The organism is Limnothrix redekei LRLZ20PSL1 (assembly GCF_043235035.1).
GTDB lineage: Bacteria > Cyanobacteriota > Cyanobacteriia > CACIAM-69d > CACIAM-69d > CACIAM-69d.
This window is the reverse complement of sequence record NZ_JAZAQF010000013.1, coordinates 1-43,018: the sequence shown is the minus strand read 5'-3', so window position 1 is coordinate 43,018 and position 43,018 is coordinate 1. Positions and strand designations below refer to the sequence as shown.

Annotated in this window: 34 protein-coding genes; 15 read left to right on the top strand and 19 right to left on the bottom strand. The window is 55.3% G+C overall.

Features of this window, described 5'->3' with window-relative positions; translation table 11 throughout:
- The first annotated feature begins 239 nt into the window (after nt 1–239).
- The 3 genes from glyQ to VPK24_RS02890 all read left to right on the top strand — a co-directional run bounded on the left by glyQ (nt 240) and on the right by VPK24_RS02890 (nt 4,307).
- Nucleotides 240–1,133 carry a glycine--tRNA ligase subunit alpha gene (gene glyQ / locus VPK24_RS02900; RefSeq protein WP_190354519.1) on the top strand — a complete coding sequence of 298 codons (894 nt, stop codon included), beginning with the start codon at nt 240–242 and terminating at the stop codon, nt 1,131–1,133.
- A gap of 125 nt (nt 1,134–1,258) precedes the next feature.
- Nucleotides 1,259–1,759 carry a DUF4079 domain-containing protein gene (locus tag VPK24_RS02895; RefSeq protein WP_099531918.1) on the top strand — a complete coding sequence of 167 codons (501 nt, stop codon included), beginning with the start codon at nt 1,259–1,261 and terminating at the stop codon, nt 1,757–1,759.
- Nucleotides 1,760–1,949: 190 nt separating this feature from the next.
- Entirely contained in the window at nt 1,950–4,307 is a 2,358-nt protein-coding gene (locus VPK24_RS02890) for a ComEC/Rec2 family competence protein (protein WP_393010554.1), read from the top strand.
- Between the two features lie 54 nt (nt 4,308–4,361).
- Here the strand turns inward: VPK24_RS02890 and VPK24_RS02885 are convergent, their stop codons facing one another.
- The 10 genes from VPK24_RS02885 to hemB all read right to left on the bottom strand — a co-directional run bounded on the left by VPK24_RS02885 (nt 4,362) and on the right by hemB (nt 15,115).
- Nucleotides 4,362–5,048, bottom strand: a complete 687-nt coding sequence (locus VPK24_RS02885; protein WP_393010552.1) for a lecithin retinol acyltransferase family protein — start codon at nt 5,046–5,048, stop codon at nt 4,362–4,364.
- A 505-nt stretch (nt 5,049–5,553) separates the two neighbouring features.
- Entirely contained in the window at nt 5,554–5,751 is a 198-nt protein-coding gene (locus tag VPK24_RS02880; RefSeq protein WP_099533531.1) for an NblA/ycf18 family protein, read from the bottom strand.
- Nucleotides 5,752–6,630: 879 nt separating this feature from the next.
- Nucleotides 6,631–7,533 (bottom strand): beta-carotene hydroxylase, encoded by a 903-nt coding sequence (gene crtR / locus VPK24_RS02875; RefSeq protein WP_099533522.1) that lies wholly within the window; start codon nt 7,531–7,533, stop codon nt 6,631–6,633.
- A gap of 45 nt (nt 7,534–7,578) precedes the next feature.
- Complete coding sequence (locus VPK24_RS02870) at nt 7,579–7,734, bottom strand: hypothetical protein (RefSeq protein WP_393010550.1); 156 nt, start codon at nt 7,732–7,734, stop codon at nt 7,579–7,581.
- 222 nt (nt 7,735–7,956) lie between these two features.
- Nucleotides 7,957–8,964 carry a 2-hydroxyacid dehydrogenase gene (locus VPK24_RS02865; RefSeq protein WP_393010548.1) on the bottom strand — a complete coding sequence of 336 codons (1,008 nt, stop codon included), beginning with the start codon at nt 8,962–8,964 and terminating at the stop codon, nt 7,957–7,959.
- A gap of 150 nt (nt 8,965–9,114) precedes the next feature.
- Nucleotides 9,115–9,498 (bottom strand): RidA family protein, encoded by a 384-nt coding sequence (locus VPK24_RS02860; RefSeq protein WP_393010546.1) that lies wholly within the window; start codon nt 9,496–9,498, stop codon nt 9,115–9,117.
- A 53-nt stretch (nt 9,499–9,551) separates the two neighbouring features.
- Nucleotides 9,552–10,787, bottom strand: a complete 1,236-nt coding sequence (locus VPK24_RS02855) for a tetratricopeptide repeat protein (protein WP_393010544.1) — start codon at nt 10,785–10,787, stop codon at nt 9,552–9,554.
- 25 nt (nt 10,788–10,812) lie between these two features.
- Nucleotides 10,813–11,571: a Uma2 family endonuclease gene (locus tag VPK24_RS02850; protein ID WP_393010542.1), complete on the bottom strand. Its 759-nt coding sequence runs from the start codon at nt 11,569–11,571 to the stop codon at nt 10,813–10,815.
- 86 nt (nt 11,572–11,657) lie between these two features.
- On the bottom strand, nt 11,658–13,901 hold the full coding sequence (locus VPK24_RS02845) for a choice-of-anchor Q domain-containing protein (RefSeq protein WP_393010540.1): 2,244 nt from the start codon (nt 13,899–13,901) through the stop codon (nt 11,658–11,660).
- 230 nt (nt 13,902–14,131) lie between these two features.
- Nucleotides 14,132–15,115 (bottom strand): porphobilinogen synthase, encoded by a 984-nt coding sequence (hemB, locus tag VPK24_RS02840; RefSeq protein WP_190354512.1) that lies wholly within the window; start codon nt 15,113–15,115, stop codon nt 14,132–14,134.
- A 523-nt stretch (nt 15,116–15,638) separates the two neighbouring features.
- On the opposite strand from hemB, the gene VPK24_RS02835 reads away from it, so the two are divergent.
- From VPK24_RS02835 to lpxB, 7 genes are all read left to right on the top strand, one after another.
- Nucleotides 15,639–16,091, top strand: coding sequence for a DUF4870 domain-containing protein (locus tag VPK24_RS02835; RefSeq protein WP_393010538.1), 453 nt, complete (start codon nt 15,639–15,641; stop codon nt 16,089–16,091).
- Nucleotides 16,092–16,253: 162 nt separating this feature from the next.
- Nucleotides 16,254–16,976 (top strand): phosphoribosylaminoimidazolesuccinocarboxamide synthase, encoded by a 723-nt coding sequence (gene purC, locus VPK24_RS02830; RefSeq protein WP_393010536.1) that lies wholly within the window; start codon nt 16,254–16,256, stop codon nt 16,974–16,976.
- Between the two features lie 277 nt (nt 16,977–17,253).
- Complete coding sequence (locus tag VPK24_RS02825; RefSeq protein ID WP_393010534.1) at nt 17,254–19,479, top strand: BamA/TamA family outer membrane protein; 2,226 nt, start codon at nt 17,254–17,256, stop codon at nt 19,477–19,479.
- 95 nt (nt 19,480–19,574) lie between these two features.
- Nucleotides 19,575–20,492, top strand: coding sequence for a UDP-3-O-acyl-N-acetylglucosamine deacetylase (gene lpxC / locus VPK24_RS02820; protein ID WP_393010559.1), 918 nt, complete (start codon nt 19,575–19,577; stop codon nt 20,490–20,492).
- Between the two features lie 214 nt (nt 20,493–20,706).
- Nucleotides 20,707–21,231 (top strand): 3-hydroxyacyl-ACP dehydratase FabZ, encoded by a 525-nt coding sequence (gene fabZ, locus VPK24_RS02815; protein ID WP_393010532.1) that lies wholly within the window; start codon nt 20,707–20,709, stop codon nt 21,229–21,231.
- Between the two features lie 79 nt (nt 21,232–21,310).
- Nucleotides 21,311–22,135 carry an acyl-ACP--UDP-N-acetylglucosamine O-acyltransferase gene (gene lpxA, locus VPK24_RS02810; protein WP_393010557.1) on the top strand — a complete coding sequence of 275 codons (825 nt, stop codon included), beginning with the start codon at nt 21,311–21,313 and terminating at the stop codon, nt 22,133–22,135.
- A complete protein-coding gene (lpxB, locus tag VPK24_RS02805; RefSeq protein ID WP_393010530.1) occupies nt 22,128–23,306 on the top strand; it encodes a lipid-A-disaccharide synthase in 1,179 nt (392 codons plus the stop codon). Before lpxA ends, lpxB begins: the two co-directional genes overlap by 8 nt.
- A gap of 42 nt (nt 23,307–23,348) precedes the next feature.
- Here lpxB and VPK24_RS02800 read toward each other — a convergent pair whose 3' ends face one another.
- Nucleotides 23,349–23,975, bottom strand: a complete 627-nt coding sequence (locus VPK24_RS02800; protein ID WP_393010528.1) for a ribonuclease D — start codon at nt 23,973–23,975, stop codon at nt 23,349–23,351.
- A 711-nt stretch (nt 23,976–24,686) separates the two neighbouring features.
- Here VPK24_RS02800 and VPK24_RS02795 point away from each other — a divergent pair.
- A complete protein-coding gene (locus VPK24_RS02795; RefSeq protein WP_393010526.1) occupies nt 24,687–25,796 on the top strand; it encodes a M15 family metallopeptidase in 1,110 nt (369 codons plus the stop codon).
- A gap of 32 nt (nt 25,797–25,828) precedes the next feature.
- Here VPK24_RS02795 and VPK24_RS02790 read toward each other — a convergent pair whose 3' ends face one another.
- Nucleotides 25,829–26,983 (bottom strand): RNA-guided endonuclease InsQ/TnpB family protein, encoded by a 1,155-nt coding sequence (locus tag VPK24_RS02790; RefSeq protein ID WP_393010525.1) that lies wholly within the window; start codon nt 26,981–26,983, stop codon nt 25,829–25,831.
- A gap of 158 nt (nt 26,984–27,141) precedes the next feature.
- Nucleotides 27,142–29,124 (bottom strand): hormogonium polysaccharide biosynthesis glycosyltransferase HpsE, encoded by a 1,983-nt coding sequence (gene hpsE, locus VPK24_RS02785; RefSeq protein WP_393010523.1) that lies wholly within the window; start codon nt 29,122–29,124, stop codon nt 27,142–27,144.
- A gap of 241 nt (nt 29,125–29,365) precedes the next feature.
- Here hpsE and VPK24_RS02780 point away from each other — a divergent pair, with 241 nt between their 5' ends.
- Together VPK24_RS02780 and VPK24_RS02775 are read left to right on the top strand one after the other, a co-directional pair.
- The gene (locus tag VPK24_RS02780; RefSeq protein WP_393010521.1) at nt 29,366–31,354 is read left to right on the top strand and encodes an AMP-dependent synthetase/ligase; all 1,989 of its coding nucleotides are present in this window, start codon (nt 29,366–29,368) and stop codon (nt 31,352–31,354) included.
- Nucleotides 31,355–31,493: 139 nt separating this feature from the next.
- Nucleotides 31,494–32,102, top strand: coding sequence for a hypothetical protein (locus VPK24_RS02775; protein ID WP_393010519.1), 609 nt, complete (start codon nt 31,494–31,496; stop codon nt 32,100–32,102).
- An 11-nt stretch (nt 32,103–32,113) separates the two neighbouring features.
- Here the strand turns inward: VPK24_RS02775 and VPK24_RS02770 are convergent, their stop codons facing one another.
- Entirely contained in the window at nt 32,114–32,866 is a 753-nt protein-coding gene (locus VPK24_RS02770; RefSeq protein WP_393010517.1) for an EcsC family protein, read from the bottom strand.
- Nucleotides 32,867–33,025: 159 nt separating this feature from the next.
- Nucleotides 33,026–34,210 carry an NAD(P)H-quinone oxidoreductase subunit H gene (locus VPK24_RS02765; protein WP_099533504.1) on the bottom strand — a complete coding sequence of 395 codons (1,185 nt, stop codon included), beginning with the start codon at nt 34,208–34,210 and terminating at the stop codon, nt 33,026–33,028.
- Nucleotides 34,211–34,664: 454 nt separating this feature from the next.
- Here VPK24_RS02765 and prmA point away from each other — a divergent pair, with 454 nt between their 5' ends.
- Nucleotides 34,665–35,558 carry a 50S ribosomal protein L11 methyltransferase gene (gene prmA / locus VPK24_RS02760; RefSeq protein WP_393010514.1) on the top strand — a complete coding sequence of 298 codons (894 nt, stop codon included), beginning with the start codon at nt 34,665–34,667 and terminating at the stop codon, nt 35,556–35,558.
- Between the two features lie 175 nt (nt 35,559–35,733).
- Here the strand turns inward: prmA and VPK24_RS02755 are convergent, their stop codons facing one another.
- The 3 genes from VPK24_RS02755 to VPK24_RS02745 all read right to left on the bottom strand — a co-directional run bounded on the left by VPK24_RS02755 (nt 35,734) and on the right by VPK24_RS02745 (nt 38,359).
- Complete coding sequence (locus VPK24_RS02755) at nt 35,734–35,985, bottom strand: hypothetical protein (RefSeq protein WP_099533502.1); 252 nt, start codon at nt 35,983–35,985, stop codon at nt 35,734–35,736.
- A gap of 307 nt (nt 35,986–36,292) precedes the next feature.
- Complete coding sequence (locus VPK24_RS02750; RefSeq protein ID WP_393010512.1) at nt 36,293–37,495, bottom strand: GNAT family N-acetyltransferase; 1,203 nt, start codon at nt 37,493–37,495, stop codon at nt 36,293–36,295.
- A gap of 261 nt (nt 37,496–37,756) precedes the next feature.
- Entirely contained in the window at nt 37,757–38,359 is a 603-nt protein-coding gene (locus tag VPK24_RS02745; protein ID WP_393010510.1) for a cytochrome b, read from the bottom strand.
- A gap of 249 nt (nt 38,360–38,608) precedes the next feature.
- Here VPK24_RS02745 and VPK24_RS02740 point away from each other — a divergent pair, with 249 nt between their 5' ends.
- Nucleotides 38,609–39,208: a DUF3177 family protein gene (locus VPK24_RS02740; protein ID WP_393010508.1), complete on the top strand. Its 600-nt coding sequence runs from the start codon at nt 38,609–38,611 to the stop codon at nt 39,206–39,208.
- A gap of 265 nt (nt 39,209–39,473) precedes the next feature.
- Here VPK24_RS02740 and VPK24_RS02735 read toward each other — a convergent pair whose 3' ends face one another.
- Nucleotides 39,474–42,398, bottom strand: a complete 2,925-nt coding sequence (locus VPK24_RS02735; RefSeq protein ID WP_393010506.1) for an ATP-binding protein — start codon at nt 42,396–42,398, stop codon at nt 39,474–39,476.
- Nucleotides 42,399–43,018 lie beyond the last annotated feature (620 nt).

Genomic DNA, 43,018 nt, shown 5'->3' with positions numbered 1-43,018 from the left:
GCTTCGCTTCCCCCTCAGCGCTTTATTAAATTAACAACCTTTCTTGCCTTTGTCAACACCTTTTGAAAAAAAATTTCCTACGCCCCAACCCCAAATTCCCCCAATTTCCCTCCCAGTCAACACTTTGAGCGAATAAATTCTCTTCGATTTTTCTATTTGAATACGAGGCGCGCCCCAGAGTCGGTACGATCGGGGCGCGCTGTTTTATGGATGACTGAGTGGATAAGGAGGATTCGGCAGTGTTTTTTCAGGATGCGATCGCGACGTTGCATGGGTTCTGGGCAGGTCAGGGCTGCTTGATTGGTCAGCCCTACGATACGGAGAAGGGGGCGGGCACGAAGAATCCCCATACGTTTTTGCGGGCGCTGGGGCCGGAACCTTGGTCGGTTGCCTATGTGGAGCCTTGCCGCCGGCCGACGGATGGGCGGTATGGGGAGAATCCAAACCGCTACCAGCACTACTACCAGTACCAGGTGCTGATTAAGCCGTCGCCGGACAATATCCAAGAGATCTATCTGGATTCGCTGCGGGCGTTGGGAATTCGCCCGGAGGATCATGATGTGCGGTTTGTGGAGGATAACTGGGAGGATGCGTCGGTTGGCGCTTGGGGTGTGGGTTGGGAGGTTTGGCTGGATGGAATGGAGGTGACGCAGTTTACGTATTTCCAGCAGTGCGGTGGTTTGGATTGCGATCCGGTGTCGATCGAGATTACCTATGGCTTGGAGCGGTTGGTGATGTATCTCCAAGGGGTGAGTGCGATCGCGGATATTCGTTGGAATGACCGGCTGCTCTATGGCGATGTCCATATGCAGGGAGAAATTGAGCAGTGCCACTACAATTTCGAAGCGTCGGATCCAGAGATGCTGTTTGCGCTGTTTGGGTTGTACGAGAAGGAAGCGCTGCAACTGATTGAGCGGCGTTTAGCGATTCCGGCGTTGGATTTTGTGCTGAAGTGCTCGCACACGTTCAATATGTTGGACGCACGGGGGGTGATTGCGGTGATGGAGCGAACGCGCTATATCGGCCGCATTCGCGGGATGGCGCGGCAGGTGGCGAAGCTTTATGTGGAGCGGCGAGAGGAGATGGGGTTTCCGCTGTGCCGATCGACGGCTGGGGTGTTGACGAAGGTTTAAAGGTTTAAAGAGCAGAGAGCAAGGGCTGGGGAAAGGGGGCGATCGCGAAAGTCTTTATACTCAAAAGGACTGATGGGCCTGGCTATTAGGTCTCGATGAGCCGCTTTTGAGAGAGGACGAGGAGAATGGATTTGCTTTCGACGGTTGCAGACCGGCTGACGGAGATTCTGGAGCCGATCGCGGCTCAGTTTCGGGGAATGAATTTGCCGGAACCAGTCACCCATTGGGGCCACCCACTGATGATGGGGATTGTGATGTTTGCGATGGGAACCGCTGCGGTCGTGATGGGCTGGAAGGGCCGCCTGACAGAACCGAGTGATGCAAAGGTCACAATGCTGACGAGCCATAAGCGTTTGGCTCTTTGGATGACGACGTTTATGGCGATGGGTTACTCGGGCGGTTTGTTGTCGCTGATCATGCAACAGAAGCCGATTCTGGAAAGTCCCCACTTCTGGACGGGGACGCTGGTGCTGGGATTGTTGGGTGCTAATGGTGCAATTTCCATGTCGAAGTTTGGGGGCGGTCAACCGGCATTGCGGACGGCCCATGCTTATTTGGGGTCGTTGGCGTTTGGAGTCATGGTGCTCCATGCAATTTTCGGATTGCGGTTGGGCCTGTCGCTGTAAGCCATTGGCGATCGGGAGTGGGTTCGATGGCTAGTCTGAGCGCGATCGCAGGGTGCTGGCGCGTTACAGACTGGCACTTGGCCGAGTCATGAATTGGGGCGATCGGGTGGCAGGATGTCTACTCGATCGCCCTTTTTAATCGCTGCCTGGTTTCAGAACGAGGATTTCACAACGAGGAGCTGAAGCAACGATGACGGGACCGGCAATTTTAGGGTTGGCATTTGTGGCGGGATTGCTGGTCTGGGGACTGCCGGGTGGCGGGTTGTGGCTGCTGGGCTTGGGGCTGGTGATGGCGGGGGTGCGATCGAGTGCGATCGCCCGGCGGTTGCCCTGGCTTGACCCGAGCTTGAAGCCCTTGTTTTGGGTGGTGGCGGGTTGTGTGGGATTGATGGCCACGCTGTATTTGCAATGGCGACTGCCACAGCCGGGCACGGATGACATTAGCCGCGCGATCGCCCGTTTGGAACAGGCCGGCCAGGCGATCGAGCTGGCCACCGTTCGGGGTCAGGTGGACTCAGCCTATCAAATCACCCAGTCCGGCAAAGCCAGATTTTGGCTGCAATCCACGCAATTGCTGCAAATTCCAACGGCCACCGGCCCCACCATCAACCCACCCCCCCAAAATCTGGCCCAGAGCGTTACGGGCCGAGTCTATGCAACGGTTCCTCTGCTCCAAGCAACGGGGCTGAAACCGGGTCAGATGGTGGAAGTAACGGGACGGTTATATCGACCGCAAAGGCCCACCACCCCCGGCGGGTTTGACTTTGCTTGGTATTTGCAGCGGGAAGGTAGTTTTGCAGGGATATCTGGGCAAACAGTTCAGACCATTGATGGGGCGGTGCAACCGGATTCTTGGTGGAGCCTCAGTGCCTTCAATCCCCAGATGGTGCGCAAGCGCCTGGTGCAATCCCTGGTCAAGGTGATGGGATTTCCGGAAGGCGCGTTTCTGGGGGCCTTGATTTTGGGTCGGCTGGCCGTGGACTTGCCCGCAGATCTACAGACCACTTTTGTGCGAGCTGGCCTGTCCCATGTGTTGGCTGCATCTGGTTTTCAGATTGTGGTGATTTTGGGGGTGTTTTTAGGGTTGATTCGGGTGCGCCCCTTGCCCTTGGCGGTGGCGATCGGGGGTGGAATCTTGCTCGGGGGTTATGTTTGGCTGGCGGGGGCCAGTCCCTCCGTGCTGCGGGCAGGGTTGATGGGGGCAGCGGTTTTGTGGGGGATGGCTCAACAGCGCCAAGTGAATTCCTTAGGCGCGTTGCTGGCGGTGGTGGTGGTGATGTTGTGCTGGAACCCGCTCTGGGTTTGGGACTTGGGGTTTCAGTTTAGTGTGCTGGCCACGTTGGGTCTGGTGGTGTCGGCAACGGCGATCGCCCAGCGGTTAAGCTGGCTACCGGAGTTTGCGTCAGAACCGATCGCCTCAGCCCTGGCGGCGACAATCTGGACGATTCCAGTGCAACTGTGGGCTTTTTATCAGATTTCTGTCTATGGGCCGATCGCCTCAGCCTTGACCAGTCTTTGGGTCTCGGTGTTAACAGTAGTGGGGTTAATCGCAGCAGTGGTGATTGGCCTGTTGCCACCCTTGGGAAACTGGTTGGCCAGCGGCTTGGTTTATCCCGTACGGGGATTGTTGACCTTTGGAGAATGGATCGCCAGTTGGCCAGGCAGCGCGATCGCCGTGGGAGCGATCTCGATCGGGCAGTTGTTGGTTTTATATCTCCTGCTGGTGGCCGTTTGGCAGTTGCCCTGGTTCCAGCGGGCCAATCGTTGGAGCCTAGTGGCGATCGGGGCTTTAGTGGTGGCGATCGGGCCCGGTTGGTTGGCTCGCAGCGGGGAACTCACGGCCACCGTTCTGGATGCGGGCAGCCAACCGATGTTGGCCGTGCGGGATGGAGGGCGCTTGTTGCTGGCGGGAGCCGGAGACTTACCCGTAGCTCAGTTCACGGTGTTGCCCTTCTTGCGCCAACAGGGCATTAACCGCATTGAAGTTGGGGTGGTGATGAGCGATCGCCCCGATCGACGGCGAGGGTGGCTGCGAATTTTGGAACAACAACCGATCGCCAACCTATACGATCAACCGCTGCAAACGGCCGCTTCTAATGTCGATCGAGCCATGGTCAGTGCTGCTCGGGTTCGCAACGGTCGCTACAGCAACCTGGCAGCCGGTCAAACCTTGCGCATGGGCCGCGCCAACCTCACGGTTATTGACCCGATCGCCCCCGCCTTAGCCTTGGAATTGGGGAAAGAGCGCTGGTTTCTCCTGGGCAATTGTTCCGTCGCTCAACAAAAACTGCTCGCCCAAGCGGGACAGTTGCGATCGGTCACTGGTCTTTGGTGGCCAGGTCAAGACCTCGCCCCGGAACTGGTGGCCGCTTTGCAACCCCGCTGGGCGATCGCCTCCACCCGTGAACTTGCACCCACCGTTACCCCCCTCTTGAGATCGCAACGGGCGCAACTTTACCAAACCGGCGAAGACGGAGCCATCACCTGGACTGCCAATCAAGGTTGGCGGGCTGCCCTAGACAGCATTCCCAGCGACCAACCGCTTTAGGCTTCAGCGATCGAGGCTTCAACACTCCAGAATTTAACGGAGTCGCGCAGTAGATTATGAGATTTTTTTAGCGTTCCGCAGCAATGTTTCAGTCATCTCCGCCAACCGATCGAGATCTGTCTTGAGGGTTTGGGCCCGCTCTTTGGCCGCCAACTTCCGGGCGATCGCCCGCCGCGCCACCGGCTCCCTCCCTTGCTGCATGGCCAACAGCGCCACCTCATGCCAATCCCGCAGCTCCTCCACAGCCCGGTTGTATTGCGGTTGCAAATTATTCCAAACCGGTTTGATATCCGCCAAGGCGCGATCGAGAATGGCCTGCACCTGAGCCTGCTCATCCCCCGACTCCGTGGGCTGATGCAGCACCTGATCAACCCAATCGGGATCCGCTTTCTCCAGAAAAGGCAAAAAGTCTTGTATTTGATGGCTCACCGCCCGGCCCGTTTTGCACCAAGTGGCAAAATGCTCGCAATTATTCAGCAGCAGGCTATATTTTGTTTCTCCTAACCGACTGGCCGCGCGCTGGATCGTCGCATCGGGCAAATAGCAAGTGGCATAGCGCTTCACGGTGACCGGTTGTGTGCTGGCAAATTCCAGCAAGGATGTGCGCGTCACCTTGGGCACTTCACCGCGCTTGGAGTAATGGATCACGGTTCCATCACCACAATCAATCCCGTGATGCTCATAGGCACTTTGCAACCCGGCCAGAGATCGCATCACGTAAATTTGGTCGCCCCGCGCCATGGGTCAAAATCCTCGCACCAAACCTCAAAACCAACCAACTACGAGTTAAACGGATCGCCACCGCTACAGCGATCGAGAGTGATCACCGACAGTGGTCAACGTAGCGATGATCAACGTAGCGATCGAGAACAGTTACCGCTACCCCTTGGCCCCTTAAACCAAGAGGGGATCCGATCGAAATCGTATCCCCTCCAAGCTAGCGTTCTTTACGGACTTTCGGAACAACTTTCGGGTGCCGGGCCCGGTGTTCCTAGGAGGCAAACCATTCAACATGACATTGTGGGGTGGTGTTCGGAAGCGTTGAAACCATGGAGCTATGGGCAGGTCGATGCACAGGGTCAGCAGCCAAGCTCAACAATTCAATCACCGAAACAGGGACAACCCTTTGGCCCTGGGTGGGAGAGCGTTACCCCAACACCCCCAGTTCGGTTCACAACGAGAACAGAGCAGGAGACGGAGGCAGCTCGCACCAAGTCATCAGGCTGGCACAGGTTGAAACCGGTGATTAGGGCGCTTGAAAACGCTCGCCGAGACCCCACTCATGCTTCAGAAACTCCTTGTACATGGTTTCTTTGACGATCATTTGGCGATACAGCTCAACCAAGAATTGCTGGGCCTGTTCAAGGCTCATGTGGGCTACCTGACTTTCGAAGGAGCGGATGTTGAACTGCTGTTCGAGGCTCAATTCAAATGAATGATCCATGGTAGTCACCTCACTGGGTGTAGCGGTTGCGAAGTCCCGCGCGATCGCCGAGTTGTTGTGTCGTCGTAGGGATTCGGCTCGATCGCACCGCAGACGGTCGTTGGTTTCAGTCTTGATCCCCATGGGTGGGGCAACGTCAAGGTTGAATGACCTATCTGCCCTTTAGATTATGACATCTTGTAACGAGTGTTTGACAAAATGCATACAGTTTCATCCAGAGACTGATTGCATTGCCTCATGGTTCCCATCACGGCGGGCGGCCATCCGGATGGCTGGGCACGTTTTCCCGATCGCCCTAACGGGAAGCCAAAACCTGTGACCGCGTAATGTTGGAGCGATTGGTTCCATTTTTCCCGGTTGCAATCATCGATCGCGCAGGTCTGAAAACGGCTTCGGGAGAAGAGGGCAAGGCAGCAGGACCCTGCGCCGGCCACTCAAGGCCACAGCCCGATCACAGGGGGCGATCGGGGAGGTGCTAATGATGTAGCGAATTTTTCCGAGGCAAAATGCTTGTGGCCAACAAAGAACACAGAGCCAGCAACCGATGGGTTGAACCAACCCATCCGCCCAACAGCTCAGCCCCCGAGTCCGCCAGTGGGAGCGATCGGGCTAAAAAGCAACCCCTGCCTGGCATTGACGATCACCAGACAGGGGATTGATGCGGAACTGAGATTGAGCAATCGATCGGGAAGTCGTCAGGAATTAATCAGAAATTTATCGGGATCAAATCAGCAAATTAGTCATCAATCAGCGATGAATACCCGGGTTTCCTGACAAATCATGATGATTTGGGCCTGGCTCTTGTTTCCCGATCGCTCAATCTCGCTCAACATCGCTCAATACCGCCCGATGTTGCTCACCAACATGGCTCAACCTGACTCAGTGGCGATGGAAACGAATGCCCAAAAACACGTCATACATGAAATTCCAGAAATTTTTTTGGTCTCCCAGAATGCCCAGTGTCTGCGGCGATCCTTTCTGATCCAGCAACGGCTTCACCCGTTCATAAACCGTTTTGTAGTGATACCAAGGGATTGAGGGCCAAAGGTGGTGAATCAGGTGATAGTTTTGCCCCAAAATCAACCAATTCAGCAGAGCGCTCGGATAGACCCGTGCATTTTTCCAGCGATTGCGCTCCTCAAACGGCCGATGGGGTAAATAGTCAAAAAACAATCCCAGGGCCAACCCCACCACCAACGCGGGCGAGAACCAGAAATTCATCACATAGCCAATGAAGTCCCAATGGATGCCGGCCCACACAATGCCCACCAGCACCATCCGACTCAGAAACCATTCCAGCAACTCATACTTGCGCCAGAGCTTGCGTTGGAAGAAGAAAATTTCGTGATAGAAAAATCGGGGTGCAATTAACCACAGGGGCCCGCAGGTGGAAACAAAGTGATCGGGGTCGTTTTTGGGGTCGTTGACATTGGCGTGATGTTGCAGGTGAACCCGTGTGAACACGGGAAAGGCAAACCCCAACATCAGGGCGCTGCTGTGGCCCAGGATGGCATTGACGATCGGGTATTTGTGGGCGGCGTTGTGGGATGCGTCGTGAATGACGGTTCCCGACAGGTGCATCGCCAGCACATTGGCACAAAAACAAATCCAGTCCGGCCAGTGCCATAGCCAATAGCCACAGACGGAGAGCACCACAATTGCGGTGGCGGCCACCATCATTAGCAGCGTGGGGTTAAACAGTTCCTGGGGTGGGTCGAGATATTCTCGCGGAACGTGCTGCACTGCGGTCGTGGGCTGCTCGGGGGCCACCGCGATCGTCATGGTCGCTCCTTGGCTGAGAAACGTTATGGTTTGTTAAAAATACTTCTAAGAATGATACGGCAACAACCCGCAATCCTTTTTAACCAATTGTTGTATTTCTCTAAAGTCTTGTCTTTCAAGCCTGCAAAGTCCGGCAAGTTCTGACCAACCGGTGCAGAACAGCGCTAATTGATCTGATTGCTCACCATGGGTCAAATCCATGAGGGCGCAGAGGGCGCACAACTGCACGCCCCTGATCAATTAACACTGAAGGCAATGACTAAGAAGGGCAGGAAAGGCCCCGAGTCGTCATCGATAAGCCGTGATCATGGTTCGTTGGGGCTGGTATCCCTTGAGGCTTGCAATAACAGCTTCTCAATCACAGGAACGCAACAGCAGCAACACGACAGCAGCAACACAAAATTTTCCAGCATTCGCATTTCCCTAATCAGGAAGACGCACCTCATTGGCGATCGGTTGGTGTTGCTCGAAGGCGGTGAGGTTTTCAATGGTGGTGCGAGCAATGTCCCCCAAGGCTTCACGGGTAAAAAAGGCTTGGTGAGCGGTGATGATCACGTTCGGGAACGATTGCAGCAACTGGAAAGTATCGTCCTGGATCACGGTGTCGGACAGGTCACGGAAAAAGAGTTCGGCCTCTTGCTCATAGACATCGATGCCCAGATAGCCAATTTGACCCGATTTGATGCCTTCGATCGCGGCTTTGGTGTCCACCAATTGGCCGCGGCTGGTGTTGATTAGCATTACGCCAGGCTTCATCTGATCGATCGCCTGTTTGCTGATCAGATGGTGCGTGTCGTGGGTCAGAGGGCAATGGAGGGAAATGATGTCTGACTGGGCAAACAGTTCCGGCAAGGAGACATAGCGGGCCGTCCCGATCGCTTCAAATTGGGCGTTGGGGTAGACATCATAGCCCAGCACTTTGCAGCCAAAACCGGTCATAATTTGAGCCAAAATCAAGCCGATTTTTCCCGTTCCCACAATCCCGATCGTCCGGCCGTGAAGATCAAAGCCCAACAGGCCATTGAGGGAAAAATTATCGTCCCGCACGCGGTTATAGGCTCGGTGCAGCTTGCGGTTGAGCGCCTGGATCAAACCCACCACATGCTCGGCCACGGAGTAGGGAGAATAGACCGCTACGCGAGCAACGGTGAGGCCACAGTCTTGGGCGGCACGCAGATCAACGTTGTTGTAGCCCGTGCAGCGAAGGGTAATCAGTTTTGTGCCGTTGTCGGCCAGAAGCTTGAGGGTTTCGGGCCCTCCGTCATCGTTCACGAAAATGCAAGCGGCGGGAAATCCAGCGGCGAGGGCGGCGGTGTGGGCTTCGAGGCGAGTATCAAAGTAAACCAGTTCGTGGGGATGACCGGCGTTGGCGTTGGCGGCATCCAAAAATTGGCGATCGTAGGGTTCCGTGCTGAAAACGGCAACTTTCATAGGTTTCCCCAAACTCTAAACGTCCCAAGACCCTTGAATCGGGCCTGTGGGCATGATGCCACGGGAATTTTGGGGATGGGGCGATCGCGTCAATGGCCTGCGATCGGCCCTGGTCAACTCCAGCCCCAGCCAGCCACCGAGATCGATCGCCTAGGACTGCTTGAGGGCAGTCACTTGGATTTCAATCTTCATGGCCGGATCAGCCAACCCCGCCGAGATCATCGTGCAAGCGGGGCGCACCTCCCCGAAATACTGCTTCAGCACCGGCCAACATTGGGGAAAATCCGCCGCATCCGGCAGGATGTAGGTGACGCGCACCACATCTTTCAACGAGGATTCGGCTTGCTGGAGAGCGGCTTCGATGTTTTTGAGGCACTGCTCGGTTTGCTCGGCCACGCTGTCGGAAATCGTCATAGTGTCGTAGTTGAAGCCCGTCGTGCCCGACACGAAAACCCAGGGATCCTGGCGCACGGCGCGGCTATAGCCGATTTCTGCTTCAAAGGACGAGCCGGAGCTAATCAGTTGTCGAGCCATCTGGAAACATCCCTAGGAAATGATTTTTGAACCATGGGATAGGATAACCGACGCTAGCGGGGCCGACTGTTGACATACTCCCTTAATTTCTGGGCATCAGCAGAGTTGGGCCAACGCTGAAGAACGCTGTCTAGCTGGGCCCTGGCCTCGGCCCAACGATCCGACCAAACCAGGGCTTCGGCAATGCCCACTTCAGCCAGTTCCCGATCGGGATGGTCGGGCGGCAGTTGGGCCAGGACAGCGCGAAAGGAGTTGATCGCCCGTTGATGTTGGCCCCAAATTAGGCAGTTTTTCCCCAGCTTTAGGTAAAAACCCGGCCCCTGGGGAGCGAGGGCCAGGGCCCGTTGATAGGCGCGATCGGCCTCGGCCGAGTCTCCTCGGGATTGGTAGAAATCCCCCATCAGGTCTTCGACGATTGCCGCTTTAACCGTTTCTCCCAAGGAATCGAGACCCGTGTGGGCATCCACCACCCGCCGCAGGGCGGCCCGGGCCGCCATTGGTTGATAGCGAATGGTGAGCAACGCGCCTAGGCGGTAATGCCCCCAAACCAAGTCTGGCTCCAGTTTGAGGGCAGTTTGATAGGCTCGGATTGCGCCTTCGTAGTCCATTTGCCGCTCCAGAACCATGCCTAGCCCTAAGTGGGCCTGGGCAAAGTTGGGCCGCAGTTGCAAGGCGGTGCGATAGGCCTGAAGGGCGGCGGTTATTTGCCCAAGGCGATAGGAGTCGTAGGCCAGCTCAAACTGGGCGCTGGCGGCGATCGAGGGTTCCGATCGGGTGGGGCCGCTGTAGCCATTGCCCCGCAATCCAGAATCCGTGACCGGTTCTCCTAGGGGTGAAACCTGCCGTTCCAGGAATAAATCCAAGAAGCCATAGATCGGATCTCGCTCGATCGCTTGGTGGTAGTAATCCAAAGCGGCGGTGGGCTGTTCAGCCATCAGGTGGGCGCGGGCCAGCTTGAACAGGGCGATCGTTACGGATACCTCGGCGCTTTCTCCCAAGGCACGGTAACCCGCCAGGGCCGTTTGATACCACTCGATCGCGGTTTCAGGATGCTGGGTGCAAAGCTGCCAATCCCCCAGGTTTTCCGCGGCCTCGGGGGGAAGGGTTTTGCTGCGATCGGGAGCCGGTTGCAAGTTTTGGCAATCAATCAAAGCCGGCAAGACCGGTGGTTCGGACGTTGGCGAAGGCATGGCCCGGGCGATCGGCTGGCCAGGGGCGATTGTCCCTAGCCAAAGTCCCCATCCCACCAAGCCGATTTTGACCCGGCCGATTTTGATCGATCGCAACATCGATGCTTACTCCCTTTCCTGTGCTTTAGGGGTCGATCGTTTCGGGATCCAGCCCCAATTCTCGCAGTCGAGCTGCGAGGCGATCAGCACGCTGCTGGGCCTGTTCAGCCCGTTGGCGCTCTTCTGCCGCCTGTTGTTGGGCCTGTTCAGCTTGCTCCCGTGCTTGTGCGGCTTGCTGCTCCGCTTGTTCAGCCCGTTGGCGCTCCTCAATCAGGGTGGAAAAAGGCTGGCCGTCTGGCCGCAGGAGCGTGAGGGTCTCTTCGCCCAGTTGGAACCGAATGCCCAACCGAGGACTGACCCAATTATCCGGTTCATCCACCGGTTCCAGCGCCTCGCCTGCCCCCCGAATCAAGATGCTCAGATCGTTGCGATCGGGGTCATAGATGTAATATTCCTCCACGCCATGGCGGTGATAGAACATCTGCTTTTTCATCATTTCGGTTAGGCGATTCCCCGGCGACAAAATTTCAAACACCACCTGCGGGGCGATGTTGTTTTCGCGCCATTGCATATAAGAACCCCGATCGCCCTTGGGTGCGCCAAACACCACCATCACATCGGGCGCTTGGCGGGTTTTGTTGTCGCCTTCAACGGGATACCAAAGTAAGTCGCCCGCCACAAAGACTTGGGGATCGTTGGCAAAGAGGGCGGCGAGGTTGCTATGGATGGTTTGAATCCATTGGAATTGTTTCGTGTTGTCGGCGATCGGCTGGCCGTCGCTGTCGGGATACTCGATCGGTTTCGGTTGGATTATTCCCGGTGCGCTGGGGGTTTGGGCAATCATCGGCGGATCCTCACGATCGCAATTGCTCTCATTATGACAAGGGGCGATCGGCCAGGTCGGATTGGGCGATCGCCCCTTGGATGGTGCTAGATGGTTCCGAAGTCTGCCGGGTCAAACACCGCCGGACTCACCCCCTGCACAAAGGCCAACACCTCACTGCCAAAGCGAATTTCCGCCCCACCGCTGACCGTGGCAAAACTGAGGCCACCAAAGGCCAACGGAGCCGCCAGCAAAATTCTGTCCGTCCCGTCTTGGTAATCAGTAATCGTTTCCGTGCCCTTGCCGGAACCAATGATGAATCGATCGGCCCCTGCGCCCCCCGTGAGGAGATCGTTGCCCAAATCGCCCGAGAGCAAATCAGCCCCGTCACCGCCCACCAGGGTGTCATTGTCTTGCCCCCCAAAGAGGGAATCATCGCCCAAATCGCCCGAGAGCAAATCTGCGCCGATGTTGCCAAACAGGCTGTCGTTGTTTTGGCCGCCAAACAGGCTATCCGCATCACGACCGCCATAAAGCTCATCGTCACCGATGTTGCCGAAGATCTGGTCATTGCCTAGGTTGCCGAAGAGTCGATCGCGATCGCGCCCGCCAAACAGGAAATCCGCACCATCGCCGCCCAATAGGGTGTCATCACCCGCATTCCCAAAGAGGCTGTCATCGCCCGCATTGCCGAAAACATTGTCACTCCCGCTGAGGGCCACCACCCGATCGTTCCCGGCCAGGGCATCGGCCGAATCGGCGTTATCGGTCAAGTTCAGGTCATCATTACCGGCAGTGAACTGACCGACTGGGGGCGGAGTTGTGCCACCGCCACCCACACCAAATTCCGTGGAGCCAATGTCGATCGCCCCATCACGCGGCAAACTGCGCTGATCCGTCGTCACACCGGCCACGGCTTTTCCGGCGTTAATGGCCGGGCTGCCCGCTTGCAACAAATAGCCCAATTGTCCGCCGCCAATGTCTTGCAGGGGCCCTAGCTTTGGATCGGCCACGATCGCGCTGCCGGTAATTTGCGGATCTTTGCCCCCGGGCAACGAGGCGGGAAATTGCAGGTTATTGCCCCCATCGGTCAGGGTGCGGTTGGTTTGGAACGATTCGCTAAAGCTGTTGCCGGCCCGATTGTTCACAAACAAACTGTTCGTGACTTCCACCGAGGACGCATCATTTTTGAAAATGCCGCCGCCAAAGCCACTCGCGGTGTTGTTAGCCAAGGTGACATTAATTAGCTTGTTCGCCTGATTATTGGCAAAGAAAATGCCGCCGCCAATTCCCCGCAGCGGATCGGGATTCACCGCTTTGTTATTCCCGATCGTGGTGTTGATGATTTGCACTGAAGCATCTTCCGCAATCCAAACCCCGCCACCTTGAGTTTCAGCATTGTTATTGGCGATCGTACTGTTGCGAATGATCGCATCCCCCACGGCCAAGCGCACACCGCCCCCCAAGCCATTCCCGCCCGGATCGGCCACCACGGTGTTGTCAACAATGATTGAATTCTCAATCAACGCCTTGTCCGGTCGGTAGGGATAGAGCGAAAGCGCCCCCCCTTGAGCAGCGGCTCGGTTGGCCGAAAAGTAGCTGCTCCGAATGATCATTTGACCACCCACCCCATCGCCAAATTTGCTGGCAGCATCAGCGTAGATGGCCCCGCCTTGGCCCCAAAAGGCCACGCCGCCTTTGCTGGAATCGTTACCCAGAAAACGGCTGTTTTCCACTAGCAATTCGGTTTGGATCGTGCCGATCGCCCCGCCGTTGGTTCCTTTGTTGTTGGTGAATTCGCTGTTGCGCACCACCAGCGTCGTTTCGGCCCAACTTTGCACCGCGCCGGCCCCAAACTCCACGATCGAGCCGCTATTTTTTTGACTGGCTCGGTTGTTGTCAAAGCGGCTGTTGGTGATCGTGCCCTTCCCCTGAAACTCCAGGGACACCGCACCGCCGGAGAAGTTTTCCGCCTCGTTGTTGCGGAAGGTGACGTTATCGATCGTCAGGTTGACGCGAATGTCAGTGCCAATCCCCGCGCCGGAAGTGCTGACGTTGGTGGCTCCTCGGGTGCGCCCATCGGCCACGGTCAGGTTGCGAAACGTGGCGGAACCGCCCTGCTTGCTGACATAAAACACCCGACTGCTTTCGTTGCCGCTAATCACCAGCCCTGGCGCATTGGCTCCATCGATGATGATGTCCCGATCGACCAACAGTTGGCCACTGGTGAGGCGAATGGTTTGGTTGGCCAAGTTGGGGGCAAAGGTGATGGTGTCGCCATTGGGGGCCGCCGCCAGGGCCGCACGCAGGGAACCGGGGCCGTTATCGGCCAGGGAGGTAACGAGTGTCATAGATTTCCAGGAGAGACTTGATGAGGCCTGTTTTAGCAGACGCAGCTTCCTCAATTCGAGTGCCGCCGCCTGTGCCACTTACCTCAGGAGCACCCTGGATCTAAAAAACCAAATCCAAAAAGCCAAATCTAAGAAGCTTTATCAAAGACAAGGGGCTTAAGCCCCTTGCCCCATAGCAACTGGTGCTTGGTGAGTGCCTGAAAACCTGAAAATACGTCTCAGGAATCCGCTTAGCCCTTCAGCCAGCGAGCCACATCCTTGGCGTGGTAAGTCAGAATCAAATCTGCGCCCGATCGCTTAAAGCTGGTCATGGTTTCCATCACCACGCGTTGCTCATCAATCCAACCGTTGAGGGCCGCCGCCTTCACCATCGAATATTCACCGGAAACGTTATAGGCCGCCACAGGCAAATTGCTAGCTTCCTTCACGCGCCAAATGATGTCCATGTAGGCCAGGGCCGGCTTCACCATCAACATATCCGCCCCTTCAGCAATGTCCAGGACAATTTCCTTGATGGCTTCCCGCCCATTGGCCGGATCCATTTGATAGGTGCGGCGATCGCCAAATTGCGGGGTTGATTCAGCCGCATCCCGGAACGGCCCATAGTAAGCCGAGGCATATTTAGCAGCGTAGGAGAGGATTGGAATATCTTGGAACTTAGCCGCATCCAAGGCTTCCCGAATGGACTTCACAAACCCATCCATCATCCCCGAAGGTGCAATGATGTCGGCTCCGGCATTGGCTTGGGCAATGGCGGTTTTTTTCAGCAATTCCAAGGTGGGATCATTCAGAACTCGTCCGCTGAGATCGCCCGTTTCCAAATAGCCACAGTGCCCATGGCTGGTGTATTCGCACAGGCAAGTATCCACCGCTACCACCAAATCGGGCACGGCTTTTTTCACGGCTTCGGTTGCCTTTTGGACAATGCCGCAATCATGCCAAGCACCGGTTGCATCGGTGTCTTTTTCAGCGGGAATTCCAAACAAAATGATGGCAGGAATTCCTAGGTCATAAACCTGTTTGGCTTCTTCAACAATTTTGTCGATCGAGAGTTGATAAACACCCGGCATCGACTTTACTTCGTTCGCCACCCCTTCACCCGGTACAGCAAACAACGGGTAGATCAAATCGTTGGTGGTGACGACGGTTTCCGCAACCATGCGGCGCAGGGTTTCGCTAGTCCGCAAACGACGAGGGCGATGGGTGGGGAACATAGGGTGTTAAAGGATTGAGTCTCAAAAACAGGGAGGCTGATCGGCGTTTTTAGCGTAAAGCCTGAGGGGCCAACGAAGATGAGAGCGTAAAGATACGTAAAGTTTGATCAGGAAAAATGTGCTCAGGATTCACTGATTTGCTCGGAATTTGCTCGGAATTTGCTCGGAATTAGTTCGGAATTAGTTCGGGATTGGCTCAGGATTGGCTCAGGATTTACGCAGAATTATTTGTTCAGGATGAGTTTTGGGCAGTTTGCCCGCTGCGATCGCTCCCTGGATCAGCGAGGGAGCAAAGCGGCACGATCAGCACAAATGAGTGCAAATAAACATTACAAGCCGCCAAGTCCTCAGGATGCTGTCCCCAAAAGTCGATAGAACTAAGGTATCGATGTTTTAGTTGCCCGATCGTGTTGCTGTGGCGTAGTTGCTAACACGAGTCGGTTGACCTTGGGTTGAAACGTTGAAACTCGGTTGAGACGGCCGCCGCACATCGTCGCCCGCATTGACCGGTCAGGAGGTGTTTATGGGATGGCAACTTGGGCAATGGCAGTTCGAGCCTTGGCGCACCGATTCGCCCCAACCGGATCAGTCGGATTGGCTGGCAACGTTGGCCCACTGGTCAGTGTTCCTAGGCTGCGGTTTGGGAATGGTGACCCTGGCCCCGATCGGGGTCGATCGCGCAGTGTTATTGGAATTGGTCTGCTGCGGTTTGGCGATCGCAATTATGGTGGCGGCTCCTGACCCCCGTGCTCAGGCCAACGCCCGATCGGCTGTGAATTTTCATCTCAACGTTTTGGTAGCGGCCGCCCTTTGCAGCGCCCTGGTGGGAATTCCGTTTCTGATTGCCCTGACGATTAAGGCGCTGGTGTCGCCCCTGTTGGCGGCCGCCCGCGTGGCTGAGGAACCAGGCTATATCCATCACTACGATTTCCTGTGGCAATGGCTGAACCCCGATCGCAATCGGGTGGGGATTTAACCAGACAGGAATCTAGCCGCGCAGCAGTGCAGTAATCCAACCAGGCCGCCGGGCGGCCATCGAGCCGTCGCGATCGCTCAACGGCTGTCCATGGACGACAGGCCCTAAGCTGGATGGGTCGAAATTTATTGCGCTTCAGGAATTATTGCGCTTCAGGAATCCATGACCGCTCTACAAAAGCTTTACGAAGGCAAAGCCAAAATCTTGTACGCCACGGCGGATCCCACCATTCTGTTGGCCTGTTACAAGGATGATGCCACGGCGTTCAATGCCCAAAAACGAGGGACGATCGCGGGTAAAGGGCGCATTAACTGCACCATGTCGGAACACCTGTTTCGCAAGCTAGAAGCGGCGGGCGTGCCGACCCACTTTGTGGACTGCCCCGCTCCCAATGAAATGCATGTGCGGGCCTTAACCATCGTGCCGTTGGAAGTGATTGTGCGGAATTTTGCCGCCGGTAGTCTTTGCAAACAAACAGGCATTGCCCTGGGTACGCCGCTAGACCCCCCGTTGATTGAGTTCTGCTACAAGAACGATGAATTTGGGGATCCGTTGGTGACGGAGGGCCGAATCTACGCCATGAAGTTGGCCACGCCAGCTCAGGTACGAGAAATTACGGAGCTGACCCAACGGATTAACGAAATCCTGCGCGACTTTTTCCAGCAGTGCGACATTATCTTGGTGGACTTCAAGATCGAATTCGGCATCGACTCCGGCGGGCGGATTGTGCTGGGGGATGAGATTAGCCCGGATACCTGTCGCCTGTGGGATGCCAAGGAAACCGACCCGATCGCCCGGGTGTTGGATAAGGATCGCTTCCGCCAAGATTTAGGAAACGTGGAAGGGGCTTATCAGCGAGTCCTGGAAAAGGTTTTGGCAAATTAGAGATCCCCTGGCCACTCTCAAGCGACAAACTCCTGCGGTAGGATTGCACTGTTTTGGTTGTTGGTTGGGTTGTCGGTTAGCGAACCGAATTCAGATGGAGTGAGATGGCTCCCGGTGGCGCGTGGTCGATTGCAATCCTCGATCGATGTCCGACCCCTAAATTCGGAGCAACGGCGCAGCAGCGAGCCTCAAACCCATCTCAATGGCTAAATTGGACGCTAACCCGTTGTTTCCACCGCCACATCGAAAGTTGGCTGCGTCCTAAGGTGAGGAGTGTATGCGTGTTTTGCGTTTGATGATCCTGTGGCCAGTGCTGGCTGCAAGTGCCACGATCGTCTCGGTGACCAGTCCAGCAGTCCGTGCGACAGAACCACCCACGGCGACGGAATCGGCAGCAGCATCAACGGCGGAATCGGCAACGAAGCCACCCACGGACTCGCCATTGGCCACCCAGTCAGCGGCGGAACCAGCCATGGACTCCGCTGCCATGACTCCGAAGTTGTCGCCGGTTTCCCCAGCGGTCACGGCTAATCCTGTGCCACCCGCCCCGATCGCGGTGGCCGCCGGCCCAACAGGCCCAACAGCACTACCCCCAACGGCCAACCCGGCCAACAGCCCGATCGCCGCCGGGCCCGCACAATCCAGCCCCCAGCCCCCAACCGGGGCGATCGCCCAGGGGGAACCCGCCCCCAGCCCAGCCGCCGAAGAACCCGCCGCCCCTGAGCAAACCCCAACCGAAGCCAGAGTTCTGGTTGCGGAAGTGGTTGTGGCCGGCGCAGAAGCCACCTTGCAAGAGGAGGTTTACAAAGTCATTCGCACCCGGCCAGGTCAAACGGCCACCCGCAGCCAACTGCAAGAGGACATCAACCGCATTTTTGCCACGGGGCTATTCGCCAATGTGCGTGCCGTGCCGGACGACACCCCCTTGGGGGTACGGGTCACCTTTGAGGTCACCCCCAACCCGGTTTTACAAGCGGTGCGGATCGAAGGCTCCACGGTGCTGCCAGCCACGGAAATCGATCGCATCTTTAGCCCCCTGTATGGCTCCACCCTGAACCTGAACAAGCTGCAAGAGTCGATCAAACAGCTCACCCAGTGGTATCAGTCCAATGGCTATGTGCTGGCTCAAGTGGTGGGATCGCCGCGCGTGGGTCAAGACGGCAACGTGACCCTGGAAGTGGCGGAAGGACAAATCGAAGACATCAACATTACCTTCCTGAACGACGACGGCAAGCCCACCAACGAAGATGGCACAACCGTCACCGGCCGCACTCGTGATTTCATTGTGTTCCGTGAAATGGACACCAAACCGGGCGCAGTGTTTAACCGCGATCAAATTCAAAAGGATTTGCGGCGCGTCTTTGGGCTGGGCATTTTTGAAGATGTGCAGTTGACCCTCAATCCCGGCACGGATCCGCGCAAGGTGGATGTGTCGGTGAATCTTCAGGAGAAAAACACTGCCGTTTTGGGAACGGAAGTGGGCTTTAGCTCCACCAGCGGCATTTTTGGCTCCGTCAGCTTCCAGGAGCAAAACCTGGGGGGCAATAACCAAAAGCTGGGCGCAGAAGTGCAACTGTCGGAGCGGGGTTTGGGCTTTGACCTCAGCTTCACGGATCCTTGGATTGCAGGTGACCCCAACCGAACGTCCTACACGGTAAACCTCTATAAGCGGCGATCGATCTCGCTGATCTTTGATGGGGGTGAGCGGGAAGTGGAGTTGGACAATGGCGATTTGCCTCGGGTCGATCGCACCGGGGGGCGCGTGGTCTTTAGCCGGCCCCTGTCCAGCACCTGGAGCGGCTCCTTGGGGGCAGAGTTCCAGCATGTGCGCATTGTCGATCGCGATGGCGACCTCAGCCCCGAAGACGAAGATGGCAACCAACTGGCCTTCAACGAGGATGGCAAGGACGACATCTTCACCTTGCAACTGGCCCTGACCAACGATCGCCGGAACGATCGGGTCACCCCCACCCAAGGCTCCTTCTTGCGGGTGGGTCTGGATCAAGCCATTCCCATTACCGGTATTTTCTTCACCCGACTGCGGGCCAACTACAGCCGCTATTTCCCGGTGGAATTCACCAAGTTCACCAACGGCCCCGAAACGATCGCCGTGAACCTGCAAGCGGGCGGCGTGTTTGGAGACTTGCCTCCCTATGAAGCTTTCCCCCTAGGCGGCACCAACTCCGTGCGCGGGTTTGATGAAGGCGAGGTGGGCAGCGGTCGCTACTTCTTCCAATCTTCAGTGGAATATCGCTTCCCCCTGTTGAAGGTGACGGAACAAATTCCCGTGGGCGGCGTGCTGTTCCTGGACTTTGCCACCGACCTTGGCTCTGGGGAAGATGTGCCCGGGCAACCGGCCGTGGTGCGTGAAAAGCCCGGTTGGGGTGTGGGCTATGGGGTTGGACTGCGGGCCCGCACGCCCTTTGGCCCAATCCGGCTGGATTATGGCTGGAACAGCGAGGGCGGCAATCGACTGCACTTTGGTATCGGTGAGCGGTTCTAGGGACGATGCAAAGGGAATTACCAACGGCATTAGAACCAGAACGGCAAGCGGAACCCCAACCGGAACTCGCGATGGCCAGGCCGTCCTCGGAGGCTATGGCGATCGCACCGGAGATCCAGCACCCGATCGCCCCCCTGCGAACCCTGGGCCAGGCCTTCAGTCGATCGGGCGTGGGGCTACATTCCGGATTGCCCGTGACCCTGTGGGTGCAGCCCAGCCTGGAACCGGGCATTCGGTTTGTGCGCACGGACTTGCCCGATCGCCCGGTCATTCCCGCGCGTTGGGATTTGGTTTCTCAAACGCAACTGTCCACGGAGGTTCGATCGCCCCAAGATCCGCAAGCCACCGTCCGCACAATCGAGCACCTGATGGCCGCCTTGGTCGCCTGTGGCGTGGGGGCGGCCCAAGTGGAAATTAATGGCCCCGAAGTCCCCCTGTTAGACGGTTCCGCCATTGAATGGTGTCGGGCGATCGCCCTGGCCGGTCTGCGGGCATTGCCGAGCACCCGCACGCCAAAACCCCATCAAGAAACCATTGCCGACCCCCTTTGGATCCATGAGGGTGATGCTTTTGTGGCCGCCTTGCCCGCCACAGAACTGCGATTTAGCTATGGGATTGACTTTGCCCTACCCGCGATCGGCAACCAGTGGCACAGTTGGTCACCCGGAGAAGCCTTCTGCCCGATCGAGCCGGAACCCCAGCCCGGCTCCTTTGCCCACGACATTGCCCCCGCCCGCACCTTTGGCTTAGCCCACCAAATTGAACAATTGCGGGCCGCCAACCTGATCCGAGGTGGCAGTCTGGATAATGCTCTGGTCTGTGGCGAAGCGGGCTGGCTGAATCCGCCTTTGCGGTATGAAAATGAGCCAGCGCGTCATAAAATCTTAGACTTAGTTGGCGACTTGGCCCTGCTCGGAACCATTCCGCGCGCCCATTACTTGGCTTACAAAGCCAGCCATCGTCTTCATGGGCAACTGGTGGCCAAACTGGCGGCAGTGATCGGCAATGAGTAATCGATCGGACATCAATCAGCAATTGATTCGGAACTTGATCGGAAATGATTCATTGAAAATCAGCGCTAACCCAGGGTTCCGCCATTGCTTAGTCAACACCCATCCAATTGCCCAGCAGCGGATAGGCACGCCCATCCCTCGCAGGAGTTCGTGACCATCCGTGGTTCTGCCCGCTCGATCGCCCACTGGCCCGTTGTTTAGGTTGTAAAGTCCTATGTCCACTGTTTCTGCTCCAGAACCCGTTGTCACCGCCCAGACCCAGGACACAACCACAACGGATCAGGCCGATCACCCCGCTGGGCCCACCACCTTCACCGTTGAAGACATTCACCGGCTGCTCCCCCACCGCTACCCCTTCGCCTTGGTCGATCGAATCATCGACTATGTTCCCGGTAAGCGGGCCGTGGGGCTAAAAAATGTCACCTTCAATGAACCCCACTTCCAAGGCCACTTTCCCAATCGCCCGATCATGCCAGGGGTGCTGATTGTGGAAGCCATGGCTCAGGTGGGCGGCGTGGTGCTCACCCAAATGCAAGACAACCCCGGTCAAGGTTTGTTCATGTTTGGGGGCATTGACAAGGTGCGCTTCCGTCGGCCCGTGGTTCCCGGTGATCAACTGATCATGACCGTCGAACTGCTTTGGGTGAAGCAAAAACGCTTCGGCAAAATGCACGGCCGGGCGGAAGTGGAAGGGCAACTGGCCTGTGAAGGCGAGTTGATGTTCTCCCTGGTGGACTAGCGGACTAGTTGACGAACTAGACTTTTCAGCATTGGCTAAACGTATTAGTGTGTCAGGGCAGCGCGATCGCACCGATCCCATGAAAGCAGCGATTCATCCGACGGCGATCGTTCATCCCGACGCAGAACTCCATCCCACGGTGACAGTCGGCCCCTATGCCGTCATTGGCCCCGCCGTTTCAATCGGGGCCGAAACTCAGATTGGCCCCCATGTGATCATTGACGGTTACACCACCTTGGGGGAACGAAACCAAATTTTTGCAGGAGCCGCGATCGGCACAGAGCCTCAAGATCGCAAATATCAAGGGGCCCTCAGCCAAACCATCATCGGCAACGACAACAAAATTCGCGAATACGTCACCATCAACCGCGCCACCCACGAAGGGGAAGTGACCCAAGTGGGGGACGGGAACCTGTTGATGGCCTACAGCCACGTGGCCCACAACTGCCTCATTGAAGATGGGGTGGTGATTGCCAATGGGGTGGCCTTGGCGGGCCATGTGACGATCGAGTCGCGGGCCACCATTGGCGGCGTGTTGGGGGTTCATCAATTTGTCAAGATTGGCCGGTTGGCCATGGTCGGCGGCATGAGCCGGATCGATCGGGACGTGCCGCCGTTTATGTTGGTGGAAGGCAGTCCCGGCCGGGTGCGCACCTTGAACCGCGTGGGGCTGAAGCGGGCCGGCTATGACGAGCTAGACAACGGCCTGACCACCCAAACCCTGAACAAGGCCTTTCGGATTTTGTATCGTTCTGAGGCCACGTTGGAGCAAGCCCTTGAGGAGCTAATGCTGCTGCCCTCCTGCGAAGCGTTGCAACACTTGATTCGGTTTTTGCAGCAGTCTAAGGCGGGACGGCGGGGGCCGATGACCGGTCGCAAACCACACCGCAGCAGCCATGACTAAGTTGGGAACGCCCGATCGCCCTTTGCGGATTTTTCTGAGCACGGGGGAAGTGTCCGGGGACTTGCAGGGGGCCCTGTTGATCCAGGCCTTGCAGCGGGCGGCAGCGGCTCGGGGTCAGGTTTTGGAAATTACGGCGCTCGGAGGGCCGCGCATGGCGGCGGCGGGGGCCCGGTTGATTTTTGATACGAGTGCGATCGGTTCGATCGGCCTTTGGGAGGCTCTGCCCTTCGTCATTCCGACCCTAAAGCTTCAGTGGCAAACCAAGGCCACCCTCCGCCAGCAACCGCCTGATGTGGCCGTTTTTATTGACTACATTGGCCCCAACTTAACCATGGGCCATTTCTTTAAGCGCCAATTGCCCCAAGTACCCACCGCTTACTACATTGCACCCCAAGAGTGGGTGTGGTCCCTGGGCGATCGCAACACCACGCAGGTGGTGGGGCTGACGGATGTGATTTTGGCAATTTTTCCCCAGGAAGCCACCTACTATCAGCGCTACGGAGCCGCCGTGAAGTGGATTGGGCATCCGTTGATCGATCGCTTGGCCCAAGCGCCCGATCGGGCCGCCGCCCGCCAACATTGGGGACTGAGCGCCGATGAATTGGCGGTGGTGTTGCTGCCGGCCTCCCGTCGCCAAGAGCTAAAACTCTTGATGCCCAGCCTTTTTGCGGCCGCTCGCCAAGTGCAGGATCATAACCCCAAGGCTCGGTTTTTGATTCCGGTTTCTCTGCCCGCTTACCGACCCGCCATTGAACAGGCGATCGCTGAATTTGGTCTCCAGGCGGAAATTGTCGGTGATAGCTTGCTGGCCATGGCCGCCGCCGACTTAGCCTTGACCAAATCTGGCACGGTGAATCTGGAGTTGGCGCTGCTGAAAGTGCCGCAGGTAGTGATTTATAAAGTGAGTCCGATCACCGCTTGGATTGCCCGTCACCTGCTGAAGTTTTCAATTACATTCATGTCGCCGCCCAATTTGGTGGCTGAACAGGCGATCGTCCCGGAGTTAATGCAGGAGCAGGCCAGCCCCGATCGAATTGCCCAAGAGGCGATCGCCCTGCTGAAACCCGATCGGGCCGCCCAGCTTCAGCAGGACTACCAAGCCATGCGCGATCGGCTCGGGGGCGACGGCGCAACCGATCGGGCAGCCCAGGAAATCTTGAACTTGATTTAAGCGCTCCTAGCTTGCAGAAATAAGGGGCAACAACCGCAGCCTTTAATGCTCGAAAATATTTTCGTATTGCAGTAAGTCGAGTTGCACGATTGTTTGGAGAGCCACAAAACATTGTTGGGCCAATTCCCAACGTTCTTCACGCTGCAACATGGCCATTAATTTCTGTCGGGCACTGAGCAAATAGCGCACATCATTGGAAGCATATTCCAATTGCGCCACTGATAGATTCACCGCATTTCCCCAATCGGAACTCTGCTGGCGTTTATCCAACTCCACCCCTTCCAGTTCATTAATCAGGTCTTTGAGGCCATGTTTGGGGCTGTAGGTGCGGGCTAATTTACTAGCAATTTTGGTGCAAAAAATGGGGTTCGTTGCAATATCCAGGTGGTATTGCAACATGGCCACATCAAAGCGGGCAAAGTGGAAAACCTTCTCGATCGCCTCATTTTCCAAAAGCTGCTTCAAGTTTGGAGCGGCAGTCTGCCCTCGGGCAATTCGCACGACGGCCACTTGCCCCACCGAATTACAAATCTGCACCAAACAGAGGCGATCGCGCCAGGGTTTAAGGCCCATAGTTTCCGTATCGATCGCCAGGGCAGAGGCTTGGCGATAATCAGCCAGGGCTTCCGCTGATAAATCTTGTTCAAAAACTTGAAAATTTTCTAGCATTTTCTTCAGGAACCACGGATTGAATGAATGTTAATCGAATCAGCATTAATTGAATTGGCCCCAACCCAATCCATTGGGCATGAACCCAATTGCAGCCTTTCCCTGAAACCATGGCTACGTCTCATCACAGATGCCATGAATCAGTGATTAGGTGGGCCATGATCACCCCGTGAGGGCACTCAATTCGCACTAATCAGCTTGGTACTCGCCAACTCGAAATTCACAAAATTGGCAATCCCCAAATTAGCATTAACCCAATGGACAATTCGCAAATTAACATTATTCAGTTAGCAGGATTAACTCAATCTAAAGAAATAGCCTGTTCATCCACCCATAAGAGGATGTCTGAAAAGCCAAAATTGCTACTCTGTCCGCTCCAGTGATCGACGTACGTAGACAAGGGGCTTAAGCCCCTTGCCCTCACAACTATTAGTGTTTGACACCGGCCAAAAGATACTTTTCAAACATCCTCTAAGCGCCTCAAGCTAGCACACAGAGCAAACACCCAGAAATAGCCTGATCCGAATTCCGAAACCCTGGTGCTCGCGCTGCGATCCTGAACAATCAAGCCCTTGAGTTGCGGTTGACATCTGGCTGAGGGTTCAATAAGGGCTGATTTTTTGGTCTTGGGCCCATGGCGCGGATGAATATCCCTAGAATGGGGGCGTAGTTTTTGCTGCAATCGTCTAGCACGCGCCCCAGTGGTTCAGTATGGATGCTTCGGATAGGGCTGAGAAGGCTGAATCGAACCAAACTGCCAAGCCTTCCTCGGCGGCGGGAGTTGGCCCCCAAGTGTCAAAACGCTCGCGCCCCGATCGCGCTTCAGCTTCAGAGTTGGAAGCTGGCTTGCTGACGGTGATGGGCAGTGCCGAAGTGCCGGAAGCGGTGCGCGATGCGAATCAACAGGTGGTGAATGGGCCGGCGCAGCCCCAGGGACGGCCCTGGCTCGGTATTCTGGGGGGGCTGTTGGGTCTCGGGGCGATCGCGGCGGGCGGTTTTGCCTACCTTTGGTCAGCGCGGCAGTTGCCCAATGCCTGGCAAGCACGCTTAGACCAAGTGATCGGTAGCACCCCCAGCCCCACGGCTCCCGCCAGCCCTACACCGGATCCCAACTCTCTGTTGGGCCATTTGCCCTACGAAGAAGCGCCCCAATCGGAACTTAGCCCCATTAGCAACGATGGTCAGATGCGATTGCGACGATCGGCAGCCCGGGCCTATCGCTCCATGGCCGCTGCGGCTCGGGCAGATGGGGTGAATTTGGTGGTGCTGTCGGCGTTTCGCTCCGTGGAACAGCAACAGTCTGTGTTTTTTAACATCAAGGCTGCCCGCAACCAAGCGGCCACCAAGCGGGCTGAGGTGAGTGCGCCTCCTGGCTATAGCGAACACCACACGGGCTATGCGGTAGACATTGGGGATGCCAATGCGCCTTCAACCAATTTGAATCAGAACTTTGAACAAACGAGGGCTTTCCGCTGGCTGGCGGATCATGCGGCTCGGTTTAATTTCGAGCTGTCGTTTCCGGAGGGCAATCGTCAAGGCGTGTCCTATGAACCTTGGCATTGGCGCTTTGTGGGCGATCGCAACAGTCTGGAAACCTTCTATAAGGCTCGTCAGCAAGGGGTTGAACGATCGGGGAATGGCCCTGCTGGGACTGAAGTTCCTGAATCTACGCCGACTCCAACCGATCGCCCCGGTTCATTCTCTGAGTCCGATGAGATGGACTCCCCGATCGAGTCGCGTCCTGATGCGGTGGATCAGCAAGATCGCGAAAGCCAGGATTCTCAGGATTCTAATAACTCGCAGCCGTCACTAATTCACTAACAATTGCTGCAATTGACTAGCAAATGCAGCAATCAGGAAGCTTCCTGCTTCATCGCGGCGAAGTCGGCTTCATCCGCTCCACAGGCTGACACGACCGGACTAGCCGCCTTTTGCAGATTGATCGCGGCATTCAAATCGCGATCAATCTGCAATCCACAGTGATCACAATCAAACACCCGCTCTGACAGGGATAGGGTCTCTTTTTTCGTGCCGCAACGGGAACAAGTCTTGCTCGATGGAAACCAACGATCCACGATCACCAGTTCAGAACCATACAACTTCGTCTTGTAATCCAGTTGCCGCCGAAACTCATAGAAGCCCATATCCTGAATCGCCTTGGCTAGCTTGTGATTCGCCATCATTCCAGACACATTCAAATCCTCAATGACCACCGTGCCGTGGTTCTTGGCGAGGTAGATCGTGAGCTTGTGGAGCGTGTCTTTACGGATGTTGGCGATTCGCTGATGCAGTTGGGCGATCCTCAATTGAGCCTTTTTCCAATTGGCAGACCCGCGTTGCTTGTGGCGATTTAGCCATTGCAAATGAGAGAGCTGGGACTCCAGTTGTCTGTAGGCTTTAGCGCCTTCAAACACTTCTCCAGTGCTGAGGGTCGCTAAAGATTTGACACCCAAGTCAACACCTACAACATCAATCAATTTAGGCGTAATGACAGGTTCTATCTCGATCCGAAATGAGATAAACCAATCATTCGCTTGGCGGCTGATGGTGACTGATTTGGGCTGGACATTCTGGGGCAAGGCTTCATAGGTCTTCAGGATGCCAATCTTGGGAACCTGAATCTTATTCAAACCCTTGATATGAATAGCTCCATCCAGTTCAAAAGAATCATGACGACCCTTTTTCTTGAATTGAGGAGCGCCTGAAGTCTTTTTGAAGCACCGATCCCAAGCCACCCGTAAATGGCGTAAAGCATTCTGGGGTGAGCTTTTTGAGACTTCGTAGTACCAAGGGTGTTCAGACTTGACCAAGGCTACCAACCACTTGTGCAAATCAATTCCAGATGGAAACTTGATCTTTTCCTCGGGATGTAATTGGTTATGGTCAAGGATGTTCTTAGTCAGTCCCAAACCCCAATTCCAAGCATGACGTGCGACACCGGCATGGCGCGCTAATGCGGTGCGTTGTTGGTTGTTGAGCTTGAGTTGAGTTTTGAATCCGAGTAGCATCTGTTCATTGTATGACAGCCTTTAGGATGGACTCGCATTTTTCAGAGAATGTTAGCAAATGACAGGAAATCAATCACTGTTGATTAACCCTCTCCTCGTTCTGTGATTGATCGCTCCTAGTCGATCGCTCCTAGTCAATCGCTCCCAGTCGATCGCTCCTAGATCTTGAGCTTCCGACCCCCAGGCAATCGGAGTTGCGCCAAGGGACTGAGGGCACAACCCCAGAAAAAAGCTTGGCGCACCGTGGCAGTCAGCGCGATCGAGGGGTCGGCATTTTGGCACAAGGATCGCAACTTCAGGGCTTTGTAGCCATTGGCAATCATGATTCGCAGCGCCAACCCGGGCCAGGAGATCGGGGGGGTAATGATCCGTTTGAGGGCAAACGTAGCCAACCCACAGGCCCGGGCCAGGCGAATGAGATAGGCGCGATCGAGTCGCCAAGCGGGAATTTGGTGATGGGTTTTTAAGCGGGGTGCAAACCAAATTTCCCAGCCCGCCCGCGCCAGGTGCAACAAGGGTTCATAATCATCCCCCTGCACGAAGCGGCCGGCTAATTTCCCGCTTAATTGGGGTTTTGGGGGCACGGTCGCTAACCAAGCAGCTCGATTAACAATCAACGCCGCAGCGGGCGGGAGGCGCAACTGCTGAGCCAGGAAAGGGCCGGGGCGATCGGCAAACTCAGGATAGCTGCGAATGGCTAAATAGCCTTCTAAGTCACGCAGGGCCGGCGGCGGGTCGATCGCGTAGGCTCCCAAGACCTTGCCCCCAAAGGCCCCGACTTGAGGATGAGCCTCCGCAAAGGCGATCGCCTCCCGTAGCCAGTCCGGTTCCGGCCAGTTGTCATCATCCAAAAAGGCCACCCAAGGGGCCGCCGTCAACCGCACGGCCCGTTGTCGGGCAAAGGCGGCTCCCTGGCGTGGTTCTTGGCTGATATGTAAAGGGCAACGGTTCCAAGTTTGTTGAATTTGACGCAGTTGGGCGATCGTGCCGTCATTGCTGTTGTTGTCGATCGCCCAAATTTCCCACCGCAAACCGGGCGGAATCTCCAGAGCTTGAAGCCGATCAAACAGGGCAGGCAGTCGATCGGCTCCGTTGTAAATTGGAATCGCGATCGCAATTTGGGGAGTCAAGGGCTGCGACGAGTCGGCCGCCCGTTGGGCCGCATGGGCAATGACTTGGCGATCGCCCCGTTGCTCTCGATCACGAAACCAGCGACCCATCACCCAAGGACTGGTTAGGGTGCTGATCAGGAGCGATCGCTCGCAAACCAACACCGGATCTTGCGATCGCCAACCCCCCGGATGTTGCAGCCACCAGCTCAACAACCGACGCAAATCCGACAAACCATAGAACCACGGGATGAGGAATCGGCGCGATCGATCCACCCGCAACAGCCGCACCACATAGCGACTCAAGCCAATTCCCTGAGCAAAAGAGCGGAGATAATCGGCCGTGAAGCGAGTTGCCGGCAGCCGGTGACTGAGGCGCAAGGCGGGGCAATAGGCCACAGAGTAGCCCGCTCGTTGGAGATAGACCAGTGCTTCCAGATCTTCGGAAGTGAGCCAGGTGTTTCCCGTTCGCCCGCCCAAAATTAACCGAGGTGGCACGGCCGCCAGCCAAGCGGCCCGGCGCACCACCAACCCCGCCGAAGGCGGCAACAGGCCGCGCCCTGGGTCATACACAAATGGCCGATCGCCCCGATCGACAATGGCAAAGAGCGATCGAATCCGTGCAAATTCCACCGGCTCCGGCCCCTCCAAAACCGGCAGAATGCGCCCCCCAAAAGCCCCCACCAGGTTTCGATCAACCCAATCACTCTGGGCAAACTGCCACACCCGAGCCACCCAATCGGGATCCGGCACGGTGTCATCATCCAAAAAAGCCACCCAAGCCGCACCCGATCGCGCGATCGCCCGCTGCCGGGCAAAGGCCGCGCCCTGTTGTGGCTCTTGATCCCAATGAATTCGGGGCGATCGTGCTTGGAAGGCGGCCACCACCTCCCGGGTGCGATCGTCGCTATTGTTGTCAATCACCCAAATTTCCCAGTCGATCGCCTGGGTTTCCACCTGGGCCAACAACGCCTCCAGAACGATCGGCAGGCGATCAGCCCCGTTATAGGTCGGAATCGCAACAGTCAGCACAAATCAGCACAGAATCGAATTAGTGGCTATGGCTAGCAGTCTCCAGTATGAGTGATTCGATTGAAATTGCTCGGGTGGTATCAGGTAACGAGCTGTTAGGTAACAGATTGCGCTGGCCGCGAAAGCAATTGCATATTGCCCGTGCCATTTATCCGATCGCCTGAGGAGAGTTGCTGAAGCGGCAAATGACCCGATAGGGTTGTGTTGCTTTGTTGATCGCCTGTTTTAGCACCCCTTTGCCATGATTGCTTCTGCCTTTGCCGAATCGGAGCTATTTCCCCAGGATCGGGCCCAGATGGGCCGTGCCGTGGACTATTCGGGCGCACAAAATTTGACTCAAGTGTGGGTGCAGGCGGCCCAACGCTTTGACACGTTGCCGGCCCTGCGAGATCTCCACTTGTCGCCAGCACTGGAGCTGAATTTTGCGGAACTGCTGGAATATCTGCAAACGTTTGCGGCGGGATTGCAAACACTGCTGAGTCCTGAGGATACCAGTGCGCGGGAGGAGGCGGGATTGGTTGTGCCGCCTCGGGTTGCGCTGTTTGCAGACAATAGTGCTCGGTGGTTTGTGGCAGACCAGGGCACGATGGCGGCGGGGTTTGCCAATGCGGTGCGGAGTTCTTTGGCGGAAACGGAGGAGTTGCACTACATCCTGGCGGATAGCGGTGCGCGGCTCTTGATTGTTGAGAATCAAAAGACGCTGAATCGGTTGGCCGATCGCCTGGGAGATTTGCCTTTGGTGGCGATCGTGTTGTTGTCGGATGAGGAGCCGGTGCGATCGGGCGCGATCGGGGATGATGTGTTGCTTTGGAATTTTTTGGAGTTGCTGGAGCGGGGGCGCGATCGCCTGAAAACTCACCCCTGGCAGCCACCCAAACAGGATCCAAAAACCCTAGCCACGCTGATCTATACCTCCGGAACCACGGGGCAACCGAAAGGGGTGATGTTGTCCCATGGGAACTATCTCTATCAGCTCAGTGCATTCCGAACGGTGGTGGCTCCTCAAGCGGGCGATCGGGTGTTGACTCTGTTGCCCACTTGGCACTCCTTTGGCCGCATCGGGGACTATTACTTGCTCTGTCAAGGTTGCGTTTTGGTTTACACCAACATTCGCCAGCTCAAGGCAGATCTGAAAACCCATCGGCCCCAATACATGATGGCTGTGCCGCGTCTTTGGGAGTCAATTTATGAAGGAGTGCAAAAGCAATTCCAATCCCAACCGGCCAGTACCCAAAAAATTGCCCAAACCTTTTTGGGGTTTAGTGAGCGCTACGTGGGGGCCAAGCGCCGCTGGCAAGGGCTGGAGTTGCGATCGAAACCGGCGGCGGGTTTGGAAAAACTGCTGGCGGGGGCACGGGCGATCGCCCATTGGCCGCTGCATCGACTGGGCGATCGACTGGTGTATCGAAAAATTCGGCAGGCCACCGGGGGCGAGCTGCGATATGCCATCAGTGGCGGCGGTTCCTTGGCAACCCACCTGGAAATGTTCTTTGAAATTGTGGGGGTGAATGTGCTGGTGGGCTATGGTCTCACAGAAACATCCCCGGTGCTGACGGTGCGGCGCAACTGGCGAAATTTGCGGGGAACTTCTGGGCTGCCACTGCCGGCCACGGAGCTGCGATCGGTTGATCTTGAAACCCGCAAGCCGCTCCCGGCGGGCGAAAAGGGCCTAATTCTGGCCCGGGGCCCACAAATCATGGCGGGTTACTTTGGCAAGCCAGAGGCAACGGCGAAGGCGATCGACTCGGAAGGCTGGTTTGATACGGGAGATTTGGGTTGGCTATCGCCAATCGGGGACATCACCATCACCGGGCGGGCTAAGGACACGATCGTCCTGACCAATGGGGAAAATATTGAACCCCAGCCGATCGAGGATGCCTGTATTCGCAGTCCCTACATCAGCCAAGTTGTGTTGGTGGGTCAAGACCAAAAGACGCTCGGGGCTTTGATTGTGCCCAACCAGGAGGCGATCGCCGCTTGGGCCACAGAACAGGGGCTTGATCCGGTGGATCTCCAAAGCGATCGGGTACAGGCCTTGATTCGGGATGAGTTGGCGCGGGAAGTGAAAAATCGCCCCGGCTACAAAGCCGAGGAACGCATCGGCACCTTTCGTTTTTTGGCGGAACCCCTGTCGATCGAAAATGGTCTGTTAACCCAAACCATGAAAGTGCGGCGAAACGTGGTGTTTGAGCGGTTTGTTGACCTGATTGCCACCATGTTTGACGGCTAGCCCCCTAGGGCGATCACAGCCTCGGCCAAGGGCCGATTCCTTGGGTTGCGGTCGCCCTTGAAGCAGGATTTAGAAACCAGATTGCTTAGAAACCAGATTGCTTAGAAACCAAATTGCAATGATGTTCCAGGATCCAGCCTTGTTCAAACATTTCCTTGGGCGGGCCGCTTTGCTCTCCGTGCTGCTCTGTACCGGCGGCGCGGCTCTGGCGGGCGATCGGGCTGTGCTGCCGGATTCAACCAAACAACCGATTCAGGTCAAGGAACGGCGAGTGGAGCTTGTCCCGATCGCGGATCTGTTAGCCAATCCGCAACGGTGGGTCGATCGACTCATTGAAGTGCAGGGCCGTTTGCAACCCAGCCCGGATCCGCAAGGGGCGATCGGCTGTACCCGCATGGCCTGTCCTTTTCCCAGCAGCGCCCAGCCCGGTGACCAGCGAGATTGCAATCGCTGCCAAGGGCCCGCCGGATTGCGAGCGGGGTCTCAATGGCTAGCCCTCAGCAATTTGCGGTGTACGGGTGTTGAACAACTGACCTTGCGCCCGGGCGGTCAGGTCGATCGCACCATTCGTTGGGAAAGTGCCCGACTTGAGGATCAAACCTGGAGCCTCGATCGGTCTTACAGTGCCGTGGGGACATTGCGGCGCAGCACTGGCCCCGGAGCCGATCGCACCCAATACGAATTTGAAATTCGATCGCTCACCGCTCTGGGTCAAAGTTCTTCTGAGCCAATCCCCGGCTTGTGGTAGCACTTAGTCTCTTAGGAAATTGTAGGGAAGAACTTTTTAGCTGCTTGACCAGATGTGTTGATAAAAAAGCCATCGAAACCGGCACTCACCAGCCCGCCAGCGATCGGTACGAGCTTCATCAAGTTCACAACCCCCTTTTCTCCCGCTTTCGTGAGCAGACGAAAACCGACACGCTTATTAATCTCAATCAGAACTTTGCCAGGAACTTGGGAAATGACTTGTTGAGTCAGCTTATTCGTGACAGTTACTCCGACTGCTTTAAGAGCAGCTTCAGCTCCTTCACCAATTAGACAGAGCAAGATACTAGTCCGAACCTGGTCACAGCGCAGGTCATAACCACGCAAATGGGCTACTGCTGCAATGGTGTTGGCTGCTAAGGCATAGGATGCAGCTAAACCGGCTGGTAGCGTCACAGGCAGAGTTGCAAGACCGCCCAGGCCTGAAAGGAAGCCAGTTCCTGAGGCGTAGGCAGTGTGCCAACCAATGACTGACTCGATAGCTGCTTCTGGGTTTCCTTTGCAAGCTCTGAGGTGGTCTTCGGCAATGTACTCCGCAGAAGGTAAAAAACCAAAGCCATTGACTGTTGAGTCTAAAAGCCAAGGAACAAGCCCACCACTCTGATCATTGCGATCATCTTGATTATTTTGCTCATTGCGATCACTTTGATCATCGTGATCGTCTGGCTCATTTTGATCACTTTGGTCATTGTGATCATCCTGCTCATCATAATCGTCGAACCCGTCGGAATTGGCATTAGGAGTCATAACAACTTATGAACTGCCTGATAAAGGGCTATTTTGCTAAGTAGTTTAACTTGAATACACAAAAATGAGGGCATGTCGTTATTACATAACAAAAAGCGAGATCATCTCAAAGGACAACCTCGCTCAGAATTCAATTGGAATGCAAATTGGTTGGCAAATTTAGCGATCGACTGATCCCATAATCACGTCGATGCTGCCCAGAATCGCCATGATGTCCGCCACCTTCACGCCCTTCAGCAAGTGCGGCAGGATTTGCAAATTGGTGAAGTCCGGAGCCTTGATCTTGAAGCGCCAGGGGAACACATTGTCATCACCCACGATGAACACACCCAGTTCGCCCTTGCCGCTTTCGAGGCGCACATAATGTTCGCCCTTGGGAATCTTGAACGTGGGAGCCAGCTTCTTGCCAATGAATTGATAATCAAAGCCGTTCCATTCGGACTTTGGCCCGCCCAGCATCCGTTGGGCTTCCAGGTTTTCGTAGGGGCCGCCCGGGATCTGATCCAGCGCTTGCAAGAGCATCTTGTTCGACTCGCGCATTTCCCGCACCCGCACCAGGTAGCGAGCGAAGCAGTCGCCGCCGGTTTCCCACTGCACATCCCAATCCAGTTCGTCGTAACACTCGTAGTGGTCAACTTTCCGCAAGTCCCACTTCACGCCCGAACCGCGCAGCATGGGGCCCGAGAGACCCCAGTTGATCGCTTCTTCGCGGCTGATCGTACCAATGCCTTCCACTCGGCGGCGGAAGATCGGGTTATTGGTGATCAGTTTTTCGTATTCGTCGATTTTGGGCGCGAAGTAGTTGCAGAAGTCGCGGCACTTGTCGATCCAACCGTAGGGCAAGTCAGCGGCCACGCCGCCCATGCGGAAATAGTTGTTGTTAATCAGGCGTGCGCCCGTGGCGGCTTCCCACAGGTCATAGATCATCTCCCGTTCGCGGAAGATGTAGAAGAAGGGGGTTTGCGCACCCACATCGGCCAGGAAGGGGCCAAGCCACAGCAGGTGGTTGGCGATTCGGTTCAGCTCCAGCATGATCATGCGGATGTAGCTGGCGCGGCGGGGCACTTCAATGCCGGCGAGCTTTTCGGGAGCGTTAACCGTGATTGCTTCGTTGAACATCCCGGCGGCGTAGTCCCACCGACTGACGTAGGGCACGAACATGATGTTGGTGCGGTTTTCGGCGATTTTCTCCATGCCGCGATGGAGATAGCCAATGACGGGTTCGCAGTCGATGACGTTTTCGCCGTCGAGGGTGACGATGAGCCGCAACACGCCGTGCATGGACGGGTGATGGGGGCCCATGTTCACGACCATCGGTTCGGTTTTGGTTTCAATCCGGGTCATAGGATCGATCGGTCTCCGTTGGTGGTTGCACTGGGCATCGCGTGTGGGCGATCGCCGCGTTAAACAAGTCGGTGGCTGGGCGCACGACCGGTGGATGGCGATGGAACACCGCTTGCCATTATCAACCGAAATTGCGGCGGACTGGCGGATCAGTGGGGAGCGATCGATTGTTTTTTGTTTGATCGCCCATAATCGCGGTTGTCGGTCATGGCAATTACGATGGCAATTATGGGTGAGTTGCCCATCATCACCCCGCTGGACTCCTCTTTGGACTCATCATCAGTCATTGGTCTTAATCAATCCTGCTTAATTCTGGTTCATGCTGATTAATTCTGTTGGATCTTGATTCTGCTCAATTCTGGTTAATGTTTAATGCCTGATGCCTGAGGAATCGCAAGGGCCATGGGACAATAAAGCGACAGAAATTCAAAAGCGCCCCTTCAGGACTTGATCCATGGCTAATAGTTGGTGGGAAATCAACATTCGCTGCCACCCATTACTCGAAGATACCGTTTATTGGCGAACTCAAGATTTTGGTTGCCGAGGCACCTCTAGCCAATACAAAGGCAAGAATTGTTTGATTTCCGCCTATTTGCCCCAAGAGCAGGCGCAACTCCTAGATCTTTCTGCCCTAGCGCTTTGGCTACGCCAAGATGCCATTTTGGCCAATTTGCCTGAGCCAACGGTCAAATGGAATTTGATTGATGAAGAGGACTGGTCGAGCAGTTGGAAAGAACATTGGCAGCCGCAAGAAGTGGGCGATCAGTTCTTGATTTGTCCGGCTTGGTTGGATGTGCCGGAGGCGGGTAAGCGAGTAGTGGTGCGTTTGGATCCGGGGGTTGCCTTTGGCACGGGGGCCCATCCCACAACGCAACTCTGCATGGAATCAATGGAGATGCGCTTTGACGGCAAACCCACGGAGCAGATCATTGCGGACATTGGTTGTGGGTCGGGAATCTTGGCGATCGGGGCGTTGTTGGTGGGGGCCAAAACTGCCTACGCGGTGGATATTGATCCCCTATGTTTGCGGGCAACCCAAGAAAATATTTCGCTGAATCATATTCAGCCCGATCGAGTGCATCTGGAGCAGGGATCTTTTGAGAAGTTGCAAGAGATGTTGGGCGATCGCAAAGTGGATGGCTTTTTCTGCAACATTTTGGCGGAGGTAATTGTGGATTTGATTCCGCAATTAGAACAAATTAGCCATCAAAAGACCTGGGGAGTGTTGAGTGGCATTTTGTTAGATCAAGCCAAGGCCATTTCTGACACGTTGGAGCAAAGTGGTTGGATTGTGGCCACGTTGTGGAAGCGTCAGGAATGGTGCTGTATTAATGTGCGGCGATCTTAAATCGTGAAGAAATGGATCTAATTCTGGTCTGATGCTGGTCGGATTGCGATCGCCAGATCATTGCTCATCATCAGCGTCAATTAACCCAAGCGCGAGATCAGATTCTGCGAGATCGAACGCTTGGTTAATTGATTACAGCTTTGATCGCAAATTTAATCGCAGATTTGATCACGGATTACAGGTGGCTTTGGGCTGCGCAAAGTCGGGTAATTTGGCGCTTGGGGCCTACGGAAACCAGGTTGCAACTGAGGCGATCGCCCTGGCCCACTTGGCTCAATTGTTGCTTGCCCGCTTGCCAATGGCTGGCCATTTGGTTGAACCAGCGCCCGGCCAGGTTTCCAGATCTGGCGGAGGCCACATCTTCAACAGTGGCCACCGCGATCGACCCCAACAGAACCATGCTCGCGATTTGAATCAGACGCTTCATAAAAACGGGCACTCCAGCGGATCGTAGCCAGAAATTGAATTCACTCAACAACACCAGCCGATCGGGGTGATTGTGCTGCGATGTTCATGGGTTGCAGCGCTCAGCGTTGAATCGCAGGATCGCTCAGCCTGGCACCACAGCCCGATCCCTGCAACACCGCTGCTACAGCCTTACTGTTGAATATGCCCTGCAACGGGACGATCGCTTCAGGTAGAAGGCCAGTTTAACAACTGCGTGAAGGTTCTGCTGCAAAACGGCTTAAAGCCTTGCTTAAAGCCTTGATTCAAAAATTTGCTGAAATCTGGATTTAGAGTTTTAGTTCCGGTTGAGCTTGGCTAAACGGCAACTCAGCATTAATGGCATCAATTTGTTGTTGTTCGTATTGGTTAATTTCATCAATATAGGTTCGCAAAATCCGATCAAGCCGGGGGTGATAAAGCCGGTGCAGACTGTGATTGGGGGTTGCCGGGAATCCGCGCCGCCGTTTGTGTTGCCCCCCTGCGCCGGGGTCAAAAAGTTGAATTCCGTGGGCGATCGCCCAGTCGATCGGCTCGTAATAACAGGCATTGAAGTGCAGATGGTCAATTTCTCGCGTGCAACCCCAATAGCGACCGTAGAGTCGATCGCCCTTGGTGATGCAAAAGGAGAGGGCGATCGGGTGGCGATCGTCACCGTGGGCATGGGCCGTAAATAACACCACGCGATCGGCTAATTGATCGGCCAAATCCACAAAAAACTTGCGCGTTAAATATTGGCTGCCGCCCCAAAATTTTTCGCAAGTGCTGCTGTAAAAATCATAAATCTTGGAAAAATAGCCATGGGGAATTTGTGACCCCTGCCAAGTTTTGAACTCCAAGCCACTATTCACCATGGATTTTCGCTCGCGTTTGATATTGCGGCGCTGATTGGCATTAAAACTAGCTAAATAATCTTCAAATGTTTGATAGTTATCGCTCGTCCAAATATAGCTATGATGTTTCCAGGTAATGAAATCACCTAAGGATTCCATAAGTTGTTGCCATTGGGGATCCACAAATAGAAAATGACAGCCGGACACATGATGTCGGCTACAAAAATGATCGATCGCCCCCAGCATCATTTCGGTGATCGCTCGTTCATCTTCAGCGGGGTCAATTAAAAACCGATAGCCTTCCGCTGGCGTAAAAGGGGTCATTCCTAACAGCTTGGGGTAGTAATCAACCCCTAGGCGATAGGACAAATCTGCCCATTGATGGTCAAACACAAATTCGCCATAACTGTGTCCCTTGAGATAGAGGGGAGCTGCGGCCACCAGCTTTCCCGATCGGCGAACGACCAAGTGGGATGGTAACCATCCTTCCTGCGGAATTGCGCTGCCCGATGTTTCCAAATTATTCAGCCAAGCCCATTCTAAAAAGGGGGTTTTTAGAGGTTTGGCTAATGCATCCCACTCCTGCGGACTCAGATCCGCCATCCGACTAACCCAAGAAAGTTCGTAGGCAATTTGTTCGGTGGTTGCGGTTTGGACCATGGTTCACAGGGCGATCGAGGGGGCTGATTTAGTCAAAATGATGCGCAATCGGTGCTGCTAGGTTAACGGCAGCGCTTTCGATACCCTAGCGCGATCGCCCTAGGCTTTCAAGGCAAGTGAGACAAATGACAAAACCCCGGAAGGCGGAGCGGTATCCATCTTCCGGGGCTTTCTCGCCGGGCGCGATCGGCTTTCCTCAGATTATTGGAGGTCACTGAAGATGACTGGCGATGACTTGAAATGACTTGAAATGACTTGAGATTACTTGAGAGCCGTTTTGGAATTGCTGGATGATGACTTGTTCCAAAAACCTGTCCAACGCCGCCACAGGGCACGAACAACTTTCCATTGATCGATCGCGTGGGCAATCACAAACACCAAAAAGCTATAGGAAAACCAAAAGTGTAAGCCACGCCCCAAATCCACCATTTCAGCATTTTGGGGAAACAGATCCGGCACAACAATGCCAAAAAATTTGACATTATTAGGCCTCACGGAATTAGACAAAAAAACGCCCGTGACCGGAACCACAATCATGAAGACATAGAGGCTGCTGTGCAATAAAAATACACGCCACCAATGGGCGGACAGTTTGGGTAGCCGACGGGAATATTTTCGCCACCAAACTCGAAACAACAGCAGCACCCGTCCCAACAACAAACCAATGGTTAAAATCCCGATCGACTTGTGGAAATCATAGAAACCGGAGCGAAAGGAAACCTCGCGCGGCAGTTGCGCCATGAAGGTTCCTCCCACAAACAAAACGAGATAGGCCAACGCCATCCACCAATGCAAGGACATCAAATTTTGGAAGGCATTGTTGAGGCGGCGTTTGGGTGGGGCAACCTGGGCAGAATCAGCCATGACGTTTAGGAGTTGGTAATCGTCAACTAGTCATAATCATAACGAGTACATATTAAATTGTGGGTTAAATTGTGGGCGCTGGCGGCAACTCATCGAGATTCAGCTAAACCGGTTGGGCATCGTCGGGGCGATCGCCATCCACAGCGCGGCCCATAAGGGGAAACAGCGCGGTAGCATAGAGTGCGCCAAAGTGTGCGACACAATGCACACCCAAAACTTCAAAATCTGTCGGCTCGATCGCCCCTTCCTATGGCTGAAAACTGGTTGGAATCCTTGGTTTGGACGGACTACCGCGTGGCGGTTTTGTTTACCGTTTTGATACCGCTAGGGCTGTTGCTGTGGGCGCTTGTGGCCAAGGCCGACGCGCTGCAAAAGCTGATGGTGATCTATTGGCGGGTTTCGAGCCTGCTGGCCATCACGGTGTATTTGATGATTGGCTCTTTGCCCGTGAGCTTTGTGGCGGCGCTGGGGGCGCGGGTGTTGATTCCGCTGGGACTGTGGTTTTGGGTCGATTTAAACGAAGAAATTGACGACCAACCCCAAGGCCGGTTGAAGTTTGCGTTTAAGGCTTGGCGCTGGGCCATGACGATTTACTGCGCGATCGGGACGGTGGCGCAGGTGTTGACCTTGCCCTGTGCCCTGAAGCCCAGCGAAGTGCTGGTGAAGGATGCGGCTTGCCGTGTTTGGTTGGAACCCACTTGGCTCTATCGGGAATATTTCCACAACAACACCAACCCTAGTTTTTTGGGCGTGTTGGGGATTTTAGGCTTGGCGATTTATGTCATTTATTTGGCCTATTTTGTAGTGTTCCGGTTGGGCAAACAGGGGCGATCGGCAACGGGGATTTAGGGCCTGTCGTCAAATCGCCGGAAACTCTGACTTCACCGTTAGCAGCTCGTGGGGGACAAGGGGCTTAAGCCCCTTGTTACGACAACCGGAACATGGAAAATCAATCGTTTTCACATGATTCTAGGAAATGACGACAGGCCCTAGGATCTTGATGTTTCCGTTGCCAAATCTTGAGGGCAAGGGACTAACTGTTCTGGCCGAGGGCGATCGGGGTGTGGATTGAGATTGAGATTGGGATTGGGATTGGGATCTGCGAGGCGATCGCCTAATCTTCCACAAATTGCCGCATTGGAATTTCAATCAAAAAGCTAGTTGAATGATTCAACTCCGATCGACAAGTTAATCGGCCGCCATGCCTTTCCACCACAATCTGTTGGGCAATGGACAGACCCAAACCGGTTCCCTTGCCCACATCTTTGGTGGTGAAAAAAGCATCAAACAAGTTTCGTTGCACCTCAGGGGCAATTCCGGGCCCATTGTCCGTAATCACAATCTGCACCGTTTCGGGATCGACCAAGGTGGTGGTGATGGCAATTTGCGGCGGTTTCCGATCGCCCCGCTTGTCCTCATCGATCGCGTCGATCGCATTGGTCAGCAAATTCATAAACACCTGATTCATTTGCCCCGCGTAACACTCAATGGGGGATAGCTCGCCGTAGTGTTTTTGAATCTGAATCGCTGGGCGTTGATCCGTGGCCTTCAGTCGGTTGCTCAAAATCATCAGCGTGCTATCCAAACCCGCGTGAATGTCTACGCTTTTCACCTCCGCTTCGTCCAGCCGCGAAAAGGTGCGCAAGGACAGGACAATTTCCCGAATGCGATCGGTTCCCACCCGCATTGATTTCAACAGTTTGGGCAAATCTTCCTGCACAAACGTCACATCAATTTCGTCCGCCAGTTCCAAAATTTCCGGCGTGGCCTTGGGAAAGGCCAATTGATAGGCAACCAACAACGCCAACACATCTTGCACATAGTTGCAGGCATGTTCGAGGTTGCCGTGAATGAAATTCACCGGATTATTAATTTCGTGGGCCACCCCTGCCACCATTTGCCCCAAACTGGACATTTTTTCCGTTTGGACCAGTTGTGTTTGGGCTTTTTTCAACACCGTCAGGGCTTCGGATAATTGGGCGGTGCGTTGTTTCACCCGCTGCTCCAAATCCTTGGCCAAGTCTTGCAGGGCGGCTTCGGCGGCCTCGCGATCGCGCACTTCCTGCTGAAGTTGCAGGTTTTGGTTGTCCAACTCCTCCTCAGCCAGTTCGCGACTCTCATCGGTCAACACCCACCACCAGACCGCAATCCCCGACAAAACCAGCAACATCGCATACAAAACCCCAAAGGTTTCCAGCAGCGGTATTGATTCGACATCGGGTTGCGCGAGGGGCAACTCAGCGATCGGCCCGAGGGTGTAAACCAGCGCAAAAATTACCCCCAGCAGGGCTGCCATGGCTGCAAACAGCCCCAAAAAACGCACCATCCGCTTGCCCAACCGCAAAGACAGGCGATCGCCAAAAATGGCCCGCGCCACAATTGGAGCCAAGCGAATCTGCTCGCCCACGGAGGGCTTGCAGGAGTCATGACAATGGGCATCCAGGCTGCAACAGAGAGAGCAGATATGGCCGTCGTAAACGGGACAAAAAGCCAAATCCGATGGCTCATACTCGTTGTCACAAACGCAGCAACTGACCAGGGTGGCGGCTGGAAAATTCAAGCGCACTTCATTGGGGCGCGCGATGTAGTAGCGGCCTTGGGTTGCCCAGGCGATCAACGGCGACAGTCCGAAGGCAATCCCCAGGGCCAAAAACGGCGCATAGGCCCGCAGTGTTTCCCCCAAAAGCCCCACAAAGGCCACCATGGCAATGGCCGAGGCCACCGCCATCGAGCCAAATCCCACAGGGTTGAAGTTGTAAAGATAGGCGCGTTTGAACTCAACGTAGGACGGACTGAGTTTGAGGGGTTTGTTGATCACCAAGTCCGCCACGATCGCCCCAATCCAGGCGATCGCCACGTTGGAATAGAGACCCAACACGGCCTCTAGGGTTTCAAAAACCCCCAACTCCATCAACAGCAGGGCGATCGACACATTGAACACCAACCACACCACTCGCCCGGGATGGGAGTGGGTGAGCCGCGAAAAGAAATTTGACCAGGCCAGGGATCCCGCGTAGGCGTTCGTGACGTTGATTTTGATTTGGGAGATGATCACGAAAAACACCCCCACCGTCAGCACCACTTGGGGATCGTCAAAAACGGTGGCGAATCCGGCCAGATACATTTGAATTGGCTCCTTGGCCTTAGCAAAGGAAGCACCATGCTCGATCGCCAAAGTGGCCAAAAAGGCCCCGCCCAACTGCTTGGCTGCCCCCAGCACAATCCAACCGGGCCCCGCCGCCAACACCGCTAACCACCAGCGAATTCGATTGTTGGGGCCACATTCCGGCAAAAAGCGTAGATAGTCTACCTGTTCGCCCAACTGGGCAATGAGCGAAAAAGAAACGGTGGCCGCCGCGCCAAACAACAAGGGATCAAAGGCGGCTCCGCTGGGGGAGTTTCCGGCAAAGTGCAGCCAGCGATCGAGGGCGGCCGGTTCCTTAAGGCCCACAAACACAAAGGGCAACCCCATCAAAATCAGCCAAATCGGTTGCGTCCAAAACTGCAACCGTTCGATCGCCGTGATGCCATAAAACACAATCGGCAGCACCACCAAAGAGCAGAGGATATAGCCCAGCCACAGGGGAACGTGCCAATAAAGCTCTAAGGCTTGGGCCAGGATTGCCGCTTCCAGCGCAAAGAAAATGAAAGTAAAAGAGGCGTAAATCAGCGAGGTAATGGTTGAGCCAATGTAACCAAAGCCTGCGCCTCTGGTGAGCAAATCAATATCGACATTGTATTTGGCGGCGTAATAGGAAATGGGAATTCCAGCTAGGCCAATCAGCAATCCCACCACCAAAATTGCCCAAAAGGAATTGCTGAATCCATAGCTAATCACTAAAGATCCACCGATCGCTTCAAGGGCCAGAAAGGAAATCCCTCCTAAGGCCGTATTGGCAACTAGAAACTCCGACCACTTCCGAAAAGACTGGGGTGCATAGCGAAGGGAATAGTCCTCGATCGTTTCGGTGGCTACCCAAGCGTTGTACTCTCGACGCTTCTGCACAACCTTTTTGCGGGGCATATACGGGGTCGTCATAGCAGGTCAAAAAGATGACAGAATGGAGCAATTAATATACTTAGACGAGTTGAATCCCCTTGAGCGGGAAATCAATTGAGCGCACTGATTGCCGAAGATGGGCGATCGCGGCCATTATGAATAACCATGAATTTCGTCAACTTATGGCTAAAGCCGGGTTACGCCAAGATAAAGCCGGATTAAACCAAATTGAGTGGGTGATCGCATCAATGATCGAATGATTGATTGAAGAGACTGCTGCATCGTAACTCGCCCATGGTTCTACCCCATCGCGCTCCAAGGATTGACGATCGGGCTGATTCTTGGCAGCAGAATTGTTGATTATTTATTAATCATATCAATGATATCAATTGTTCTTCGGCTACTTCTAAAGTGTTGCTCGATTGTCTCAACGTTGGCCCTATTCGCAGCGATTAAACATGCTCAACTGAGTTGTCCCTTGGTTTTAGTATTCCTGGAGACAATTTGCTAAAGATTTATAAATTTCTCTTCATTTAACGTGAATTCGGGATAAGGGGAGCGAAGGAAAGACGGGGCTGGTTAAGCTGAGGCATTAACCAAAACAACACTCAGCCCAACCCCGCCATGCTCAGTCTAGAAGCTCTGTTCTGCAAAATCGA

Excerpts from the sequence above, each read along its gene's own strand:
- VPK24_RS02895 (WP_099531918.1), top strand. The coding sequence starts at position 1,259 with ATGGATTTGCTTTCGACGGTTGCAGACCGGCTGACGGAGATTCTGGAG.
- VPK24_RS02890 (WP_393010554.1), top strand. The coding sequence starts at position 1,950 with ATGACGGGACCGGCAATTTTAGGGTTGGCATTTGTGGCGGGATTGCTG.
- VPK24_RS02885 (WP_393010552.1), bottom strand. The coding sequence starts at position 5,048 with ATGGCGCGGGGCGACCAAATTTACGTGATGCGATCTCTGGCCGGGTTG.
- VPK24_RS02880 (WP_099533531.1), bottom strand. The coding sequence starts at position 5,751 with ATGGATCATTCATTTGAATTGAGCCTCGAACAGCAGTTCAACATCCGC.
- crtR (WP_099533522.1), bottom strand. The coding sequence starts at position 7,533 with ATGACGATCGCGGTGGCCCCCGAGCAGCCCACGACCGCAGTGCAGCAC.
- VPK24_RS02870 (WP_393010550.1), bottom strand. The coding sequence starts at position 7,734 with ATGGATTTGACCCATGGTGAGCAATCAGATCAATTAGCGCTGTTCTGC.
- VPK24_RS02865 (WP_393010548.1), bottom strand. The coding sequence starts at position 8,964 with ATGAAAGTTGCCGTTTTCAGCACGGAACCCTACGATCGCCAATTTTTG.
- VPK24_RS02860 (WP_393010546.1), bottom strand. The coding sequence starts at position 9,498 with ATGGCTCGACAACTGATTAGCTCCGGCTCGTCCTTTGAAGCAGAAATC.
- VPK24_RS02855 (WP_393010544.1), bottom strand. The coding sequence starts at position 10,787 with ATGTTGCGATCGATCAAAATCGGCCGGGTCAAAATCGGCTTGGTGGGA.
- VPK24_RS02850 (WP_393010542.1), bottom strand. The coding sequence starts at position 11,571 with ATGATTGCCCAAACCCCCAGCGCACCGGGAATAATCCAACCGAAACCG.
- VPK24_RS02845 (WP_393010540.1), bottom strand. The coding sequence starts at position 13,901 with ATGACACTCGTTACCTCCCTGGCCGATAACGGCCCCGGTTCCCTGCGT.
- hemB (WP_190354512.1), bottom strand. The coding sequence starts at position 15,115 with ATGTTCCCCACCCATCGCCCTCGTCGTTTGCGGACTAGCGAAACCCTG.
- VPK24_RS02835 (WP_393010538.1), top strand. The coding sequence starts at position 15,639 with ATGGGATGGCAACTTGGGCAATGGCAGTTCGAGCCTTGGCGCACCGAT.
- purC (WP_393010536.1), top strand. The coding sequence starts at position 16,254 with ATGACCGCTCTACAAAAGCTTTACGAAGGCAAAGCCAAAATCTTGTAC.
- VPK24_RS02825 (WP_393010534.1), top strand. The coding sequence starts at position 17,254 with ATGCGTGTTTTGCGTTTGATGATCCTGTGGCCAGTGCTGGCTGCAAGT.
- lpxC (WP_393010559.1), top strand. The coding sequence starts at position 19,575 with ATGGCGATCGCACCGGAGATCCAGCACCCGATCGCCCCCCTGCGAACC.
- fabZ (WP_393010532.1), top strand. The coding sequence starts at position 20,707 with ATGTCCACTGTTTCTGCTCCAGAACCCGTTGTCACCGCCCAGACCCAG.
- lpxA (WP_393010557.1), top strand. The coding sequence starts at position 21,311 with ATGAAAGCAGCGATTCATCCGACGGCGATCGTTCATCCCGACGCAGAA.
- lpxB (WP_393010530.1), top strand. The coding sequence starts at position 22,128 with ATGACTAAGTTGGGAACGCCCGATCGCCCTTTGCGGATTTTTCTGAGC.
- VPK24_RS02800 (WP_393010528.1), bottom strand. The coding sequence starts at position 23,975 with ATGCTAGAAAATTTTCAAGTTTTTGAACAAGATTTATCAGCGGAAGCC.
- VPK24_RS02795 (WP_393010526.1), top strand. The coding sequence starts at position 24,687 with ATGGATGCTTCGGATAGGGCTGAGAAGGCTGAATCGAACCAAACTGCC.
- VPK24_RS02790 (WP_393010525.1), bottom strand. The coding sequence starts at position 26,983 with ATGCTACTCGGATTCAAAACTCAACTCAAGCTCAACAACCAACAACGC.
- VPK24_RS02780 (WP_393010521.1), top strand. The coding sequence starts at position 29,366 with ATGATTGCTTCTGCCTTTGCCGAATCGGAGCTATTTCCCCAGGATCGG.
- VPK24_RS02770 (WP_393010517.1), bottom strand. The coding sequence starts at position 32,866 with ATGACTCCTAATGCCAATTCCGACGGGTTCGACGATTATGATGAGCAG.
- VPK24_RS02765 (WP_099533504.1), bottom strand. The coding sequence starts at position 34,210 with ATGACCCGGATTGAAACCAAAACCGAACCGATGGTCGTGAACATGGGC.
- prmA (WP_393010514.1), top strand. The coding sequence starts at position 34,665 with ATGGCTAATAGTTGGTGGGAAATCAACATTCGCTGCCACCCATTACTC.
- VPK24_RS02755 (WP_099533502.1), bottom strand. The coding sequence starts at position 35,985 with ATGAAGCGTCTGATTCAAATCGCGAGCATGGTTCTGTTGGGGTCGATC.
- VPK24_RS02750 (WP_393010512.1), bottom strand. The coding sequence starts at position 37,495 with ATGGTCCAAACCGCAACCACCGAACAAATTGCCTACGAACTTTCTTGG.
- VPK24_RS02745 (WP_393010510.1), bottom strand. The coding sequence starts at position 38,359 with ATGGCTGATTCTGCCCAGGTTGCCCCACCCAAACGCCGCCTCAACAAT.
- VPK24_RS02740 (WP_393010508.1), top strand. The coding sequence starts at position 38,609 with ATGGCTGAAAACTGGTTGGAATCCTTGGTTTGGACGGACTACCGCGTG.
- VPK24_RS02735 (WP_393010506.1), bottom strand. The coding sequence starts at position 42,398 with ATGACGACCCCGTATATGCCCCGCAAAAAGGTTGTGCAGAAGCGTCGA.